General features: G+C 62.8%; 52 protein-coding genes (1 of these 52 only partly in view). 26 read left to right on the top strand and 26 right to left on the bottom strand.

Features of this window, described 5'->3' with window-relative positions:
• On the top strand, positions 1 to 79 hold a 79-nt coding region (locus I8746_RS27620), incomplete at its 5' end, for an IS3 family transposase (protein ID WP_221100889.1).
• Between the two features lie 110 nt (positions 80 to 189).
• Here the strand turns inward: I8746_RS27620 and I8746_RS16865 are convergent.
• The 6 genes from I8746_RS16865 to I8746_RS16890 all read right to left on the bottom strand — a co-directional run bounded on the left by I8746_RS16865 (position 190) and on the right by I8746_RS16890 (position 5,468).
• A complete protein-coding gene (locus tag I8746_RS16865; protein WP_003252546.1) occupies positions 190 to 843 on the bottom strand; it encodes an HAD family phosphatase in 654 nt (217 codons plus the stop codon).
• 14 nt (positions 844 to 857) lie between these two features.
• A complete protein-coding gene (locus tag I8746_RS16870; RefSeq protein ID WP_054888722.1) occupies positions 858 to 1,847 on the bottom strand; it encodes an ABC transporter ATP-binding protein in 990 nt (329 codons plus the stop codon).
• A gap of 1 nt (position 1,848) precedes the next feature.
• A complete protein-coding gene (locus I8746_RS16875; RefSeq protein ID WP_003252553.1) occupies positions 1,849 to 2,643 on the bottom strand; it encodes an ABC transporter permease in 795 nt (264 codons plus the stop codon).
• Positions 2,633 to 3,460 carry an ABC transporter permease subunit gene (locus I8746_RS16880; RefSeq protein ID WP_012053417.1) on the bottom strand — a complete coding sequence of 276 codons (828 nt, stop codon included), beginning with the start codon at positions 3,458 to 3,460 and terminating at the stop codon, positions 2,633 to 2,635. Before I8746_RS16880 ends, I8746_RS16875 begins: the two co-directional genes overlap by 11 nt.
• 8 nt (positions 3,461 to 3,468) lie before the next feature.
• Entirely contained in the window at positions 3,469 to 4,275 is an 807-nt protein-coding gene (locus tag I8746_RS16885; RefSeq protein WP_041167252.1) for an alkaline phosphatase family protein, read from the bottom strand.
• Between the two features lie 128 nt (positions 4,276 to 4,403).
• Positions 4,404 to 5,468, bottom strand: coding sequence for an ABC transporter substrate-binding protein (locus I8746_RS16890; RefSeq protein ID WP_014860248.1), 1,065 nt, complete (start codon positions 5,466 to 5,468; stop codon positions 4,404 to 4,406).
• A gap of 327 nt (positions 5,469 to 5,795) precedes the next feature.
• On the opposite strand from I8746_RS16890, the gene I8746_RS16895 reads away from it, so the two are divergent.
• Positions 5,796 to 6,509 (top strand): UTRA domain-containing protein, encoded by a 714-nt coding sequence (locus tag I8746_RS16895; protein ID WP_003252562.1) that lies wholly within the window; start codon positions 5,796 to 5,798, stop codon positions 6,507 to 6,509.
• 31 nt (positions 6,510 to 6,540) lie between these two features.
• Here I8746_RS16895 and I8746_RS16900 read toward each other — a convergent pair whose 3' ends face one another.
• The 7 genes from I8746_RS16900 to minC form a co-directional block, all read right to left on the bottom strand.
• Positions 6,541 to 8,688 (bottom strand): mechanosensitive ion channel family protein, encoded by a 2,148-nt coding sequence (locus I8746_RS16900; protein WP_014860249.1) that lies wholly within the window; start codon positions 8,686 to 8,688, stop codon positions 6,541 to 6,543.
• Between the two features lie 44 nt (positions 8,689 to 8,732).
• Positions 8,733 to 8,900 (bottom strand): hypothetical protein, encoded by a 168-nt coding sequence (locus tag I8746_RS16905; RefSeq protein WP_003252566.1) that lies wholly within the window; start codon positions 8,898 to 8,900, stop codon positions 8,733 to 8,735.
• A 137-nt stretch (positions 8,901 to 9,037) separates the two neighbouring features.
• Positions 9,038 to 10,327: a M18 family aminopeptidase gene (locus I8746_RS16910; RefSeq protein WP_012053413.1), complete on the bottom strand. Its 1,290-nt coding sequence runs from the start codon at positions 10,325 to 10,327 to the stop codon at positions 9,038 to 9,040.
• A 169-nt stretch (positions 10,328 to 10,496) separates the two neighbouring features.
• Positions 10,497 to 11,132: an RluA family pseudouridine synthase gene (locus I8746_RS16915; RefSeq protein ID WP_003252569.1), complete on the bottom strand. Its 636-nt coding sequence runs from the start codon at positions 11,130 to 11,132 to the stop codon at positions 10,497 to 10,499.
• 151 nt (positions 11,133 to 11,283) lie between these two features.
• Positions 11,284 to 11,538 carry a cell division topological specificity factor MinE gene (minE, locus tag I8746_RS16920; RefSeq protein ID WP_003252572.1) on the bottom strand — a complete coding sequence of 85 codons (255 nt, stop codon included), beginning with the start codon at positions 11,536 to 11,538 and terminating at the stop codon, positions 11,284 to 11,286.
• 3 nt (positions 11,539 to 11,541) lie between these two features.
• Positions 11,542 to 12,354, bottom strand: coding sequence for a septum site-determining protein MinD (gene minD / locus I8746_RS16925; protein ID WP_003252574.1), 813 nt, complete (start codon positions 12,352 to 12,354; stop codon positions 11,542 to 11,544).
• Positions 12,355 to 12,463: 109 nt separating this feature from the next.
• Complete coding sequence (gene minC / locus I8746_RS16930; protein WP_221100853.1) at positions 12,464 to 13,225, bottom strand: septum site-determining protein MinC; 762 nt, start codon at positions 13,223 to 13,225, stop codon at positions 12,464 to 12,466.
• A gap of 111 nt (positions 13,226 to 13,336) precedes the next feature.
• Between minC and I8746_RS16935 the strand changes: the two genes are divergently transcribed.
• Both I8746_RS16935 and I8746_RS16940 read left to right on the top strand, forming a co-directional pair.
• Positions 13,337 to 14,272 (top strand): lipid A biosynthesis lauroyl acyltransferase, encoded by a 936-nt coding sequence (locus tag I8746_RS16935; protein WP_012053411.1) that lies wholly within the window; start codon positions 13,337 to 13,339, stop codon positions 14,270 to 14,272.
• A gap of 145 nt (positions 14,273 to 14,417) precedes the next feature.
• Positions 14,418 to 15,566, top strand: a complete 1,149-nt coding sequence (locus tag I8746_RS16940; protein WP_012053410.1) for a patatin-like phospholipase family protein — start codon at positions 14,418 to 14,420, stop codon at positions 15,564 to 15,566.
• A gap of 87 nt (positions 15,567 to 15,653) precedes the next feature.
• Here I8746_RS16940 and I8746_RS16945 read toward each other — a convergent pair whose 3' ends face one another.
• Entirely contained in the window at positions 15,654 to 16,400 is a 747-nt protein-coding gene (locus I8746_RS16945; protein ID WP_049806385.1) for a VacJ family lipoprotein, read from the bottom strand.
• A 73-nt stretch (positions 16,401 to 16,473) separates the two neighbouring features.
• Positions 16,474 to 17,772 carry a serine protein kinase PrkA gene (locus I8746_RS16950; RefSeq protein ID WP_012053408.1) on the bottom strand — a complete coding sequence of 433 codons (1,299 nt, stop codon included), beginning with the start codon at positions 17,770 to 17,772 and terminating at the stop codon, positions 16,474 to 16,476.
• A 190-nt stretch (positions 17,773 to 17,962) separates the two neighbouring features.
• On the opposite strand from I8746_RS16950, the gene I8746_RS16955 reads away from it, so the two are divergent.
• On the top strand, positions 17,963 to 18,328 hold the full coding sequence (locus tag I8746_RS16955; protein WP_014592050.1) for a hypothetical protein: 366 nt from the start codon (positions 17,963 to 17,965) through the stop codon (positions 18,326 to 18,328).
• Positions 18,329 to 18,403: 75 nt separating this feature from the next.
• On the opposite strand, the gene I8746_RS16960 is transcribed toward I8746_RS16955, so the two are convergent.
• Positions 18,404 to 19,969, bottom strand: coding sequence for a beta (1-6) glucans synthase (locus I8746_RS16960; RefSeq protein ID WP_221100854.1), 1,566 nt, complete (start codon positions 19,967 to 19,969; stop codon positions 18,404 to 18,406).
• A 197-nt stretch (positions 19,970 to 20,166) separates the two neighbouring features.
• On the opposite strand from I8746_RS16960, the gene I8746_RS16965 reads away from it, so the two are divergent.
• From I8746_RS16965 to I8746_RS17000, 8 genes are all read left to right on the top strand, one after another.
• A complete protein-coding gene (locus I8746_RS16965; protein WP_003252589.1) occupies positions 20,167 to 21,027 on the top strand; it encodes a glycine betaine ABC transporter substrate-binding protein in 861 nt (286 codons plus the stop codon).
• A 204-nt stretch (positions 21,028 to 21,231) separates the two neighbouring features.
• Positions 21,232 to 21,543 (top strand): DUF485 domain-containing protein, encoded by a 312-nt coding sequence (locus I8746_RS16970; protein ID WP_003252591.1) that lies wholly within the window; start codon positions 21,232 to 21,234, stop codon positions 21,541 to 21,543.
• Complete coding sequence (locus I8746_RS16975; RefSeq protein WP_012053405.1) at positions 21,540 to 23,204, top strand: cation acetate symporter; 1,665 nt, start codon at positions 21,540 to 21,542, stop codon at positions 23,202 to 23,204. Before I8746_RS16970 ends, I8746_RS16975 begins: the two co-directional genes overlap by 4 nt.
• Before the next feature lie 153 nt (positions 23,205 to 23,357).
• Positions 23,358 to 23,843 carry a hypothetical protein gene (locus tag I8746_RS16980; protein ID WP_004575810.1) on the top strand — a complete coding sequence of 162 codons (486 nt, stop codon included), beginning with the start codon at positions 23,358 to 23,360 and terminating at the stop codon, positions 23,841 to 23,843.
• 68 nt (positions 23,844 to 23,911) lie between these two features.
• Positions 23,912 to 24,403, top strand: coding sequence for a CS1 type fimbrial major subunit (locus I8746_RS16985; RefSeq protein ID WP_004575809.1), 492 nt, complete (start codon positions 23,912 to 23,914; stop codon positions 24,401 to 24,403).
• 74 nt (positions 24,404 to 24,477) lie between these two features.
• Positions 24,478 to 26,946 carry a CS1-pili formation C-terminal domain-containing protein gene (locus I8746_RS16990; protein WP_014754200.1) on the top strand — a complete coding sequence of 823 codons (2,469 nt, stop codon included), beginning with the start codon at positions 24,478 to 24,480 and terminating at the stop codon, positions 26,944 to 26,946.
• 54 nt (positions 26,947 to 27,000) lie between these two features.
• Positions 27,001 to 27,774 carry a molecular chaperone gene (locus I8746_RS16995; RefSeq protein WP_221100855.1) on the top strand — a complete coding sequence of 258 codons (774 nt, stop codon included), beginning with the start codon at positions 27,001 to 27,003 and terminating at the stop codon, positions 27,772 to 27,774.
• An 11-nt stretch (positions 27,775 to 27,785) separates the two neighbouring features.
• Positions 27,786 to 28,949, top strand: a complete 1,164-nt coding sequence (locus I8746_RS17000) for a hypothetical protein (protein WP_012053402.1) — start codon at positions 27,786 to 27,788, stop codon at positions 28,947 to 28,949.
• A 73-nt stretch (positions 28,950 to 29,022) separates the two neighbouring features.
• On the opposite strand, the gene I8746_RS17005 is transcribed toward I8746_RS17000, so the two are convergent.
• Positions 29,023 to 29,175: a DUF3309 family protein gene (locus I8746_RS17005; protein WP_003252624.1), complete on the bottom strand. Its 153-nt coding sequence runs from the start codon at positions 29,173 to 29,175 to the stop codon at positions 29,023 to 29,025.
• A gap of 205 nt (positions 29,176 to 29,380) precedes the next feature.
• On the opposite strand from I8746_RS17005, the gene I8746_RS17010 reads away from it, so the two are divergent.
• Both I8746_RS17010 and csrA read left to right on the top strand, forming a co-directional pair.
• Complete coding sequence (locus I8746_RS17010; RefSeq protein ID WP_004575805.1) at positions 29,381 to 30,190, top strand: SDR family oxidoreductase; 810 nt, start codon at positions 29,381 to 29,383, stop codon at positions 30,188 to 30,190.
• Between the two features lie 120 nt (positions 30,191 to 30,310).
• Positions 30,311 to 30,490 (top strand): carbon storage regulator CsrA, encoded by a 180-nt coding sequence (gene csrA, locus I8746_RS17015; protein ID WP_004575804.1) that lies wholly within the window; start codon positions 30,311 to 30,313, stop codon positions 30,488 to 30,490.
• Between the two features lie 14 nt (positions 30,491 to 30,504).
• Here csrA and I8746_RS17020 read toward each other — a convergent pair whose 3' ends face one another.
• The 5 genes from I8746_RS17020 to mnmC all read right to left on the bottom strand — a co-directional run bounded on the left by I8746_RS17020 (position 30,505) and on the right by mnmC (position 37,803).
• On the bottom strand, positions 30,505 to 30,732 hold the full coding sequence (locus I8746_RS17020; RefSeq protein WP_004575803.1) for a YheU family protein: 228 nt from the start codon (positions 30,730 to 30,732) through the stop codon (positions 30,505 to 30,507).
• An 83-nt stretch (positions 30,733 to 30,815) separates the two neighbouring features.
• Positions 30,816 to 32,000, bottom strand: a complete 1,185-nt coding sequence (locus I8746_RS17025) for an osmoprotectant NAGGN system M42 family peptidase (protein WP_221100856.1) — start codon at positions 31,998 to 32,000, stop codon at positions 30,816 to 30,818.
• A 170-nt stretch (positions 32,001 to 32,170) separates the two neighbouring features.
• Positions 32,171 to 33,916, bottom strand: a complete 1,746-nt coding sequence (gene ngg, locus I8746_RS17030) for an N-acetylglutaminylglutamine synthetase (RefSeq protein ID WP_221100857.1) — start codon at positions 33,914 to 33,916, stop codon at positions 32,171 to 32,173.
• Between the two features lie 3 nt (positions 33,917 to 33,919).
• Positions 33,920 to 35,707 (bottom strand): N-acetylglutaminylglutamine amidotransferase, encoded by a 1,788-nt coding sequence (locus I8746_RS17035; protein WP_221100858.1) that lies wholly within the window; start codon positions 35,705 to 35,707, stop codon positions 33,920 to 33,922.
• Between the two features lie 131 nt (positions 35,708 to 35,838).
• Positions 35,839 to 37,803 carry a bifunctional tRNA (5-methylaminomethyl-2-thiouridine)(34)-methyltransferase MnmD/FAD-dependent 5-carboxymethylaminomethyl-2-thiouridine(34) oxidoreductase MnmC gene (mnmC, locus tag I8746_RS17040; RefSeq protein ID WP_088513601.1) on the bottom strand — a complete coding sequence of 655 codons (1,965 nt, stop codon included), beginning with the start codon at positions 37,801 to 37,803 and terminating at the stop codon, positions 35,839 to 35,841.
• Positions 37,804 to 37,939: 136 nt separating this feature from the next.
• On the opposite strand from mnmC, the gene pap reads away from it, so the two are divergent.
• Together pap and I8746_RS17050 are read left to right on the top strand one after the other, a co-directional pair.
• Positions 37,940 to 39,433 (top strand): polyphosphate:AMP phosphotransferase, encoded by a 1,494-nt coding sequence (gene pap, locus I8746_RS17045; RefSeq protein WP_014754195.1) that lies wholly within the window; start codon positions 37,940 to 37,942, stop codon positions 39,431 to 39,433.
• A gap of 236 nt (positions 39,434 to 39,669) precedes the next feature.
• A complete protein-coding gene (locus I8746_RS17050) occupies positions 39,670 to 40,623 on the top strand; it encodes a DMT family transporter (protein ID WP_221100859.1) in 954 nt (317 codons plus the stop codon).
• Between the two features lie 276 nt (positions 40,624 to 40,899).
• On the opposite strand, the gene I8746_RS17055 is transcribed toward I8746_RS17050, so the two are convergent.
• A complete protein-coding gene (locus I8746_RS17055; protein WP_012053394.1) occupies positions 40,900 to 42,294 on the bottom strand; it encodes a class II fumarate hydratase in 1,395 nt (464 codons plus the stop codon).
• 154 nt (positions 42,295 to 42,448) lie between these two features.
• On the opposite strand from I8746_RS17055, the gene I8746_RS17060 reads away from it, so the two are divergent.
• The 7 genes from I8746_RS17060 (at position 42,449) to I8746_RS17090 (ending at position 50,462) form a co-directional block, all read left to right on the top strand.
• The gene (locus I8746_RS17060) at positions 42,449 to 42,973 is read left to right on the top strand and encodes a DUF2059 domain-containing protein (RefSeq protein ID WP_010952796.1); all 525 of its coding nucleotides are present in this window, start codon (positions 42,449 to 42,451) and stop codon (positions 42,971 to 42,973) included.
• Between the two features lie 10 nt (positions 42,974 to 42,983).
• Positions 42,984 to 43,280 carry a BolA family transcriptional regulator gene (locus I8746_RS17065; protein ID WP_010952797.1) on the top strand — a complete coding sequence of 99 codons (297 nt, stop codon included), beginning with the start codon at positions 42,984 to 42,986 and terminating at the stop codon, positions 43,278 to 43,280.
• Between the two features lie 227 nt (positions 43,281 to 43,507).
• Positions 43,508 to 44,440: a rhodanese-related sulfurtransferase gene (locus I8746_RS17070; protein WP_012053393.1), complete on the top strand. Its 933-nt coding sequence runs from the start codon at positions 43,508 to 43,510 to the stop codon at positions 44,438 to 44,440.
• 3 nt (positions 44,441 to 44,443) lie between these two features.
• Positions 44,444 to 45,076: a DsbA family protein gene (locus I8746_RS17075; protein ID WP_012053392.1), complete on the top strand. Its 633-nt coding sequence runs from the start codon at positions 44,444 to 44,446 to the stop codon at positions 45,074 to 45,076.
• Positions 45,069 to 46,901, top strand: coding sequence for an ABC transporter ATP-binding protein (locus tag I8746_RS17080; RefSeq protein WP_064614010.1), 1,833 nt, complete (start codon positions 45,069 to 45,071; stop codon positions 46,899 to 46,901). Before I8746_RS17075 ends, I8746_RS17080 begins: the two co-directional genes overlap by 8 nt.
• Positions 46,902 to 47,189: 288 nt before the next feature.
• Complete coding sequence (locus tag I8746_RS17085; protein ID WP_012053390.1) at positions 47,190 to 49,646, top strand: EAL domain-containing protein; 2,457 nt, start codon at positions 47,190 to 47,192, stop codon at positions 49,644 to 49,646.
• A 30-nt stretch (positions 49,647 to 49,676) separates the two neighbouring features.
• Positions 49,677 to 50,462 carry a TenA family transcriptional regulator gene (locus I8746_RS17090; protein WP_010952802.1) on the top strand — a complete coding sequence of 262 codons (786 nt, stop codon included), beginning with the start codon at positions 49,677 to 49,679 and terminating at the stop codon, positions 50,460 to 50,462.
• Between the two features lie 118 nt (positions 50,463 to 50,580).
• Here the strand turns inward: I8746_RS17090 and I8746_RS17095 are convergent, their stop codons facing one another.
• The 3 genes from I8746_RS17095 to ubiG all read right to left on the bottom strand — a co-directional run bounded on the left by I8746_RS17095 (position 50,581) and on the right by ubiG (position 52,850).
• Positions 50,581 to 51,321 carry a YciK family oxidoreductase gene (locus I8746_RS17095; RefSeq protein WP_012053388.1) on the bottom strand — a complete coding sequence of 247 codons (741 nt, stop codon included), beginning with the start codon at positions 51,319 to 51,321 and terminating at the stop codon, positions 50,581 to 50,583.
• A 156-nt stretch (positions 51,322 to 51,477) separates the two neighbouring features.
• Positions 51,478 to 52,149 (bottom strand): N-acetylmuramic acid 6-phosphate phosphatase MupP, encoded by a 672-nt coding sequence (mupP, locus tag I8746_RS17100; protein WP_003252659.1) that lies wholly within the window; start codon positions 52,147 to 52,149, stop codon positions 51,478 to 51,480.
• A 2-nt stretch (positions 52,150 to 52,151) separates the two neighbouring features.
• On the bottom strand, positions 52,152 to 52,850 hold the full coding sequence (gene ubiG, locus I8746_RS17105) for a bifunctional 2-polyprenyl-6-hydroxyphenol methylase/3-demethylubiquinol 3-O-methyltransferase UbiG (RefSeq protein ID WP_003252662.1): 699 nt from the start codon (positions 52,848 to 52,850) through the stop codon (positions 52,152 to 52,154).
• A 110-nt stretch (positions 52,851 to 52,960) separates the two neighbouring features.
• Here ubiG and mtnA point away from each other — a divergent pair, with 110 nt between their 5' ends.
• Positions 52,961 to 54,037, top strand: coding sequence for an S-methyl-5-thioribose-1-phosphate isomerase (mtnA, locus tag I8746_RS17110; RefSeq protein WP_012053387.1), 1,077 nt, complete (start codon positions 52,961 to 52,963; stop codon positions 54,035 to 54,037).
• Between the two features lie 357 nt (positions 54,038 to 54,394).
• Positions 54,395 to 56,592 carry the 5' portion of a DNA gyrase subunit A gene (gyrA, locus tag I8746_RS17115; RefSeq protein WP_221100860.1) on the top strand. The gene runs 562 nt beyond the window's last position, so only the first 2,198 of its 2,760 coding nucleotides appear in the window; it begins with the start codon at positions 54,395 to 54,397; its stop codon lies off the right edge, out of view.

The following is a 56,592-nucleotide window of genomic DNA, read 5'->3' on the forward strand; positions in this document are numbered from 1 at the left end:
TTACAACCATGACCGCATTAAAATGAAACTCAACGGCCTGAGTCCTGTGGCTTACAGAACTCAAGCTGAGGTAGCCTAGCACCGACCGTCCAACATCTGGGGCGCAGCTCAGGATCGCCATAATTTGAACACTGTGCGATGTAGGAGCGGGTTTACCCGCGAAGGGGCCGGCACAGCCCATAAAAACCTTCAGCTCCAGCTCAGAATCGGCCACCCATTGATCTCGGCATGCTCGCGCAACACCGCATCCGGGTTCACCACATGCGGGTGATCCACTCTCAACAACAACGGCAAGTCATTCCTCGAATCGGAATAGAAACTCGCGCCCTCCAGGTTCTCCTGCTCCTGATCCAGCCATTCCAGTAACCGCGTGATCTTGCCCTCACGATAGGTCAGCACCCCGTGGGTCTTGCCGGTGTACACCCCGTTCACAGCCTCAAGCTCGATGGCCAGGTATTCATCCACGCCCAGTCTCGCGGCAATCGGCCCGACCAGGTGCGTTCCCGAAGCGGAAATGATCAGGATGCGATCCCCACGCTTGCGGTGCTCGGCAATGCAGCGGCAGGCGTCACCGTAGATGATCGGCTCGATCACTTCTTCGACCCACGGTGCCACCAGGTGCTCGACTTCTTCCAGGGTACGCCCGGCAATCGGCTCCAGGCTGAAGGCCATGTAGTCCTCCATCTGCAGGTGGCCCCTGCCATAGGCTTCCATCAGTTCATGGTCGCGGCGCAGGAAATCCTTGCCGTCGACCCAGCCCAGCCGGGCCATCTGCTCGCTCCACAGTGATGCGCAGTCGCCGTGGATCAGGGTTTCATCCAGATCGAAAATTGCCAGTGCCATTGTGTTGAGTCTCCTTAAGCCACTTCCCGCAGCGCAGTGGGGTCGATCGACACGCTTACCCGTTTTCCGTCCGCATGCAAGTCGGCCGGCGAGCGGTTGAGCACATCGACCACCAGCTCCACGTCGCGCACCCGCACCCGGTAGCGGATTACGTTGCCCAGCAGGCTGTGGCTGCGCACCTCGGCGTCCAGCTCGCCGTGCTCGCCAAGGGTGATCGACTCTGGGCGGATCGCCAGGCGGCTGGCCACCGGGCGCTGCAGCAGGCGGCTGGCGCTGTCGGCGTCGAGCAGGTTGTAGTTGCCGATGAAGCCGGCGGCAAACAGGTCCACGGGGGCGGTGTAGAGGGTTTCGGCATCGCCGCTCTGGACGATGCGCCCCTGGTTCATCAGGAAGATGCGGTCGGACATGGTCAGCGCTTCCTCCTGATCGTGAGTGACGAATATGGTGGTCAGCCCCAGTTCGCGCTGGATGGCGCGAATCTGCTCGCGCAGGTGCTTGCGGATACGTGCATCCAGCGCCGACAACGGTTCGTCGAGCAGCAGCAGGCGCGGGCGGGTGACCAGTGAGCGTGCCAGGGCCACGCGCTGGCACTGGCCACCGGAAAGCTGGTGCGGGTAGCGCCCGGCGAACTTGCCCAGCTCCACCAGCTCCAGCACCTCGCGTACCCGCAGCTGGCTTTCATCGGCCTTGACCTTCTGCATGCGCAGGCCGAAGGCGACATTCTGCTCCACGGTCATGTTAGGGAACAGCGCGTAGCTCTGGAACACCATGCCGATGCCACGCTTTTGCGGGCTTAGCGGCACGATGTCGTGGCCGTCGAGCAGTATCTGCCCGCTGTCCACCGAGGTCAGACCGGCAATGCAGCGCAGCAGGGTGGACTTGCCGCAGCCGGACGGGCCGAGCAGGGTGACGAATTCGCCGCGTTCGATGTGGCAGTCGATGCGCTCGAACACCGGGCTGCCGGCGTAGCTTTTCTGCAGTTTCTGTACACTGACGAAGCTCATGTCAGGTCTTGTCCTTGTTCAGGCGGTTGGCGACCCAGGTCAGTACCAGCACGAAGGCGAAGTAGGAGATGACCAGCGCGCTGTTGAAGTGGCCGCTGCTGTTGCGCATGTTGTTCAGGTACACCTGCAGGGTCTCGTAGCGGGTACCGACCAGCAGGTTGGCAAACACGAATTCGCCGAACAGGAACGAGAACGACAGCAGCACTGCCACCATCAGGCCCTGGCGCAGGTTCGGCAGCACCACCAGCAATGCGGCCTGCCAGGTGCTGGCGCCGAGCAGTTGCGCGGCGTCCATCAGGTCGCGCAGGTTGATGGCCTGCAGGTTGTTGGTGATGGCCCGGTACATGAACGGCAGGGCGATGGTGAAGTAGCAGCCGATCAGGATCCACGGTGTGCCGACCATGGCCATCGGCCCGCTGCCATACAGCTGCAGCAGCCCCACCGACGACACCACCGGCGGGACCGCGAATGGCAGCAGGATGAGGATGTTCATCAGCGCGTCGAGCCGCGGGAAGTGGTAATGCACCACGAACAGCAGTGGCAAGATCAGCACCACCGACAGCAGCAGTGCGCCTACGCACACCAGCAGCGACTGGCCGAAGGCCGCGAGGAAGCGCGGCTCGCTCCACAGCGCCGCATACCACTTCAGGGTCAGGCCACTGGGCAGCAGGCTCGCCGACCAGCTGGTGGCCAGCGAGTAGAGCAGGGTGCCGGCCAGGGGCAGCAGCAGGATCAGGAACAGCAGGTAGACCACGAGGCGGTGGTACCAGCCGCCGGAACGAATGTCAGCGCGCATGGTAGCTCCTTTTCAGCAGCCATTGATGCACCACCGTGACCAGCGTCATCAGCCCCACCAGCACCATCGCCAGGGCGCTGGCCAGGTTCGGATCGAGGCTGATGTCGCCCGCCACCAGGCCGGCGATGCGGATCGGCAGTACGTTGAAGTTGCCGGTGGTCAGTGCGTACACGGTGGCGTAGGCGCCGAGGGCGTTGGCCAGCAGGATGACGAAGGTGCCCAGCAGTGCCGGGGCCAGCACCGGCAGGCCGATGTGTCGCCAGTACTGCCAGTGGTTGGCGCCCAGCAGCGCGGCTGACTCGCGCCAGTCTTCGCGCAGGGCGTCGAAGGCGGGGTACAGCAGCAATACGCCCAGCGGGATCTGGAAGTAGGTGTACACCAGGATCAACCCGCTTTTGGAATAGATACTGAAGTCTTCCAGCAGGCCGACCTGCTTCAGCAGCAGCGTCAGTGCGCCGTTGAAGCCAAGCAGGATGATGAAGGCAAAGGCCAGCGGTACGCCGGCAAAGTTGCTGGTCATGTTGGCGAAGGCGCTGACGAAGTCGCGCAGCTTCGAGTCCACCTGGCGCAGCGAGTAGGCGCCGAGGGTAGCGATGACGATGCCGAACACGCTCGACCAGAAGCTGATTTCCAGGCTGCGTTGCAACGCCTGCAGGTAGAACTTGGAGGCGAACACCTTGCTGAAGTTGTCGATGCCCCAGCCGGCCTCCGATTGCAGGCTGTTGATCGCCACCCAGGCCAGCGGGGCGACCTGGAAAATGACGAAAAACACGGCGAACGGCAACAGGCAGAGCAGGGCCAGGTAGCGGCCACGCATGCCGCCATTCACTTCAGCAACTCCCGGCAAACCGTCTTGTCGTGCGCGGCGCCCAGCAGCTCGCAGATGGTGCCGCACAGTTCGGTTTGCAGCGGCTTGGCGGCCGGGTCCAGGCTGAAGGCGTCGCCGAAGACGAACAGCGGCACTTCACGTTCTTCAGCCAGCAGGCCGTTGTGCGAGCGGTCGTTGTTCATGCCGTGGTCGGCGGTGACCAATACCTGATAGCCCTCTTCGAGCCAGCCAGGCAGGTAGTCGGCCAGCAGAATGTCAACGCTGCGCGCAGCGTTGCGATACTGGCTGCTGTCAAGGCCGTGGCGGTGACCCACGTCGTCAACGCTCATCGGGTGCACCAGCAGGAAGTTGGGGGCGTGACGGCGGCGCAGGTACTCGCCATCGGCCAGAAGGTGCGAATCAGGGTAGCGGTCGTCCCAGTAGAACAGCCCGTGCTGGATCGGCAGCTTCGGCGCGTGGGTATGGCGGTCGCGCTGCGGATCGAAGGGCGAGCGGTTGTACAGCTCGCTCATCCAGTGGTAGGCGGCCGCTGCGGTGCCCAGGTTGGCCTCGCGGGCGTAGTGAAACACGCTGCGTTGGTTGGACAGGCGGTTGATGTTGTTGTGCACGATGCCGCTGTCGATCGGCGGCACGCCGGTGAGGATGCATTCGTACAGCGGCCGCGACAGCGAGGGCAGCTCGCATTCCATGCGGTACAGCGCGGCGCGATCTGCTTCGACGTAGGCGTGCAGGTGGCCCATCGCATGGTGGGCGACCTGGTAGTTGAGGCCGTCGAGCAGGACCAGGATGACGTTGTGTTGCATGTTTTCTCCAGTCATGAACCGCGTTGGCACCTTCGCGGGTAAACCCGCTCCTACAGGTATCGCGTATCCCTGTGTAGGAGCGGGTTTACCCGCGAAAGGCCGGATCAGGCGCTACAAAGCCCAGCCCCTTACTCCATCTCGATGATCACCTGCTCCTGCCACATCTGCGGCAGTTTCTTCGAGGTGGCTTCCCAGGCTTCAGCATTCTTGATCGGCTGGGCGGCACCGTACTGCTCGTTAGGCAGCAGCTTGGCCTGCACATCCGCCGGCAGCTTCAGGTGCTCGGCCCGGATCGGCCGTGCATGGCCCTTGGCCAGGTTGATCTGCCCGGCGTCGCTGAAGATGTATTCACGGGTCAGCTTGGCCGCGTTGGGATGCTTGGCGTACTTGTTGATGACCGTGGTATAGCCGGAAATCACCGAGCCGTCCGAGGGGATCAGCACTTCAAAACGTTTTGGGTCGATCTGTTCACGGTAGCTCAGGCCGTTGAAGTCCCACACCACGCCAACTTCCACCTCGCCCTTCTCCAGTGTCTGGATGGTCGGGTTGGCCAGCGACAGGCGCTTCTGCTGCGCCAGCTTGGTAAACAGTTGCAGGCCTGGCGCCACGTTGGTCTCGTCACCTTTGTAGGCGATGGCCGCAGCCAGCACACCGTTGGCGGCCTGGGCTGCTGTGCCGACGTCGCCAATAGCGACCTTGTACTTGCCTTTTTCCAGGTCATGCCAGGTTTTCGGCCGTTCCTCTTCCTTGACCAGGTCCTTGTTGATGATGAAAGCGATGGTGCCGGTATAGGCCAGCGCCCAGTGGCCGTCCTTGTCCTTGGCCCATTCCGGCACCTGGTCCCAGGTGCTTGGCTTGTAAGGCTGGCTGACGCCCTTGGTCACCGCGATCGGGCCGAAGGCCGCCCCCACGTCACCGATGTCGGCACTGGCGTTGTCCTTCTCGGCCTCGAACTTGGCCAGTTCCTGGGCCGAGCTCATGTCGGTGTCGCTGTGTTTGAGGCCGTACTTGCTGGCCAGGTCTTCCCAGGTGCCTTTCCAGTTGGCCCAGGCGTCGGGCATGCCCACGCTGTTGACAGTGCCTTCCTTGCGGGCGGCGTCTTCCAGGGCCTTGAGGTCAGTGCCGGCGGCCATGGCCGTGGTGCACAACGCGATGGCCGAACCAAGCAGTGACGCCATGAAGAACTTTTTCATCCGAAGCTCCTTTGGGTGGGTGCCTTTGCGATCGTTGTTCTGGGTAAAGCCGTTGCAAGCCTTTGACTGGCACCTTTGGTCTAGGTCAGCAAACCTTGAGCCAAGGTAGGCCGCTTGCGTGACAGTTTGATGTAGGGAGGGGGCCGGCAAGGGCCCTGAAGCTACAGCGTAGACCAGGTAATCGCCCCGGTTCTGCTGGCTTGGCGCGTTTCTGGCAGTGCCTGGCCCAAGCTTTGTCACAGGATGTTCATCAGCCCTGCATAGGCTTGCACTATTCTCAACCTGCCCTGTGATGGGGCTGGACTAGTCCAGATAGGTAACCTTTCGATGCAGTCGACGCCCCCGCGTGCGGTAACAGCCATCTGCCATGCCCTGCAGGAGCAGATCGAGCATGGCCTGCTGGCGCCGGGCGGCAAGCTGCCGGCCGAGCGGCGGCTCAGCGAGGTGTTCGACACCACGCGCATTACCCTGCGTGAGGCGTTGGTGCAGCTGGAGGCCCAAGGCTTGATTTACCGCGAAGAGCGCCGAGGCTGGTTCGTTGCGCCGCAGCGCTTGACCTACGACCTCATCGAGCGCAGCCATTTCCATGCCATGGTGCGCGATCAGGGGCGGGTGGCCAGTACCGAACTGCTGTCGGCGAGGCTGCAGCCGGCTTCGGCGGCCATCTGTGCACGCTTGCAGCTGCCGGCGTTGTCCAGCGTGGTGCGCGTCTGCCGGTTACGGCGGATTGACGGGCGGGCGGTGCTGTATGCCGAGCATTACCTCAACCCCCGGTACTTTCCAGGCATTCTCGAACACGACCTGGCGCAGTCACTGACCGAGATTTATGGGCGGGTGTATGGCATCGAGTACGGGCAGGTGTGCTTCGAGATCCTGCCGACAGCGTTGCCGGTGGAGGCGGCAAGCGCTTTGAAAGTGTCGGCGGGCAGCCCGGGGTTGCACATTACCCGGGTCAACAGCGACCAGCATGGGCACTTGATCGACTGTGACCTCGAGTATTGGCGGCATGATGCGATCCGCATTCGGGCCCAGGCTGGATGAGGTGTTGCCTTCTTCGCGGGTAAACCCGCTCCTACGAGCGGGCCTCTGTCATCCCACCCCCACCGGCTGTCACCACCTGCACCGACAACCGCGGCGTCGCCAGGTCCAGCCCGGCTTCATCCAGCTGCCGCTTCAAGGCCAGGTTGAACGCCCGCGACACCTCCCACTGCTTGATCGGCGCGGTCTTGAACCGCGCCCGCAAGATCGCCGACCCTGACTCGAAGCTCTCCACCCCCTGTAGCTCCAGCGGCGACCAGATATTGCGGCGCATCAGTGGGTCATTGCGCAGCTTCTGCCCCACTTCGCGAACCAGCGTGATCGCCTGGTCGATGTTCATGCTGTGCGGGATTGCCACGCGGAAGATCGCGTAGCCGAACTCCCGCGAGTAGTTCTTGATGCTCTTGATTTCGCTGAACGGGATGGTATGCACAATGCCGTCGATGTCGCGCAGGCGCACGGTACGAATGGTCAACCCTTCCACCGTGCCCAGGTGGCCGCCGACATCCACGTAGTCGTCGATGGCCAGCGAATCTTCGATGATGATGAACAGGCCGGTGATCAGGTCGGCCACCAGCGACTGGGCGCCAAAACCGATGGCCAGGCCGATCACACCGGCACCGGCCAGCAGCGGGGTGACGTTCATGCCCATGTTGGCCAGGGCGACGATGACCGCGATGATGAAGATGACCACGAACATCACGTTGCGGATCAACGGCATCATGGTTTGCGCACGGGCGTTGGCCAGCCCCCGGCGCGAGCGCACCAGGGCATGGTGTACGGCGGTGTCGGCAAGGATCCACACCAGCCAGGCCACGATCAGTGTGCCGGCCAGGCCCAGCAGGCGCAGGCTGATGTCATGGCCGTCGCCCTCGGCGAAGCTGATCATCGACACGCCCCACACGCGCAGGCCCAACTCGATGAACACCAGCCAGATGAACAGGTGCACCAGCAGGTAGCCGAAGTTGCGCAGGCGTTCGGTGTACACCGCCTGGCGCTTGCCGGCCCGCTTGGGGTTGGCGGCATGGCGGCGCACCAGGCCGTTGAGTACCATGCACACCACCACCAGCACCGTGCACATCAGCGACTGACGCAGTGCGGTGCTGGTGTCGCCGGCGGAGACGAAGGTGGCGAACAGCGAAATGGCCACCAGGATCAGCGCCGGAATGAACCAGAAGCTGCCGAGGATCTCGATGGTATCGCTGAGGGTGCGTCGGGTCAGGCGCCGCGACAGTGGCTGGTTGCGGATCAGGTGGGCGATCGGCCGGCGGAAGCGCAGGATGAACAGCCCGGTGCACAGTGCCGCAATCACATTGGCCAGGGTAGCCAGGGCGTGGGCCAGGTGGGTACCGAGGGCAACCAGCATGCGTGGATCGCTCATCGCCTCGCCAAACGCGGCGAAGCTGCCGATCAGCCACAACGGGCGAAACGCCTGGCGCCGCAGGATGTGCAGGGCGCGGTGGCGGTGTGGGCCGTCCAGCAAGGAAAAGGCGATGACGCAAATGGCCGAAAAGCAGGTACCGACCACCAGTGCGTAGGCCAGCACCATGGCCAGGGATTTGCCCAGCGATGGCGGCAGCACGAAACTCAGGTACACCGTGAACACCAGCGCTACCAGCCAGGGGCCGAGCTTGCGCAAGGCAAAGCGCACCAGGTCCCAGGTACGCGGGTGCTGTGGCAGTTCTTCGCTCAGGCCAAAGCGCAGGCGTACCCGATGGCCGACCCAGTTGAAGGCGTAGGCCAGCACACTCCACACGACAATCACTGCAGCAAAACCGAACAGGATTGGCGGCCACTGGTGCACGGGCACCACCAGTTCGGTCAGTTCGGCCTGGGCTTGTTCGATTTCTGCGGCCCAGCGGTGGAATGGACTGGCATCGCCGCTGAACTGTTTTTCAAAGTCATGCAGGGCACCGCCGATCAGGCCGAGCACGCCCTGTTCAACGCTGGGTTGCGATTGCCGGGTGGCGTCGCGCAGTTTTTTCAGGTCGGCCAGCAGCTTGGCCCGTTGCTGGTCGTTTTCGAGGTTCTTGATCACCTCGTCCAGCGACTTGCCCAGCGGCTCGGTGGCTTCAGGCTGCGCGGGCGCACTGCCGCCCAGCAGGCCAGGCAAGCCCGCCGCTTGTACCGGGGCGATGAACAGCAAGAGCAACAGGAACAGGTAACGCAGGAGGGCAGGCACTGGCAAATCTACCTCAGGTCAAACGATTGACCGAGTGTAGAGGTTTATGTCGGCAGTTTCTCGAGGATCTTCCAGCAGGTGAGGCCGAAAATACCCAAGGTGCCGACCCACATCATCAGTACACCGATGTTGCGTTCGCGCATGCTGAAGCCGATGGTCAGCAGCATCAGGAACAGGAACACCGGGACGAACAGTGACAGGAACGGGGACATGGACAGCAATCCTTTTGCAGTGGGGCCATGTAACAAGCATAGCGCTTGGCAAACGAGGCGTGATTGACCTTGAGCATGTGTAAGCAGGCTCGGCCTGTTCGCGTCGAACCGCCGCGAATAGGCCGGGCCTGCTTACATCAGGGCAGTTCGCGGCTACGGTAGAACGCGGTCAGTACCTTCACCAGGTGCGCCAGGTCATGGCTGCCGCACAGCTCGCGAATGGAGTGCATGGCAAATGTCGGCAAACCGATATCTACCGTGCGCACACCCAGGTGGCTGGCGGTGATCGGCCCGATGGTCGAGCCACAGCCCATGTCGCTGCGCACCACAAAGCTCTGCACCGGTACTTCCTCGGCCATGCACAAGTGGCGGAAGAACCCGGCAGTCTCGCTGTTGGTGGCGTAACGCTGGTTGTTGTTCACTTTGATCACGGGCCCGGCGTTGAGCTTCGGCCCGTGGTTGCCGTCATGCTTGTCGGCGTAGTTGGGGTGCACGCCGTGGGCGTTGTCGGCCGATACCATCAGCGAGCGCTGGAGGGTGCGCACATAGGTGTCGCCATCGGGTAGCAGGCGCTGCAGGGTCTGCTCCAGCATCGGGCCATCGGCACCACAGGCCGAGCAACTGCCGACTTCTTCGTGGTCGTTGCACACCAGCACACAGGTCTCGTCGCTGTCGGCGGCCAGCAGGGCCTGCAAACCGGCGTAGCACGACAGCAGATTGTCCAGGCGGGCGCCGGCGATGAAGTCGCCATTCAGACCGATCAGCGCGGCGTCCTGCGTGTCATAGAAGCTCAGCTCGTAGTCCAGCACCACGTCGGCGATCAGCTCGTGCTCGCGGGCCAGTTGCTCGGTGAGCAGGGCGCGGAAGTCGATGCGTTCGTCACCGGCCACTTGGGCGAGGATAGGGGGCAGTTCGTTCTGCGGGTTGATCGCCCAGCCTTCGTTGGCGGTACGGTTCAGGTGGATCGCCAGGTTGGGGATGATCGCGATTGGCAGCTTGAAGTCGATCAGCTGGCTTTCGACCTTGCCGTCACGGCGGTAGGTGACGCGGCCGGCCAGCGACAGGTCGCGGTCGAACCAGGGTGCCAGCAACGCGCCGCCATACACTTCCACGCCCAGTTGCAGGAAACCCTGGCGCTGCAGCTCGGGCTGAGGCTTGACCCGCAAGCACGGGCTGTCAGTGTGGGCGCCGACCATACGGATGCCATTGAGCAGCGGCGACTGCTTGCCCAGTTTGATGGCGATGATTGAAGAATCGTTGCGGGTGACGTAGTAGCGGCCGCCAGTCTCGGGGTCCCAACTGTCGCGCTCGTCCAGGCGCTTGTAGCCGGCCGCCTCAAGGCGCTGGACCAGGCTGGCGGTGGCATGGAAGGGCGTGGGGGAGGCCTTGAGAAATTCGATGAGGCCGGTATTCAGTGCGTCGCGCATAGCTCACTCCAGACAGCAGTGGCGCGAGTTTAACGCAGAATGTCGACAATTTGTGTCTGCATCTTCGCGGCTAACGCCGCTCCCACAAGTATTACACAGCCCCTGAGCGCAGCGCGGTCCCTGTGGGGGCGGCTTCAGCCGCGAAGAGGCCGGTACAGGCCCTGCGAAATCAGAACGGTGCCGGGCACTCGAACTTCAACCGCTGCCCGGACACCGGGTGGGTAAAGCTCAGCATCGAGGCATGCAGGCACAGCCGCTCATGGGCCGCCAGGGCTTGCGGGTTGGCGTACAGCCGATCACCCAGCAGCGGGTGCCCGATCGACAGCATGTGCACGCGCAGCTGGTGCGAACGCCCGGTAATCGGCGTCAGCTCCACCCGACAGTAATCGCCGCAGCGTTCGACGATACGCCAGAAGGTCAGGGCGTGTTTGCCCTGCTCGTGGTCCACCACATGCCGTGGTTTGGTCGGTGGGTCGTAGCGCAGTGGCAGGTCGATGCTGCCGCTGTCCAGCGCCGGCTGGCCCCAGCACAGTGCGGTGTAGGCTTTTTCGGTTTCACGGTCGTGAAACTGGCGCGACAGCTCGCGGTGGCTATCGGCATCGCGGGCCAGCAGGATGATGCCGGAGGTTTCCCAGTCCAGACGGTGCACGATCAGCGCATCGGGGTAGCCGTTTTCCTGCAGCCGGGTGATCAGGCAGTCCTTGTTGTCCTCGGCACGGCCAGGTACCGACAGCAGCAGGGTCGGTTTGTTGATCACCAGGATGGCGGCGTCTTCGAAGAGGATCTGGACATTCGACAGCGGCATTACAGGTCTCACGAAAATAGCAGTAAACGCTGGGGCCGCTTTGCGGCCCTTCGCGGGCAAGCCCGCTCCTACAAAGGCTATGCATTTCCCTGTAGGAGCGGGCTTGCCCGCGAAGGGCTGCAAGGCAGCCCCAAAGTGTCGACTACGCGGATCAGCGATCCGGCAGGGTGATGTTCAGCTCCAGAATCGAGCAACTGCCCTGGTTTTCCAGCTCGATATGCACATCATCGTTGCCGATGTTCACATATTTGCGGATCACTTCCAGCAGTTCTTTCTGCAGCGCGGGCAGGTAGTCCGGTTCGCTGCGTTGGCCGCGCTCGTGCGCCACGATGATCTGTAGACGCTCTTTCGCTACCGACGCGCTGGTCTGTTTCTGTCTGCCACGAAAGAAGTCAAAAAGGTTCATGGTTTATTTGCTCCCGAAAATGCGCTCGAAGAATCCCTTCTTCTGTACATCGATGAAGCGCATCGGCTTCTCTTTGCCCAGCAGGCGGTCGACCGCATCACTGTAGGCCTGGCCGGCATCGCTCTGGTCATCGAGAATGACCGGGATACCTTGGTTGGACGCCTTGAGGACGGCCTGCGATTCCGGGATCACACCCTTGAGTTTGATCGACAGGATTTCTTCCACGTCGGCCACGCTCAGCATTTCGCCTTTGACGACGCGCTCCGGGTGGTAGCGGGTGATCAGCAAATGCTCCTTGATCGGCTCTTCACCGTTTTCGGAGCGGCGCGACTTGCTCGACAGAATACCCAGCATGCGGTCGGAGTCACGTACCGACGAAACTTCCGGGTTGGTCACCACGATGGCTTCGTCAGCGAAGTACATGGCCAGGTGAGCACCTTTTTCGATACCGGCCGGCGAGTCGCAGATGACGTACTCGAAGTCCTTCTTCAGGTCCATCAGTACCTTTTCCACGCCTTCCTGGGTCAGCGCGTCCTTGTCACGGGTCTGGCTGGCGGCCAGCACGTACAGGTTCTCGAGGCGCTTGTCCTTGATCAGGGCCTGTTGCAGGTTGGCTTCGCCGTTGACCACGTTGACGAAGTCGTACACCACGCGGCGTTCGCAGCCCATGATCAGGTCGAGGTTACGCAGGCCCACGTCGAAGTCGACAATGACGGTCTTGTGGCCGCGCAGTGCGAGGCCGGTACCAATGGCGGCGCTGGTAGTGGTCTTGCCCACACCCCCCTTGCCGGAAGTAACCACGAGAATCTTGGCCAAGGTGTTTCACCCCTAAAAATAGTCGGGACACTTGTCCCTGCAAAAAACTGAAATAGCTAAATAAAGGCAACGGTAAAAAAGTTGCTCTAAAAATGCTGGCAAGTATCCGTTAAAGACGGGTGATGTTCAACACGTCACCAGACAGGCTGACTTGCACGCTGGTCCCCCACAGCGGATCCCGGCGCAGGTCTTCGCAGACTTTGTACTGGCCGGCGATCGAGACCATTTCGGCGGTCATCTGCTGGCAGAAGATACGCGCCTTGGTGTTGCCTTTGATGCCGGCCAGGGCGCGGCCGCGCATGGCGCCGTACACATGGATGTTGCCATCGGCCAGAAGTTCCGCACCTGGGCTGACCGAACCCGTCACAACCAGATCACCGCCCTGAGCATAGATCTGTTGGCCGCCGCGTACTGGCGAAGTAATGATGCGGGTCGGGCGCACCTCGGGTTCGGGGGGCGGTGGTGGCGCCGGGGCCGGCTCGGGCTTTTTGACCACCTCGGGCTCGGGATCCAACGGCCGTTCGCGGGCCCCCGAGGGCGGCAGCACCGGCAGGTCGATGGCGATGGCGGCGGCGATGTCCTCGATGCGGTTGGCGCGGATGGCCAGGGTACGCAGGCCGTGGTGTCGGCAGATCCGCATCAAGCCGGGCAGGTCGATTGCCCCTTCGTCGGCCGGCAGCTTGTCCAGCGCCAGCACCAGCGGTGTATTGCTGAAGAAGTTCGGGGCCTGGGCGACTTTGGCCGCCAATTGGCGGTCGAGGGCTTCAAGGTCATTGCGCGCCAGTTCCAGTACCGTAATGGCGAGCATGCTGCCCTTGAGCTGGAACACGGAGGCGGTGTCGGGTGTGTGGTTTGGGCTCATGGTCTGCATAGACGGCTTGTTGCGAAAAAAGTGCCCTGACTTATAACGAGAACACCGGTTGCCCGCAACATGCGCTGATCCGTTGTAGAATGCGCGGCCTTTGTCTTTCCGGATGCTTCAATGGAACGCCCGCGTTTTCGTCCCTATTACCTTCACCCCAAGTTCTGGGGCCTGTGGCTGGGCCTGGGCCTGCTGTGGCTGGTGGTTCAGTTGCCGTACCGGGTGCTGCTGAGAATCGGTGCCGCGCTGGGCGCCGTCATGTATTGCTTTGCCGGTGAACGTCGGCGCATCGCCGCGCGCAACCTGGAGCTGTGCTTCCCGGAGCTGTCGGTCGACGAACGGCAGCGTTTGCTCAAGGCCAACTTCGCCTCTACCGGCATCGCCTTCTTCGAAATGGCCATGAGCTGGTGGTGGCCCAAGGCCAGGCTGGCGCGCCTGGCCCATATCGAGGGCCTTGAGCACCTGCAGGCCGCCCAGCAGGCGGGGCAGGGCGCGATCCTCATGGCGGTGCACTTCACTACCCTGGAAATCGGTGCCGCACTGCTCGGCCAGCAGCACACGATCGACGGCATGTACCGCGAACACGGCAATGCACTGTTCGACTTCATCCAGCGCAGCGGCCGCGAGCGTCACAACCTTGATTCGCTGGCGGTGGAGCGCGAGGACGTGCGTGGCATGCTCAAACTGCTGCGTTCGGGCCGGGCGATCTGGTACGCACCGGACCAGGACTACGGCGCCAAACAGAGCCTCTTCGTACCGTTGTTTGGCATCCCCGCAGCGACGGTCACCGCTACCACCAAGTTTGCCCGGCTGGGCAAGGCGCAGGTGATTCCGTTCACCCAGAAGCGCCTGGAGGATGGCAGCGGCTATCGTCTGGTCATCCACCCGCCGCTGGCGGACTTCCCCGGCGAGAGCGAGGAAGCCGACTGCCTGCGCATCAACCAGTGGGTTGAACGTGTGTTGCGCGAGTGCCCCGAGCAATACCTGTGGGCGCACCGGCGGTTCAAGTCGCGGCCCGAAGGGGCGCCGCGGCTGTATGACAAGAAAAAGCGCTGAACCTTGTAAGCAGGCCTGGCCTCTTCGCGGGTAAACCCGCTCCTGCAGGATTACCACAGGTTCTGCATATTGCGGGGCCCTGTGGGAGCGGGGCCACCCGCGAAGAGGCCGGGCATGAAAGCACCTTGACCCCAGGAAGGACTCCATGGCTCCACCCCCGGTAACCGGTCTCATCCTTTCTGGCGGCGGCGCCCGCGCTGCCTACCAGGTCGGCGTGCTGGCGGGCATCGCCGAGTTGCTGCCCGCCGGCGCGCACAACCCGTTCCCGGTCATTGTCGGCACCTCCGCCGGGGCCATCAACGCCGTCACCCTGGCCAGTGGTGCCGTGCACTTCAATGAGGCCGTGCAACGGCTCACTGCCTTCTGGCAGAACTTCCGCAGCCATCTGGTCATCCGCAGCGACTGGCCCGGGGTCGTGCGCCAGGCTAGCCGCTTCGTCGGCCACAGCCTGCTGGGGCTGGGCGGCCAGGCCCCCGTGGCGTTGCTCGACAGCAGCCCTTTGCGCAGCCTGCTGCAAACGCACCTGAACCTGGATGGCATTGGCCATGCCTTGGCCGCCGAGCAATTGCGCGCCGTGGCAGTAACCGCCTTTGGCTACGAGTCTGGCCAGGCGGTGACCTTCTACCAGGGCCGTGGCACCATCGAGGCCTGGCTGCGCCACCGGCGTATCGGCGTACCCGCACCGTTGACCATCGACCACCTGCTGGCCAGTGCGGCGATCCCGCTGTTGTTCGCCCCGGTGCAACTGGGCGGCGAGTATTACGGCGACGGTGCAGTGCGCCAGTCGGCGCCGATCAGCCCGGCCTTGCACCTGGGCGCCAGCCGGGTGCTGGTGGTCGGGGTCAGCGGAAACCCGCAGCGGCCAGCGCCACCGGTGCCGCCCCAGCGCGTGTTCAGCGGACAGCAGCCGAGCCTGGCGCAGATCGGCGGGCACCTGCTCAACAGTACGTTCATTGACAGCCTGGAAGGCGATATCGAACTGCTGCAGCGCCTCAACCACTTGAGCGGGCTGTTGCCGGCGCACCTGGATGCCCGGCGCCTGGGGCTGGCACCGATCGACGTGCTGGTGGTGGCGCCCAGCCAGCCGCTGGATGAGATTGCCGCTCGGCACCGCCGCGAGTTGCCGGCGGCGTTACGCCTGTTTTTGCGGGGGCCGGGGGCGACGCGCACCAGCGGGGCGGGGGTGTTGAGCTATTTGCTGTTCGAGGCCAGCTATTGCAGTGAACTGATCGAGCTGGGGCGGCGCGATGCCCTTGCCAAGAAGCGCGAGCTTTGCGAATTCCTGGGGATTTGATGGTGCCTGTGCGGGCCCTTTCGCGACAAGGGGTTGCGCCAATACCTGTGTAGGCGCGGGTTCACCCGCGAAAGGGCCGCAGCAGGCTTACTCGGCTATCTGCAACTTGCGCGCCTGGGTATACACATACCGCACCTTTTCATACTCGAACGGCGAATTCAGCTGGCCGTAACGGAAGTTGGTGGTGTAGCGCTTGTCCACCACACGCAGGGCGAAGATTTCCGGGTGATCGGTGCTGGCTTCGGCCACGTTCAGGTAGTTGACCGCCTGCTCTCCCGCATAGTCCACCACCAGCCCGGTGGTATCGCGCAGGTTCGATGGGCCTAGCACCGGCAGCATCAGGTACGGCCCATCCGGCACGCCATAGAAGCCCAGGGTCTGACCAAAGTCCTCGCTCTGGCGCGGCAGGCCCATGCTGGTCGCCGGGTCCCACAGCCCACCCACGCCGATAATCGTGTTGAACATCAGTCGCGCAGTGATTTCTGCCGAGCGCTTGGCTTTGAGCTGCAACACGCTGTTGAACAGGTTCGGCACATCGCCAAGGTTGTTGAAGAAGTTGCTCACCCCCGTGCGCACGAACTTTGGGGTTACATACTGATAGCCATTCACCAGCGGCAGCAGCACCCATTGGTCCAATCGGTAGTTGAAGTGGTAGATGCGCCGGTTGATCGACTCCAGCGGGTCGTACACGTTCAGCGCCTGCAGGGTTGAGCGCTCGAACTCGCGCTGGTCCAGCCCCGGGTTGAATTTCAGCTCACGCAGCGGGTCGAGGAAACCATCGGCTTCGGGCACCAGTGGCGCGGTACCGATCACCTGCGGGTCGGCCTCGACCACGCTGGCTCTGGGTGCGGTTTCGGCGGCCAGGGTGTGGCCAGCGGCAAGCAGGGCAGTGGCGAAGAGGAGTTTGTTAACCACGGAAGAACTCCAGCATGGCGTCACTGTTGACGCGGTAGTTGAGGTTGCCGCAATGGCCGCCATGGGGGTAGAGGGTCAGCCGTTCGCCGAACACCTTGCGCAGGAAGCCAATGTCGCCCGGGCCGAGAATGACGTCGTCGGCGTTGTGCATCACAGCGATCTTGTCACTGCTGCGCAGGTAGTCTTCCAGGGCATACAGGCTGACCTGGTTGACCAACTGCAGGATGCTGTTGCCGTCGGTGCGGGCGCGCCACATCGGAATCACCTGTTCGGTCATGTAGCAGTCGAAGTCGCACTGCAGGGCGCGCTTGAAGAACGGCGTGAGGCTACTGCCTTCGGTGATCGGGAACTTCGGCGGAATGATCAGGCCACGGCGGTTGATCAGGTCGGACGTGAAGGCGATGTCGGCTGCCGAGAAGCGGAACGAAGTGCCGATCAGCATGGCCATCTGCTCGTTGGACAGGTGCTGGCGCGACTGCTGGAAGTCGTACAGCAGGGCGTCGTTCAGGTCGATGTAGCCCTTGTCCTGGAAGTAGCGGGTGAGTTTTTCCAGCATCAGCTCGTAGAACGTGGTGCTGCGGTCGATGCCCTTGACCTGGGTTTGCACCAGCTTGTCGAGGTTGTTGATCGAGGTGTAGAGGTTGACCGGTGGGTTGAGCAGCAGCACACGCTTGAAGTTGAAGCTGCGGCGGGTTTCGTCCAGGTGGCTGACGAAGGCGGCGTCGAGCGCACCCAGGCTGTAACCGGTGAGGTAGAAATCACTGATCGGCAGGCGAGGATGCTGGGCGCGCACGGCCTGCATGACCCGGTACATGTCTTCGGCGTCTTCCTGGCTGATGCCGGGGGTAGCAAAGCGCGAGGCTGCACTCATGAAATCATAGCTGGTGGGCGATGACAGTTGCACCACGTGGAAGCCGGCCTGGTAGAACAGCTTTTTCAGGTATTCATTGATGCTGCTGCTGTAGGGCGCACCGGTGCCGGCGATGATGAAGATCAGCGGCGCTTCGCGATCCTGGCGGGCCAGGCGGTACTTGAGCTTCTTCACTGCCCAGAAGTTGTCGGGCAACGTGAACTCACGTTCCGGGCGCAAGTTCAGGCTGTAGTCGGACTGATTGATGTCATCGTCGCTGGGCAGCTCAGGGCGCTTGTCCGGCGGCGTGGTGGCGATGGTGGCCTCGAACGGGTTGGTAAGAGGGTAGCCATAGCTGGCAGCGTCGATATCCCGCGCTGAAGCGGCCACAGCCATGAGCAAGCTGCCGAGCAGGGCAGCGAGGCGCAAAGATCGAAGCATGTAATCCCCCAAAAGAACGCAAGGTCGAGCAGTGTGCAGGCTAGGACCACAGCCAGGCGGGCAAAGTTGCCCGCTGCGGTGGCATTTGGCGTACTTGCTATCTGCAACATAGCTGCCGGGGTGTGATTTTGCCTTAGAAACGGGCATAAGCGATCATGGATGCTTTCGATTACCGCTATTGGAGAACAGGATGTCTCGTTCGCTGCCGACGGCGCTGTTGCTGTTGTTCCTGGGGGGGTGGCTCGCGGCCAGTTATGGCGTGCGTTACGGTCTGATGGAGGATGGCCAGTGGGTAGGGTTGTGCGCAGTGCCGACCGCCTATTGGCAGTGTGAGGTGCGTTCGCTGCTGGGGTTGGGCATTCACCATCAAGTCATGGCCTGGGGCGGATTGGGCCTGGCGCTACTGGCCCAGTTCGTTTCCGCGCGTGCCGGCTGGTGGCTGGCAGTGTTGGCACTGGTGTTCGCGGTGCCAGCGCTGGTGCTGTACACCGCCAGCATTGCGGTGTTTGCGCTGGTACTGGCGGGGTTGCGCCTGGTCAGGCAACCCCCATTGTAAGCAGCTGCGCGTACCTTGTAGGAGCAACTGTCTTGCTCACACAAGGTACGCGCCGGGCTCGAGGGATATGCAGTATCAAGCCTGTCGCATCCGCAAGCTTCGCCACAACGCCGCCGTCATCAGCACACTCACCACCGCCCAGCCCCAGGCTTGCTGGTTCTCCAGACCTTCCACGAACAACTGCGGCGCCACCCCGGCGCCGACGATGAACGCCAGCAACGCTACCTCCGCCCGCCGCGCCCGCACCGGCCACAGCGCATACACCAGCGCCGGCAACGCCAGCGCCGCGCTGGGGAAGCTGCGGTATCGCGGGTCGAACACCATTGCCAGCATGCTTACCGCCGCAGCAAAGCCCGCCGCCAGCAACAGCCAGCCGGCTCGCACCTGCAGCCAGGCGAACAAGCGCTCACGCCAGCCGGCCCGCCGCGCCAGCGCCAACAGCGCGTGGGCCAGTACCAGCAGGTTCAGCCCGGCCAGCATCAGTGCCCACAACCATTCCCCGGCAAAGCGCGCATGGGTACGCATCAACTCGCCCCACAGGCCCAGGCAAGCGGCGCCAAACGCTGCCAGCAGTGGCAGCAGCAAGGCGGCCATCGGGGTAGCGGGGCGCCCGGCCAGCACCAGCATGATCACCATCAGCACGGTGCTGGCCAGCAACCACTGCGGCCAGTCATGCAGGTTGCTCACGGGCCCTTCGAGCACGCCCTTGTCCTGCCGGTCCGCGTCGTATAGCCCCCAGTAACCACCCACTGCGCCCTCATTGGCGCGTTTCCAGGGCTGATCGAAGGCTTCGATCAGGTTGTAGTGCCAGCCATTGCGCTCGGCCATGGCCACGAAGCCACGGATGAAGCGCGCCTCATTGACCCGGCTGGGCACCGCCGTTTCGCGTTGGCGGCCTTCGCTGGGCCAGCCGGTTTCGCCAATCAGTATGTCCTTGGGCGCGAAGCGTGTGCCGAACACCCGGCGCACATCGGCAACGTGGGCCAAGGCATCGTCGATGCCACGCGGGTCGTCCTCCCAGTAGGGCAGCAGATGGATGGTCAGGAAATCCACGGCCGGGGCCACCTGCGGGTGCTGCAGCCAGAACTCCCAGACATCGGCGTAGGTTACGGGCACCTTGACCTGGCGCTTCACCCGCGCGATCAATTTGGCCAGGTGGGCACCGGTCACCTCCTTGCGCAACAGTGTCTCATTGCCGACGATCACCGCGCTGACCACGTCCGGGTTGGCGTTGGCAGCAGCGATCAGCAGGTTGATTTCCTTCTCGGTGTCGGCCGGGTGGGCGTTCACCCAGGCGCCCAGCATCACCTTCAGCCCATGCTTGCGTGCCAGCGCCGGGATTGCCTCAAGACCGCTCATGGAATAGGTGCGGATGCACTGGAATCGCTCGGCCAGTAACGCCAGGTCGGCGTCCATCCGCGCTGGGCGCAGGCGAAACGGCTGGTCGTAAGGCGACTGGTCTTTGTCAAACGGCGTGTATGAAGCGCATTGCAGCTTGTGCGCAGGGCTGGCCGCATCGGGCAGGTGCACAGGCTTGCCCAGCCCGTACCAGAGCCCCCCCAGCCCGAGCAGGGCCAGCAGGCAGGCAAGCAGGTACAACGGCAATGACAAGCGGCTACAACTGGGCATGTGGCGGTCCATCGTCTGGCACAAAAGGTTAGATAGTAGCCCGGCGCCAAACCTTTGGCATGCAAGGATCGCGCAGGCCGAGGTAGGCCGATGGCGCTAATGGCATAGTGCTGTCGCATATGGGGCGGGTGCAGGTCGCAGCTGGATCAGGTCGACTTGTGTTGCAGGAAGATGATGCAATCTCCAAGACCTGACGAGGGGATGCTTTGATGGCAACTTTGAAGAAAATGCGACGTTTCCTGGGTGTGGGCACCGCCCTGGTAATGGCCATGAGCGCTGCACAGGCTATGGCCAAAGAAGTAAGCATTGGTTACGTGGATGGTTGGGCCGACAGCGTGGCGACCACCAACGTGGCCGCCGAAGTAATCAAGCAAAAACTCGGCTATGACGTGAAGTTGCAGGCCGTGGCCACGGGGATCATGTGGCAGGGTGTGGCAACTGGCAAGCTCGATGCCATGTTGTCGGCCTGGTTGCCGGTGACCCATGGTGAGTACTGGGCCAAGAACAAGGACAACGTGGTCGACTACGGCCCGAACTTCAAGGATGCCAAGATCGGCCTGATCGTCCCCGAGTACGTCAAGGCAGTGAGCATTGCCGACCTCAAGACCGATAACAGCTTCAAGGACAGGATTGTCGGCATCGACGCAGGCTCCGGTGTGATGCTCAAGACCGACCAGGCGATCAAGGACTATGGCCTGACCAGTTACAAGTTGCAGGCCAGCTCGGGTGCGGCGATGACTGCGGAACTGGGCCGTGCCTATGCCAAGCAGCAGTCGATTGCGGTGACCGGTTGGGTTCCGCACTGGATGTTCGCCAAGTGGAAGCTGAAGTTCCTCGAAGACCCGAAAGGCGTATATGGCGCGGCAGAAACCGTGAACAGCATCGGCAGCAAGGAACTGGCCACCAAGGCACCGGAAGTGGCGGAGTTCCTGAAGAAGTTCAACTGGCAGTCCAAGGACGAGATTGGCGAGGTGATGCTGGCGATTCAGGAAGGGGCCAAGCCTGAAGCGGCCGCCAAGGACTGGGTCGCCAAGCACCCTGATCGTGTGAAGGAGTGGACTGGCAAGTAATCACTTTGCAGGGCCAATGTGGTTTCTTCGCGGGTAAACCCGCTCCTACAGGAGCGGGTTTACCCGCGAACGGCTCATCACTTTGTTACGCAATCGGTAAAACACCGTTGCATCTAAGACTAAGGTCGTCTGGTTGGCGTCCATCGGCAGCATAAAGTAAGGGTGTGGGTTCCATCCCGTATCTGTGCTGCTAGGACAAAAACAATGAACGACAGCATTTACCTCTCGATACAAAACAGCCCCCGTTTCAAGGAGCTGGTCACCAAACGCGAACGGTTCGCCTGGATTCTCTCGGCGATCATGCTCGGCCTGTACTGCGCCTTCATCCTCCTGATCGCCTACGGTCCTCATTTGCTGGGCGCCAAGCTCAGCCCTGAGTCATCGATTACCTGGGGCATTCCCCTGGGCGTCGGCCTGATCGTTTCGGCATTCGTCCTGACCGCCATCTACGTGCGCCGCGCCAACGGCGAATTCGATGAGCTGAACAAGGAAATCCTGAAGGAGGCGCAACAATGATTCGCCAAACCAAAGCCCTGGCCGTATTGGCCTGCGGAGCCTTCGCACCCGCCGTGTGGGCCGCCGATGCCCTGACCGGCGAGGTGCAGAAACAACCGCTGAACGTTTCCGCCATCGCCATGTTCGTGGCCTTCGTCGCCTTCACCCTCGGCATCACCTACTGGGCCTCCAAACGCAACAAGTCGGCATCGGACTACTACGCTGCCGGCGGCAAGATCACCGGCTTCCAGAACGGCCTGGCGATTGCTGGCGACTACATGTCGGCCGCCTCGTTCCTGGGTATTTCCGCGCTGGTGTTCACCTCGGGTTATGACGGCCTGATCTACTCGATCGGCTTCCTGGTTGGCTGGCCGATCATTCTTTTCCTGATCGCCGAACGCCTGCGCAACCTGGGCAAGTACACTTTTGCCGACGTGGCCTCGTACCGCCTCGGGCAAAAGGAAATTCGCACCCTGTCGGCCTCCGGTTCGCTGGTGGTGGTGGCGTTCTACCTGATCGCGCAGATGGTCGGCGCCGGCAAGCTGATCGAGCTGCTGTTCGGTCTGGACTACCATGTGGCGGTGATCCTGGTGGGTATCCTGATGTGCCTGTACGTGCTGTTCGGCGGCATGCTGGCCACCACCTGGGTACAGATCATCAAGGCTGTACTGCTGCTGTCCGGTGCCAGTTTCATGGCGCTGATGGTCATGAAGCACGTGGGCTTTGACTTCAACACGCTGTTCTCCGAAGCCATCAAGGTACACGCCAAGGGCGAGGCGATCATGAGCCCTGGCGGCCTGGTCAAGGACCCGATCTCGGCATTCTCCCTGGGCCTGGCACTGATGTTCGGTACTGCCGGCCTGCCGCACATCCTGATGCGCTTCTTCACCGTCAGTGACGCCAAGGAAGCGCGCAAGAGCGTGCTGTATGCCACCGGCTTCATCGGCTACTTCTACATCCTCACCTTCATCATTGGCTTTGGCGCAATCCTGCTGGTTAGCACCAACCCGGAATTCAAGGACGCCGCAGGCGCTCTGCTGGGTGGCAACAACATGGCTGCGGTGCACCTGGCCAATGCGGTGGGTGGCAGTGTGTTCCTCGGCTTCATCTCGGCGGTGGCCTTTGCCACCATCCTGGCGGTGGTGGCTGGCCTGACCCTGGCCGGTGCCTCGGCGGTGTCCCACGACCTGTACGCCAGCGTCTGGCGCAAGGGCAAAGCCAACGACAAGGACGAGATCCGCGTATCGAAGATCACCACTGTTGCCCTGGGTGTGCTGGCGATCGGCCTGGGGATTCTGTTCGAGAAGCAGAACATCGCCTTCATGGTCGGCCTGGCGTTCTCCATTGCGGCCAGCTGCAACTTCCCGGTACTGCTGCTTTCGATGTACTGGAAGAAGCTGACCACCCGCGGCGCCATGATCGGCGGCTGGCTGGGCCTGGTGAGTGCGGTGACGCTGATGATCCTTGGCCCGACCATCTGGGTACAGATTCTCGGCCACGAGAAGGCCATCTACCCGTACGAGTACCCGGCGCTGTTCTCGATGGCCATTGCCTTCGTCAGCATCTGGTTCTTCTCGGTCACCGACAAGTCCAAGGCGGCTGAGGATGAGCGCGCGCTGTTCTTCCCGCAGTTCGTGCGTTCGCAGACTGGCCTGGGTGCCAGCGGGGCGGTCTCGCACTAACGTCAATCCCCTGCACTGAAAAACGCCCCGCCTGTCGGGGCGTTTTTATTTTATGCCGTCAGAAACAACCTACATACAGAGTGAGGCTCTGCCCATAAAGTTTCCTCATGTCGTAAGGGCTCTATAGATGCCGGCACATTTGGGGAATGTTCAATGAAGTTACGCTGTTTGATCACCTTCGCTCTCCTTGGCGTGGCGGGCGCTGCCGGGGCGAAGGAAATACCGCAGGATATCAGTGTCCAGGCTGTCGTGTCGGTACCAGAGTTTCAGGTGAGCTCGGTTGACAGTTGGTGGGAGGGCGTACTTCAGGCTGAATATGACCCGGACCGGGGCGTCTTCAAGCAAATTGAAAAAGAGGTGTTTGTAAAAAGTACCTACGGCCCAATTTACGCGAAAACAGACCGTTCGGATTATCGGTTCACCCGGGTAGGCGGTGCAGAAGCGCCCCGTCGATACCACATCATGTTGAATCGCAAAAAAATGGGCACAGCACCGGTTGAAATCGTCAGTGCTGCTGAAGCCGCTCAGGGAAAAAACATTCAATTCAGGTTCTATCCGATGGCGGAAGCGTCGTCGACTCGCATGCCCGGCACCTACGTCACGCAAGCCACCTTGATGTTTGAAACAGGGGCGCCCTGAACCGCAATTTCATTCGGGTGCCCCCGGGTGCCCGCTATTTTATGTGCAACCGTTAAAGGAAGTTTGATGTGAAACCCTATGTATTGGCTGTCCCGTTCCTTGCATTGTTTGCCGGTGCCGCTGTCGCGTCCGCCCCTGAGCCGATCAGCCAGAATATTTCAGTGACGGCGATCATTCCCGGGAATGATTTTTCAGTGGCCCCCGTAGGGGACTGGCTGGAGAAAGGCGTGACCCTTGAATATGAACCGGAGCGCGAAGACTTCAAGGCGGTCAATGAAAAGTTCACGGCACAGAGTGATGTCGGCGCTATTCAGGCCCACCTGCTGAACACAGCGGCGCTGCAAGACCCACAAACCGACCAGAGGATTGATCTTGTCATCTCTGTTGGGGGTAAAAAGTTGGCGTTGACGCCCACGGAGGTCATGAGCGCGGAAGATGCTAAAGTCGGCAACGATCTTCCCATTACGTTTAACGCCATAAAGCCTGAGAAAGGTTATGTAAAGGGTGAGTATGCCGGGACAGTGAGCGTGTTGTTTGAGACTTCCTCCACCAGCCTTTGATTGAAGCAGTGCCGCCTGCCTCAGCTTACTGGATATTTACCAGTGTAGGGGCAGGTGTTGAAGTGGATTGAATCATGTTCCAGTTTGCTGCACCCGGCCGTGCACTCGCTGTCTGGCTGCTGGGTGCTGCCTGCCTTTTGCCCCTCGAAGTGTTGGCCGAGCGCGCGTCCAGTGCCATTGACCTGAATACATTCGGGCGTTTGCCTGAAGACTTCGAGGCGCACTTTTTCGATGTGCCACTTGCCGTGCGAGTGGAACTGGATCAGCGCTACCTCGGCGATGCCATGGTGGTGCTGAGCCGTGATAACCGTGTGCAGTTGCTGGCGTTTACCGACACTGAGCAGAGCGCAGAGCCGGCCACACTCAGGCAGTTATGGCAACAGCGCCTGGAGGGCGGGCGCATGCTGGGCGACTGCCTGCAAAACTGCCCGGACGGGTTGCAGGCTATCCATTACAGCCTGGCCAATTCCCAGTTGTCACTGCTTACATCCAATGCCGAGAAGCGGGAGCAGGACGCGCTCTTCCACCACCTTCCGGAGCAGAGCGACGCGGGGTTGCTGCTGCGTAACCAGCTCAACCTGGTCAATGATGGCAATCAGACCACGGGCAGAATCGGCCTGCTCGGTCAGGGCAACCTGCATAACTGGACGACGCTTGCCGATGCACGCGTGGAACGCACCCCAGCTGAGCAAGGCGATATGCGTTACCGCATGAACCAGCTTTACGCGCAGAGCCTGCATGAAGCGCATTTCTTTCGGCTGGGTTACTTCTCCACTGACTCACAAGGCCTGGTGCGCCAGCCTGCGCTACTCGGGCGCCGCCCTGATAGCACGCTTGGCTTGATGCTGGGCAGCAGTGACAGCCTGCTGGTCGACAATGGCCAGGCCAGCGCTGTCCCCGTCTATGTCACGCCGAACCGCCCCGGTATCGTGGAGATCTACCGCAATGGCTCGCTGATCAACAGTCAGCCGGTACAGCCGGGTTTGCAGGCGATCGACACGCGGGTATTGCCCGGCGGCATCTACGATGTGGAACTGCGTTTGCTCGAAGACGGCCTGGAGACCTCGCGCAGCGAAGTGTCCATCTACAAGCCCAGCCGGTGGCAGAACATGGATAACCGCTGGCGCTACAACCTGTACCTGGGCCAGCAGGTCGAGCTGCTGAGCAACTCGGATGGCAATCGTGAACAGAGCCCGGTGTTCGGTGCCCTTTCCAACTACCTGGTGCATCCTTCTGCGGTGCTGGGGTTGTCAGTGCAACAGGTCGATGCTGACCTGCAGTTGGGTACCTCGCTGGACTGGGACGTGCATGAACGGTTCAAGCTTTACGCCAGCCTCAATCAGACCCAGGGCCTGGGCAACGGCGGCGATCTGCAGTTGACCTATACCCACCCTTGGGGCTCGTTGTTGCTGAGCCACAACCAGACCTGGCTGGAGCCTGGCAGTAACGGTCGTGACGATACGTCACAGCGTCAAGTGCGCAGCCGCACCGCCTTTTCGATCAACCAGCGGGTAACCTCGCGCAGTTCAGCGACGCTGCGCCTGGAACACAGTGCGGGCTCGGCAAGCGGCCTGGGTGCCGACCTGAGCTGGGCGTTCTACGGGAAACTGCGGGGGCATCAGAGCAGTGTTCGCCTGTCACTTTTCGACAGGCCTGGAACGCGCAGCAGCGCCGGTGTCCGCAGCCGCGGCGTCAACGTTGCTGTCAGCATGAAGCTTGAGCGCGATGGCAGGCAGCTTGGCGTCGATGTGGGTAGCCGCGCCTCGCGTGAGGGGGGTAATGACCCCTACGCTTCGCTGTGGTATCGGCAGAACGTCGACCTGGGCCCCGTGCACAGCCTGGGGGGCAGCGCGACGCTCGACGGCTATGGCACCAGCCTGGCGGCCAATGGGCGGTTCCATAGCCAGGCGCTGCAGGGCGATGCCTATGCCCAGAGTTCCTCTTTCAACAATAACCTCAGCGGTGGCCTCAACCTGGAAAGCACCCTGGCGCTGGGCGCCGGGAAGCTGGCCATGGGGGGCAGCAACCTGCCGCTCGAAGCCGGCTTGATCATCGATGTCGAAAGCGATCTGCACGGTGTGAAGCTGCGCGCCAACGATGGCCAGGGCATGAGTGCAGTGCTGCACCCCGGGCGCAATATCGTGCCGGTGACGGCGTTCAAATCTGGCCATGTGCGTTTCGACTTCGACACGAAGGACGTGCCGCCAGCACAGATCCAACCCCTCGCTGTGGACTATCACCTCAACCGCGGTGGGGTGGGGTACCACGCAGTGAAAGTCATGCGAACGGTGACTGTGTTTGGCCGGCTGCTCGACGGGCAAGGCCAGCCACTGCACGGCGCGCATGTGGTCAATGACGCCGGGCGCACGGTTGTCGAGGCGGATGGCTATTTCAACGTGGAAATGAGTGAGTCACGGCCCACCCTGGAAATTCGCCATGGCACGGCAGGCAACTGCCTTCTGACATTAACGCCGGACAACTTTGATCGCGAGGATGACCTGCTGATCGTGGGTGATCAGCGGTGTGTGCCCAGTGTGGGCTGAGCCGGCTTTCGGCATGACGCTGTAGAGGGCCCGATTCCCGGGTCGATGGATTGGATGTTGAGTAAACAGAGGTTGAAGATGCACAGGTTCACATTTCACTTGTCACCCTTGTTGTTCGTTGCGCTGATGTTGCCGTGGTTTGCCCAGGCCGGGCCACAGTTGGATGTTGGCACGCTCTACGACTACCTCGAGCCTGGCAAGGGCACCTATGCCAAACGCGTCTACAACCGGGGGGACAGTACCGCCTTCGTCAAAGTCAGCGTGGTGGAGTTGGTCTACGACGGCCAGGCAGAACCCCGTGAGGTGGACATCGATGAGCTGCCCTTCGACCAGCGCAGCGTTGTTGCCAGCCCGGCGCGGATGATCATCCCGGCACGCGGCATGCAGGCCGTGCGGTTGCTGTATCGCGGTGAACGGAACCAGGAGCGTTACTACCGGCTGCGCTTCGTCCCGGTGGTGCCGGAACAGGATGACAGCTTCGCACTGGATAAAACGGAGCTTGACGCTTACCGCAAAGAACTCAGTGCCGGTGTGCAGTTTCTGGCCGGCTACGGCACCATTTTGATTACCAAGCCTGCTGCCACGCGGTACCAGACCTCGATCGAGCGCGTCGGTGGGAAATGGACCGTGCGCAACGAGGGCAATGCAACGGTGCTGCTCGACAACGTCGAGGCCTGTGTGTTGGTCCAGGACGAGTGTGATCCTCCGGCCAAGTACCATCTTCGCCCCGGGCGTACGCGCGAATTCGTCGAGAAGCCCGGGCTTGAATATCGCTTCGAACTGGTGGAAGGCGATGCGCGCAAAGCCATGAACTTCAAGGCAGAGTGAGAGGTAGAGGCATGTTTCGCAAGTGTGCAATGCTGGTACTGCTGTCGGGCGTGTTGGGTTCGTCGTGGGCGCAAGCGGCCGACATTACGCTCAAGCTGCGTTACCGCGGCGAGACCCGGCAATTTGAAAACCTGACACCCCGGTCGTCACCTGTCTGTACTCAGTTGCCGCAGCTTTGTGGCGATCCGTTGCAGGATCTGCTGGATGTGGGGGTCGAATACTCGAAAACAGTCGATGGCGAAGGCACCGATGGCTTCTACCTCTCGGCCCCTGTCCAGCCAACTGCGCTACTGATGGTCCGTGACAAGACCGGCGAGCAAGTCAGCATGGACTTTGCCATTACCCACCTGGGCGGCGCGGTAGCTTCGGACGATGGGGCACCGACGCTTGCGGCGCGCACGGGCCTGGACTCGAGTGGTTGCCAGGTTGCGTTGGCGAGCGCGGCCCATCGCCTGTTTCTGTGGTCGCCAGCCAGCAACGGGTGCTGGGCCAACCTCAACGCGGCGAATGCGAGCACTTACCATGTGAGTCACCTTACGCTGGGCTACAAGCTGAAGACGCCTTTGCCAGCGAGCTTGAAGTCGGGCGTGTACCGAGGGCGCGTGGTCTATTCGATAGGCCCCGACAGGGATATAGGCCTGGGCTCGAGCCGAACAGTCGCTGGGCTCACGGCCGATTCAGTGGCGATCAACGTCGAACTGGAGGTGGTGCATGACCTTGAGGTGCGTTTTGAGCCGGGTTCCGAGCAGGTGGTCCTGGTGCCGCAGCAGGCGCACGGGCATGGGAGCCGAGGGCGGGGTGTGGCAGAGAAACTGGAAAAAGACGTGGGCTTCAGCCTGACTGCCAGTGGGCCATTCAACGTCTGGGCGCTGTGCAGCACCGGGCTGGATAGCACGTGCAATCTACGGTCGGCCAAGGGCCATGGCATACCGCTGTACCTGGCCATGACCTTGCCAGGGGTTTCCTACAATGGCCGTTCGCTCTATCGGCAGGCCATGTCCTTTGGCGGAGCTGAGAACGCCATGAGCCTGGAAGTCCCGCCAGAGGGTGTGACCGGCAGCGAAGGGCAGTTGCATTTCCATGTATACCCTCGCGGCCACACCCAGAAACAGGACATGTTGCCTGGTATCGAGTATCAGGCCGTCGTGACAATGGTGTTTGATGCGAACCTGTAGAATGGCAACCGGGTGGTGTGACCCGCTTGCCATTCACCTCACGTGACTGTTTGAAGTGGCTATCCGCAGCGCGTCATATCATCCCAAGCAACAGTAATACCAACAGAATCACCAACACCACGCCGATTATGCCGGAAGGGCCATAGCCCCAGCTGCGCGAGTGGGGGAAGACCGGTAAGCCACCGATCAGCAGCAGAATCAGGATGATGATAAGGATCGTGGTCATGTCAAAGTCCTTGCGTGATTAGGGGGCAAGAGCCTGAGATTGCTGGCCTCTCGATAATTCGGACCGGTGCGGGTTGGTAAAGATTCCATCCCCGTGCAGCCGTCTACCAATCATGCCCGCCCATTCACTGCCCTGATGAATCCTCCCGGATGGCGACGCCTTGATTAGACTCACCGGACTCCCTGTCAAAACAAGGCCTGCGACCATGCAAAAACGCATCATGATCACCGGCGCCGGGTCCGGCCTCGGTCGCGAGATCGCCCTGCGCTGGGCGCGTGAGGGCTGGCGCCTGGCATTGGCCGATGTCAACGAAACCGGCCTGCGCGAAACGCTGGAGCAGGCTCGCCAGGCCGGTGGCGACGGCTTCGTCCAGCGCTGCGACGTGCGCGACTACAGCCAGCTGACGGCCCTTGCCCAGGCCTGCGAAGAGAAGTTCGGTGGCGTCGATGTGATCGTCAACAACGCAGGCGTCGCTTCGGGCGGCTTCTTTGCCGAACTGTCACTGGAAGACTGGGACTGGCAGATCGCGGTCAACCTGATGGGCGTGGTCAAGGGCTGCAAGGCCTTCCTGCCGCTGCTGGAGCGCAGCAAGGGGCGCATTATCAACGTCGCCTCGATGGCCGCACTGATGCAGGGCCCGGGCATGAGCAACTACAACGTGGCCAAGGCCGGTGTGCTGGCCTTGTCTGAAAGCCTGCTGGTGGAGTTGCGTCAGGTAGAGGTGGCAGTGCACGTGGTGTGCCCGTCGTTCTTCCAGACCAACCTGCTGGACTCGTTCCGCGGCCCGAACCCGGCGATGAAGGCGCAGGTGGGCAAGCTGCTCGAAGGTTCGCCGATCAGTGCGGCAGACATTGCCGACTATATCCATCAGCAGGTCGCTGCAGGCGAGTTTCTCATCCTGCCGCATGAAGCAGGGCGCCAGGCCTGGCAACTGAAACGCCAGGCCCCTGAGCGGCTGTATGACGAGATGGCCGAAATGGCGGTGAAAATGCGGGCAAAAGCCCCGTCGCGATGATTGGTCTGTAGGAGAAGTTACTCAAAAGTGTAAGAAGCTTCTGAATTGTAGTGGCGCTATTGAGTAGCTGAATACCTACGAGGCAGGCTCCGGTTTTCCCTTTCGCAGGAGGATCGGAACATGCTGGTAATAGGGCGCGAAGTAGGGGAGGTCATCGTGATTGGCGATGACATCCGGATCATGGTGGTAGAGACCCGGGACGGCGTGGTGCGCTTTGGTGTGGCTGCTCCGCGTGAGGTGCCGGTGCATCGAGCCGAAGTTTACAAGCGCATCAAGGCGTCCAAGCAGAGCAAGGCCTGAAGAGGCCTGACCTGCTATTCGAGCAGCTCGCGGGGCACATCATGCTTGGCCAGCAACTGGCATTGCTGGCTTTCCAGGTCGAACAGGATGAAAGCCTGGCCTTTGGCCAATGCCTGGCGTACCCGCAGCACGCGGGTTTCCAGCGGGGTGTCGTCGCCGTTGTCAGTGCCGTCGCGGGTGACGAAGTCCTCGATCAGGCGGGTCAGGGTTTCGGCTTGCAATTGGTCGTAGGGGATCAGCATGGTCGGGCGGTGTCTGAAATAGGTATGGGCATGCTACGCGAAACATTCGAGGTGTTGGGGCCGCTTTGCAGCCCCAAGGGCGTTTAGCCTTTGTTTCCGACCAGGCTGTCCACGGCCGGTACCCGCGTGTCGCTCTCCATCTGCGCATCATGCTCCAGCTGGTGGCTGAAGCGCTCGAGTGACGTATTGGCCGGCTGCGAGTCGCTGGCAAACACGGGCGGGCTCAGCAGGTAGGCTGACAACAACCGGCTCAGCGCTGCCAGGCTGTCGATATGGGTGCGCTCGTAACCATGGGTGGCATCGCAACCGAACGCCACCAGCGCGGTACGAATATCGTGCCCGGCAGTCACCGCCGAATGGGCATCGCTGAAGTAGTAGCGGAACAGGTCGCGCCGCACCGGCAAGTCATGGTCGCCGGCCAGTTTTAGCAGGTGTCGGGACAGGTGGTAGTCGTAAGGCCCCGACGAGTCCTGCATGGCCACACTCACCGCATGCTCGCTTGACGCCTGGCCGGGTGCCACCGGGGCAATGTCGATGCCGACGAACTCGCTGACATCCCAAGGCAGGGCGCCGGCTGCGCCCGAGCCGGTTTCCTCGGTGATGGTGAACAGCGGGTGGCAGTCGATCAGCGGCTGGAGACCGCTTTCCACCACAGCCTTCAGTGCCGCCAGCAATGCCGCTACACCGGCCTTGTCGTCCAGGTGGCGGGCGCTGATGTGGCCGCTTTCGGTGAACTCGGGCAATGGGTCGAAGGCCACGAAATCACCAATGCTCACGCCCAGTGCCTCACAGTCGGCGCGCGTGGCGCAGTAGGCATCCAGGCGCACTTCCACGTGGTCCCAGCTGATCGGCATTTGGTCGATGGCCGTGTTGAAGGCATGCCCGCTGGCCATCAGCGGCAGCACGCTGCCACGGAATACCCCGGTATCGGTGAACACGCTAACCCGGCTGCCTTCGGCAAAACGGCTGGACCAGCAGCCGACGGGCGCCAAGGCCAGGCGGCCATTGTCCTGCAATTGGCGCACGCTGGCGCCGATGGTATCCAGGTGGGCAGAGACGGCGCGGTCGGGCGAGGTCTGCCGGCCCTTCAGCGTGGCGCGGATGGTGCCGCGGCGGGTCAGCTCGAAGGGGATGCCCAGTTCGTCAAGGCGCTCGGCCACGTAGCGCACGATGGTGTCGGTGAAGCCGGTGGGGCTGGGGATGGCGAGCATTTCCAGCAGCACGCGTTTGAGGTAGTCGAGATCGGGTTCGGGGAGTCGTTCGGACATGTCCAGGCCTCCGGTCGGGGTAAAATTTCGCAGTCCTTGTGGGAGCGGCCTTGTGTCGCGAAAGGGCCGCAAAGCGGCCCCGGCAATATCGGCAGCGAAGCTGAGATCCTAGGGGCGCTTCGCACCCCATTCGCGACACAAGGCCGCTCCCACAAAAAGCCGAGCAGTTGTCAGGCCAACGGCCGGCTATGGGGAAACAGCAGGTCGATAAAGCGCTCGGCCGTGGGCTGCGGTTCATGGTTGGCCAGGCCAGCACGTTCGTTGGCCTCGATGATCACGTACTCCGGCTGCCCGGCATCGCGCACCATGAAGTCCAGCCCAACCACCGGAATTTCCAGTGCCCGTGCCGCCCGCACGGCAGCATCGGCCAGCACCGGGTGCAGGCGTTCGGTGACATCTTCCAGGGTGCCGCCGGTGTGCAGGTTGGCCGTGCGCCGCACGGCCAGGCGCTGGCCGGTCGGCAACACGTCGTCATAGCCAACGCCCGCTGCGCGCAAGGTGCGCTCGGTTTCGTCGTCCAGCGGAATGCGGCTTTCGCCACCGGTGGCGGCCTGGCGGCGACGGCTCTGGGCTTCGATCAACTGGCGCACACTGTGCTTACCGTCGCCCAGCACCTGCGCTGGGTGGCGGATGGCCGCGGCCACCACCTCGTAACCGATCACCACGATGCGCAGGTCGAACCCGGCATGGAAGCTTTCCAGCAGCACGCGGCTGTCGAACTGGCGGGCATGCGCCACGGCACGGGTGATGTCGTCGATGCAGGTCAGGTTCACCGCCACGCCCTGGCCTTGCTCGCCATCGACCGGCTTGACCACCACCGCGCCATGCTCTTCCAGAAACGCCAGGTTGTCATCGGCATTGCCCGCCAGCTGTTGTGCGGGCACCTGCAGCCCAGCGTTGTGCAGGGCGTGCTGGGTCAGGCGTTTGTCCTGGCACAGGGTCATGGTCACGGCACTGGTCAGGTCGCTGAGCGATTCCCGGCAGCGAATGCGCCGCCCGCCCAGGCTCAGGGTGAACAGGCCGCCAGCGGCGTCATCGACCTGTACTTCGATGCCCCGGCGTAGCGCCTCGTCGACGATGATGCGAGCGTAGGGGTTGAGGTCGGCTTGCGGGCCAGGCCCGAGGAACAGTTGCTCGTTGATACCGTTCTTGCGCTTGACTGCGAAGGTGGGCAGGTTGCGAAAACCCAGTTTCTGGTACAGGCGCTTGGCCTGGCGGTTGTCGTGCAGCACCGACAGGTCCAGGTAGGCCAGGCCACGGCTCATGAAGTGTTCGATCAGGTGGCGCACCAGCACTTCACCCACGCCGGGGCGGGTGCAGTGTGGGTCCACCGCCAGGCACCACAGGCTGCTGCCATGCTCGGGGTCATCGAACGCCTTGGTGTGGTTCAGGCCCATGACGCTGCCGATAACCGCGCCGCTGTCTTCGTCCTCTGCCAGCCAGTACACCGGGCCACCCAAGTGCCGGGGGGTAAGCAGCGCGGCGTCGACGGGGAGCATCCCGCGCGCCTGGTACAGCGTGTTGATCGCCTGCCAGTCGGCGGGGTTCTGTGCCCGGCGCACGCGGAAGCCGCGAAATACCCGCTGCGCCGGGCGGTAGTCGGTGAACCACAGGCGCAGGGTGTCGGACGGGTCGAGGAACAGCTGCTGGGGGGCCTGGGCCAGCACCTGCTGCGGTGCGGCCACGTACAGGGCGATGTCGCGTTCGCCCGGGTGCTCGTCGAGCAGATCCTCGGCCAGGGAAGCCGGGTCGGGGTAGGTGTGGCCTATCAACAGCCGGCCCCAGCCGCAGTGCACGGCACGCGGCTGGTCGTGGGGCTGGCTGCCGTCGCCGGCCAGGCGCGCTTGCAGGCGCTCGTAGGACGGCGCTTGGCCGCGCAGCAGGCGCTGACCATAAGCGATTTCATGGGCTTTCATCGGTCAGATTCCTTGTTCGCTCAGCCACAGGTTCAGCGCCGCCAGTTGCCACAGCTTGGAACCGCGCAATGGCGTCAGCTGGCCGTGTGGGTTGCTCAGCAGGCGGTCGAGCATGGCCGGGTTGAACAACCCTCGGTCCTGGCTGGGGTCGGTCAACAGTTCGCGTACCCAGCCCAAGGTGGCACCTTCCAGATGCTTCAGGCCCGGTACCGGGAAGTAACCCTTCTTGCGGTCAATCACCTCATGCGGGATCACCCGTCGCGCTGCCTGCTTTAGCACCTGCTTGCCGCCGTCGGGCAGCTTGAAGCGTGCGGGAATGCGTGCCGACAGTTCCACCAGGCGGTAATCAAGGAACGGCGTACGCGCCTCCAGGCCCCAGGCCATGGTCATGTTGTCCACCCGCTTGACCGGGTCGTCGACCAGCATCACGGTACTGTCCAGGCGCAGGGCCTTGTCCACGGCAGCCGGTGCGCCGGGGCGCGCGAAGTGTTCGCGCACGAAGTCGCCGGCAGCGTCGGTTTCCAGCAGCCAGGGGGCCTGCACGGTGTCGCGGTATTCGGCGTGGCTGCGGTCGAAGAACGCCTCACGGTAGGCCGCATAGGCATCGTCGGCGCCGTCCACCTGCGGGTACCAGTGGTAACCGGCGAACAGCTCATCGGCACCCTGGCCGCTCTGTACGCCTTTGCAGTGTTTGGCCACTTCCCGCGACAGCAGGTAGAAGGCGATGCAGTCGTGGCTGACCATCGGCTCGCTCATGGCGCGGAAGGCGGCCGGCAGTTGGTCGATGATTTCGTGTTCGGCAATGCGCAACTGGTGGTGACGGGTGCCGTAGTGTTTGGCGATCAGGTCCGAATACTGGAACTCGTCGCCACGCTCGCCGCCGGCATCTTCAAAGCCGATGGAGAAGGTCGACAGGTCGTCAACGCCCACTTCGCGCAGCAAGCCGACCAGCAGGCTGGAATCGACACCGCCGGACAGCAACACACCCACATCGACGGCTGCCCGCTGGCGGATGGCTACGGCGTCGCGGGTGGCGTCGAGTACGCGGGTGGTCCAGCCTTCCAGATCAAGTTCACGCTCGTCGGGGTGGGGGCCGTACTTCAGCTGCCACCAGGTCTGGCGTTCCACTTCGCCATGGCGGTCGATGCGCATCCAGGTGCCGGGCTCCAGCTTCTGCACGTTGGCCAGCAGGGTGCGCGGTGCCGGTACCACGGCGTGGAAGTTCAGGTAGTGGTTGAGGGCCACGGGGTCGAGCATCGGGTCGATGTCGCCGCCCTTGAGCAGTGCCGGCAGGGTCGAGGCAAAGCACAGGCGCTCGCCGTTGCGCGACAGGTACAGGGGTTTGACGCCCAGGCGGTCGCGGGCCAGGAACAGGCGCTGGTTGTCGCGCTCCCAGATGGCCAGGGCAAACATGCCGTTGAGCTTGGGCAGCAGCGCCGCGCCCCAGGCGTGGTAGCCCTTGAGCAGCACCTCAGTGTCGCCGTCGGACCAGAAGCTGTAGCCCAGCGCCTGCAATTCCTCGCGCAGTTCGGGGAAGTTGTAGATGGCACCGTTGAAGGCCAGCGACAGGCCCAGCGTATTGTCGACCATCGGCTGCGCCGAGCCGTCGGACAGGTCCATGATCTTCAACCGCCGGTGGCCAAGGGCAATCGGCCCCTGGCTATGGAAGCCCCAGGCATCCGGGCCACGCGGGGCCAGGTGATGGGTAATGCGCTCTACCGCAGCCAGGTCGGCTGGGCGAGGGGCTTGGTCGATGGGGGTGAAACGTAACTCTCCTGCTAATCCGCACATAAAGTCCTTACCGGTTTTTCCGTTGGGGAGGTGATGCCCCGGATTAGGGCACCTTAAGGAACTGACCTATGTGCTTTTCGAGAGTTTTAGAATGTTTGGTTATATGTGGACGGGCAGGCAACCCGATGCAATCATTTCCCCCGGATCAACCGGCGCAATCCAAACCGGTTCGGATGACACGCCTGCGCCACTGCCCGCGGCAATGGCAGCGGTTCGCCACATACCCAGGCCGCCACCAGCTCGCCGCTCAAGGGCGCTGTTATCAACCCGCGTGAGCCATGCCCGCTGTTCACATACAACCCGCCCAGCCAAGGGCAGGGCACATCCGGTACTTGCCGCGCATCCCGGCCCAGTACTGCATAGGCTTCGGCAAACGCCTGCGCGTCGGCGATGGGCCCGACGATCGGCAGGTAATCCGGGCTGGTGCAACGGAACGCAGCACGTCCCTGCAATTGCTCGGGGTCCAGTTCAGCCACAGCCAGCCGTTGCGCCAGATCGACGGAAATTTCGTCCAGCAGCGCCAGGTTGCCCTGGTGCTCGGCCACCGTCGGTGCAAGGTCTTCGCTATGGAAGTCAAAACTGGCGCCCAGTGTATGTTCACCCTCGCGTGGCGGTGCCACATAGCCTTCCGCGCACACCACGGTGCGCAGTGCCTGGCTGCTGGCGGTGGCCGGCAAGCGGGTGATCTGCCCACGGATGCGCTTGAGTGGTAACTGCGCGCAAGGTTCGAAGCGCAGCACATCCGCCGCACCGGCCAGGACCACCACTGGAGCGCGGGCTAACAGCTGGTCGCCAGCCCAGGCTTGCCAATGCTCATCCACTTTGCGCAGTTCGAGCACGTCCTGGTGGGTCACCACGCGAATACCAGGGTGCTGCAACTGCTGTTGGCACAGCGCTGGCGGGTGCACCCAGCCACCTTCGGGGTAGAACAACCCGCCGCCAGGCAACGCCACGCCGGCGATGGCTTCGGCCTCGGCGCGCGCCAGGCAGTGCAGCAAGCCGGGGTCGAAGGCGGCAGCCAGCTTGCCCTGGCGTTCGGCCTCCTTGCTGTCGAAGGCCAGTTGCAGCACCCCGCAGGCATCCCAGTCACGGCCACGCTGCAAGCGCTGCAGCTGACGCCGGGTGTAGCCGAACCCGGACAGGATCATCTGCGAGAGCGCGGTGCCATGGGCAGACAGCTTGAGGTACAGCACCCCTTGCGGGTTGCCCGAAGCCTCCTGGGCGGGGGCTTCGTGGCGCTCCAGCACGGTAACCTGCCAGCCGCGCCGGGCCAGGCTGGCGGCGCTGCTGCTGCCGGCAAGTCCGGCACCGATCACCAGCGCCTCGCGCGGCCCCTGTGTCACCGCGGGGCGCGCGTACCAAGGCGCGCATGGGCCGGACAGGGGGCCGACGTAGGCGCCGCTCATCACCTCCCACTTCTTGCCGATGCCTGGCACCTTCTTCATGGCGAAGCCGGCTTCCACCAGGCTGCGGCGTACCCAGCCGGTGGTGGTGAAGGTGCCCAGCACCGTGCCCGGATGCGATAGCCGCGCCAGTTGCGCAAACAGCTCCGGGGTCCACATGTCGGGGTTCTTGGCGGGGGCGAAGCCGTCGAGGAACCACACATCGATCTGCGCATCGAGTTGCGGCAGCTGTTCCAGCACATCGCCTATCAACAGGGTCAGGGTGACCCTGCCACCGGCGAAGGTGAACTGCTGAAAACCCGGGTGCACCGCCACGTATTGCTCCAGCAGTGGCTCGGTATAGGCGGCCAGTTCAGGCCACAGGCGCACTGCGCGGGCCATGTCGGCCTGGTCGAGGGGGTACTTCTCGACGCTGACGAAGTGCAGGCGCGCGTCGCTGTGTGCGTGCTGGTCGAACAGCTGCCAGGCGCAGAAAAAATTCATGCCGGTGCCAAAACCGGTTTCGCCGATCACCGTGCAGGCATGCGGCGCCAGGTGGGCAAAACGTTCGGCCAGGCGGGTCTGGCCGAGGAACACGTGCTTGGTTTCTTCGATGCCTTCGTTGACTGCGAAATAGACGTCGTCATAGTGCCGCGAATGGGGGCGGCCCTGGTCGTCCCAGTCGATCTGGGCGTGCTGGAGGAGGGTGGGCATGGTGGGCTCGGTTGCAGCGGATGGCGGGATTTTATGCCATCCGGCTGAGCTGTGGGAGCGCGTTCATTGGTGAAGAGGCCCGCACAGGCCGAAATGAAATCCGCTAGTCTTGTTTATCCATTGAAGGAGCCAGTGCATGTTCGAATCTGCCGAAATCGGCCACAGCATCGACAAGGAGGCTTACGACGCCGAGGTACCCGCTTTACGCGAGGCCCTGCTCGAAGCCCAGTACGAACTCAAGCAGCAGGCGCGGTTTCCGGTGATCGTGCTGATCAACGGCATTGAAGGCGCCGGCAAGGGTGAGACGGTAAAACTGCTCAACGAGTGGATGGACCCGCGCATGATCGATGTGCTCACCTTCGACCAGCAGACCGACGAAGAGCTGGCCCGCCCACCCGCCTGGCGCTATTGGCGGGCCTTGCCACCCAAGGGGCGGATGGGTGTGTTCTTTGGCAACTGGTACAGCCAGATGCTGCAGGGACGGGTGCACGGGGTGTTCAAGGATGCCGTGCTCGATCAGGCCATTACCGGTGCCGAGCGCCTGGAGGAGATGCTGTGCGATGAAGGTGCGCTGATCATCAAGTTCTGGTTCCACCTGTCCAAGAAGCAGATGAAGGCACGGCTGAAATCGCTCAAGGACGACCCGCTGCACAGCTGGAAGATCAGCCCGCTGGATTGGCAGCAGTCGCAAACCTACGACCGCTTCGTGCGCTTTGGTGAGCGCGTGCTGCGCCGCACCAGCCGCGACTATGCGCCATGGCACATCATCGAAGGGGTAGACCCGAATTACCGCAGCCTGGCGGTGGGGCGCATTCTGCTGGAAAGCCTGCAAGCCGCGCTGGCCAATAATCCCAAGGGCAAGCACCAGGGCAACGTGGCCCCGCTGGGCCACAGCATCGACGACCGCAGCCTGCTTGGCGCCCTGGACATGACCTTGCGCCTGGACAAGGCCGACTATCAGGAACAGTTGATCACCGAACAGGCCCGTCTGGCCGGCCTGCTGCGTGACAAGCGCATGCGCCGGCACGCCCTGGTGGCGGTGTTCGAAGGTAATGACGCCGCCGGCAAGGGGGGCGCCATCCGCCGCGTGGCGGCAGCGCTGGACCCGCGGCAGTACCGTATAGTGCCGATTGCCGCGCCGACCGAAGAAGAGCGCGCCCAGCCGTACCTGTGGCGGTTCTGGCGGCACATCCCGGCACGGGGCAAGTTCACCATCTTCGACCGTTCCTGGTATGGCCGGGTGCTGGTGGAGCGGGTGGAAGGCTTCTGCAGCCCCGCTGACTGGATGCGTGCCTACAGCGAGATCAACGACTTTGAAGAGCAGTTGGTGGATGCCGGCGTGGTGGTGGTCAAGTTCTGGCTGGCGATCGACCAGCAGACCCAACTGGAGCGCTTCGAAGAGCGTGAGCAAATTCCGTTCAAACGCTACAAGATCACCGAGGATGACTGGCGCAACCGCGACAAGTGGGACGAATACTCCCAGGCGGTGGGCGACATGGTCGACCGCACCAGCAGCGAGATTGCCCCTTGGACGCTGGTAGAGGCCAATGACAAGCGCTGGGCGCGGGTGAAGGTGGTGCGCACCATCAACCAGGCGCTGGAAGCGGCGTTTGCCAAGCACAAAAAATAGCCGACGGTGATGTTGCCTGTTCTGGCCCTTTCGCGGGTAAACCCGCTCCTACAGGGGGACGCGATCCCTTGTAGGAGCGGGTTTACCCGCGAAAGGGCCAGAACAGGCAACACCTCCCCCCAGCCATGCCCCAAAAGAATGACCTGATGAATTCTTTTCTCGGCACTCTCCACCGTCCCCGTCCTCCAACCCCGTAGAATTCAACAACCCCCACCACGGGCTTGATCGAGGATTTTATGCACACCACTTCTGGCCGCTGGGGCTATGGGCTGTTCCTGGCACTTCTGACGGCGCTGCTCTGGGGCATCTTGCCGATCAAGCTCAAGCAGGTATTGCAAGTGGTCGACCCGATCACTGTCACCTGGTACCGCCTGCTGGTCTCCGGCAGCCTGCTGTTCGCCTGGCTGGCGGCTCAGGGGCGTTTGCCGTCCATGCGTAAACTGGCGCCCAAGGGCAAGGGCCTGGTGCTGGTGGCCGTGCTCGGCCTGATGGGCAACTACGTGCTCTACCTGATCGGTCTCAAACTGCTTAGCCCAGGCACCGCACAACTGGTGGTACAGATCGGCCCGGTGCTGTTGCTGGTGGCCAGCGTGTTCGTGTTCCGCGAGCGCTTCAGTGTGGGGCAGGGCGTGGGCCTGTTGGTGCTGCTGGCAGGGTTTGGCCTGTTCTTCAACCAGCGCCTGGAAGAGCTGCTGACTTCGCTGGGTACCTACACCACCGGCGTGTTGACCATTTTGCTGGCGACCAGCATCTGGGTGTTCTACGCCCTGAGCCAGAAGCAATTGCTGACCGTGTGGCACTCGCAGCAGGTGATGATGGTGATCTACCTCAGCTGCGCTGCGTTGCTGACACCTTGGGTGCACCCGCTGGAGGCCTTGCAACTGACCCCGGTGCAAGGCTGGCTGCTGCTGGCCTGTTGCCTGAATACCCTGGTGGCATACGGCGCGTTTGCCGAAGCACTGGCGCACTGGGAGGCCTCACGTGTAAGTGCCACGCTGGCGCTGACCCCGCTGGTGACCTTCGTTGCGGTGGCGCTGGCGGCGTTGGTTTGGCCTGAGTATGTGCATGCCGAGGACATCAATGCCCTGGGCTATGTGGGGGCGGTCACGGTGGTGTTCGGTTCGGCGCTGGTGGCGCTTGGGCCGTCGCTGGTGGCGGGTTGGCGGGCCCGCCGGGCGCGGTTGGCCTAGTGTGGTGTTTCACAAATAACGACCATAACGCGCGGCGCTTTTTGCGCTCATGCGGCGTTGTCGCTCCTCGCCGTAGCTGGGCTACGACTCGTCGCGACGCCTTGCTTGAGCGCAAAAATCGCTCGCGAGTTATTGGCCGTATTTGCAAAACACCACACTAGGTCTGTCGATTGCCTGTACCGGCCCTTTCGCGGGTGAACCCGCTCCTACCATGGATCGCCGCTCGTCGTAGGCGCGGGTTCACCCGCGAAAGGGCCGGTACAGGCTACAGAGCAGTCAGCCCTTGCCGCCTGGCGCCAGCATGTTCTCCGGCCGCACCCACTGGTCGAACTGCTCATTGGTCAGGTACTTCAACGCCAAGGCCGCCTCGCGCAAGGTCGTGCCCTCGCTGTAAGCCTTCTTGGCAATTTCCGCCGCCTTGTCATAGCCAATATGCGGGTTCAGCGCCGTCACCAGCATCAACCCGCGCTCCAGGTGCGCGGCCATCTGCTCGGCATCCGGCTCGATACCCGCCACGCAATGCTGCTGGAAGTTGCGGCAACCATCGGCCAGCAACTCGATGGATTGCAGCAGGTTATGGATGATCACCGGCTTGAACACATTCAGCTGCAAATGCCCCTGGCTGGCGGCAAAGCCGATGGCCGCGTCGTTGCCCAGCACCTGGCAGGCCAGCATCGACAGCGCCTCGCACTGGGTGGGGTTGACCTTGCCCGGCATGATCGAGCTGCCGGGCTCGTTGGCCGGCAGGCGCACCTCGGCCAGGCCGGCGCGCGGGCCGGAACCCAGCAGGCGCAGGTCGTTGGCAATTTTCATCAAGGCCACGGCCAGGGTTTTCAGGGCGCCCGCCAGGCTGGTCAGCGGTTCGTGGCCGGCGAGGGCGGCGAACTTGTTCGGCGCGGTGATGAACGGCAGGCCGGACAGCGCCGCCAGCTCGGCAGCGATGGCCTCGGCAAACCCCTGCGGGGCGTTCAGCCCGGTACCCACGGCAGTGCCGCCTTGGGCCAGTTCGCACACCGCCGGCAGGGTAGCGCGGATGGCGCGCTGGGCGTAATCGAGCTGGGCGACGAAGGCCGACACTTCCTGGCCGAAGGTAATCGGCGTGGCGTCCATCATGTGTGTGCGACCGGTTTTCACCAGCTGGTGGTGACGCATCGACAGCTCGGCCAGCCCTGAAGACAGTTCGGTGACGGCCGGCAGCAGCTTTTCCTGCACCGCCTGGGCTGCCGCAATGTGCATGGCGGTGGGGAAGCAGTCGTTGGAGCTCTGCGAGCGGTTGACGTGGTCATTGGGGTGCACCGGCGCCTTGCCGCCACGGCCTTTGCCGGCCAGTTCGTTGGCGCGTCCGGCAATCACCTCGTTGACGTTCATGTTGCTCTGGGTGCCACTGCCCGTCTGCCAGACGACGAGCGGGAACTGATCGTCGTGCTGGCCAGCCAGCACTTCATCGGCGGCCTGTTCGATCAGCCGAGCGATATCGGCCGGCAGGTCGCCATTGCGGTCGTTGACGCGCGCCGCGGCCTTCTTGATCAGTGCCAGGGCGTGCAACACCGCGAGGGGCATGCGTTCCTTGCCAATGGCGAAGTTGATCAGCGAACGCTGGGTCTGCGCACCCCAGTAGGCGTTCTCCGGAACTTCGACCGGGCCCAGGCTGTCTGTCTCGATACGGCTCATTCTGTACTCACTCCTGTGTAGTTCGAAATCGCAGTTTAGGCCCTGATTCGACCGAGCGGTTCCGTCGCTCGTCGTGCCACTTGAGCACATCGCCACCACGGCGCAGAATGCTCTACTCTGAGGTGCCCGCCTCCCTCTCTTTGAAGGAAATGCAATGACCCGTCTCCGTGTCCTTTGTGCCGCCGTTGCCCTGGTTTGCGCCAGCGGCCAGGTACTCGCTGCCACCGCCAGCCACAACGCTGCTGCCGAGAAATTCCTGACCCTGGCCAACGCCGACAAGCTGGGCACCCCGGTGTACATGCAAGTGCAGCAGATGTTCGCCCAGCGTTTCGCCCAGACCAAGGCCCCGGCCGCCAAGCAGCCGGTGCTGGAAAGCTACCAGGCCAAGGCCAATGCCGCGCTGGACAACGCCATCGGCTGGAACAAGCTGAAGCCGAAGATGGTCGACCTGTACACCCGGACCTTTACCGAGCAGGAGCTGAAGGACCTGGTCAAGTTCTACGAATCGCCGCTGGGCAAGAAAGTGCTACGTGAAATGCCCAAGGTCACCCAGCAGTCGGCACAGCTGACCCAGCAGAGCCTGGAGCCCGCAGTACCGGTGGTGAACAAGCTGCTGGAAGACATGACCAAAGAGCTGGACCCGAACGCAGGCAAGGCCGCCGCCCCAGCGAAGAAGTGAGTACGCAGCAATGACCATGCAACAACGTATCGAACAGCAACTGGCCGCGCTGGCGCCGCAACACCTGGAAGTGCTCAACGAAAGTCACATGCACAGTCGTGGTCAGGAGACCCACTACAAGGCCGTGATCGTCAGCGAGCAGTTCGCCGGGTTGAACAGCGTCAAGCGCCACCAGAAGGTGTACGCCACCATGGGTGAGCTGATGGGCGAGATCCACGCCCTGGCCATCCACACCTACACCGCCGAAGAGTGGGCCAAGGTCGGCGTTGCACCGGCCTCGCCCGTGTGTGCGGGCGGCGGGCACTGAAACCTTTCTGTTGTTCTGGTAGAATCCTGCAAAATCCGGGGGCCGCTTTGCGGCCCTTTCGCGACACAAGGCCGCTCCCACAGGAACCGCACTAGCCATCGGGTTACGCGGTCTCTGTGGAAGCGGCCTTGTGTCGCGAAAGGGGCGCAAAGCGCCCCCATGCTTTTTCTATACCTGTCAAACCCGGTCCGCCCCTTACGAGGGCAACCACCTGGAGATTCCGTTACATGTCTCAAGCCATCGTCGTCGCGGCGCTGTACAAGTTCGTCACCCTGGAAGACTACGTCGAGCTGCGCGAGCCGCTGCTCAAGACCATGCTCGACAACAATGTCAAAGGCACCCTGCTGCTGGCCCACGAGGGCATCAACGGCACCGTATCGGGCACCCGCGAAGGCATCGATGGCCTGCTGGCCTGGCTGCGCAACGACCCGCGCCTGGTCGATGTCGACCATAAAGAGTCGTATTGCGACGAGCAGCCGTTCTACCGCACCAAGGTCAAGCTCAAGAAAGAGATCGTCACCCTCGGCGTGCCGGGCGTAGACCCCAACCAGGCCGTTGGCACCTATGTCGAGCCCAAGGACTGGAACGCCCTGATCAGCGACCCGGAAGTGCTGCTGATCGACACCCGCAACGACTACGAAGTGGCCATCGGTACGTTCAAGGGCGCCATCGACCCGAAGACCGAAACGTTCCGTGAGTTCCCGGAGTACATCAAGGCCAATTTCGACCCGAGCAAGCACAAGAAGGTCGCCATGTTCTGCACCGGCGGCATCCGTTGCGAAAAGGCCTCCAGCTACATGCTCGGTGAAGGCTTCGAGTCGGTCTATCATCTTAAGGGCGGCATCCTGAAATACTTCGAGGAAGTGCCTCAGGAAGAAAGCCTGTGGGACGGCGACTGCTTCGTCTTCGACAACCGGGTTACGGTGCGCCATGACCTGAGCGAAGGCGAGTACGACCAGTGCCACGCCTGCCGCCATCCGATCAATGCAGAGGAGCGCGCGTCCGAGCACTATTCGCCAGGTGTCAGCTGCCCGCATTGCTGGGACAGCCTGAGCGAGAAGACCCGGCGCAGTGCCATCGACCGGCAGAAGCAGATCGAGCTGGCCAAGGCCCGCAACCTGCCGCACCCGATCGGTTACAACTACAAAGCCGAGGCTTGAAGCATGTCTGCACGCCTGATCTATGTGATGGACCCGATGTGCTCCTGGTGCTGGGGTTTTGCGCCAGTGGCCGCGGCCCTGATCGCCCAGGCGCGTGAGGCAGGCGTGCCTGCCCGCTTGGTAACGGGCGGGCTGCGTACGGGCGGCAGCGCCCTGGACAGCTCCACTCGCAAGTACATCCTGGAACACTGGCAGGCGGTGGCTGATGCTACCGGCCAGCCGTTCCGCTTCGAGGGGGCCATGCCTGACGGCTTCGTCTACGACACCGAGCCGGCCTGTCGCGCCCTGGTCGCGGCACGCGAGCTGGATGCCGAGCGCGTCTGGCCGCTGCTGGCGTTGATCCAGCGTTCGTTCTACGAGCAGGGTACCGATGTGACCACCGCGCCGCAGCTGGTCGAGCTGGCCTCCCAGAGTGGCTTCGACCGTGCCGCGTTCGCCGAAACCTTCGCCCGTGCCGATACCCGCGCCGCCACCGCGGCCGACTTCGGCTGGGCCCAGGATCTGGGTATTGCCGGTTTCCCGACCTTGCTGGCCGAGCGCAATGGCCAACTGGCTTTGCTGACCAACGGCTACCAGCCGCTGGAGCGCCTGCAACCCTTGCTCGGCCGCTGGCTGCAGCAGGCCGCCTGTGCTTGATGTACCAGGGTCACCCGACCCGGTACCGGGCAAGCCATACACTGCGGGCGATCGACTGAGCTGGGCGGAAATCCGCCGCCTGGCCCTGCATCACAAGAAGAACCTCTGGTCCGCCAACCTCATTGCGTTACTGGCGGCGTGTTGCAGTGTGCCCATTCCGCTGCTGCTGCCGCTGTTGGTGGACGAAGTACTGCTCGGCCATGGCGATGCCGCGCTGAAGTGGATGAACCACCTGCTGCCGTCCAACTGGCAGGTAGCAGCCGGCTACATCGGCCTGATGCTGGCGCTCACCCTGTGCCTGCGCCTGGCTGCGCTGGCCTTCAACGTGATCCAGTCCAAGCTGTTCGCCGGGCTGGCCAAGGACATCGTCTACCGCCTGCGCATCCGCCTGATCGAGCGCCTCAAACGTATTTCGCTGAAAGAATACGAAAGTTTGGGCAGCGGTACGGTGACCACCCACCTGGTCACCGACCTGGACACCCTCGACAAGTTCGTTGGCGAAACCCTCAGCCGCTTCCTGGTGGCCATGCTGACACTGACCGGCACGGCGGCCATCCTGATCTGGATGCACTGGCAGCTGGCCTTGCTGATCTTGCTGTTCAACCCGCTGGTGATCTACTTCACCGTGCAGTTGGGCAAGCGGGTCAAACACCTGAAAAAGCTCGAAAACGACAGCACCGCGCGCTTTACCCAGGCGCTGGCGGAAACCCTCGATGCCATCCAGGAAATCCGCGCTGGCAACCGCCAGGGCTACTTCCTTGGCCGCCTTGGCCTGCGTGCCCGCGAGGTGCGCGATTACGCCGTGGACTCGCAATGGAAAAGCGATGCCAGTGGCCGTGCCAGCGGCTTGCTGTTCCAGTTCGGCATCGACATCTTCCGCGCGGCGGCCATGCTGACCGTGCTGTTTTCTGACCTGTCGATCGGCCAGATGCTGGCGGTGTTCAGCTACCTGTGGTTCATGATCGGTCCGGTGGAGCAACTGCTTAATCTGCAATATGCCTACTACGCCGCCGGCGGTGCGCTGAGCCGCCTCAACGAGCTGCTGGCGCGTGCCGACGAGCCGCAATACCCGGCCGCCAGCGACCCGTTCGCCGGGCGCGAAACGGTGGGCATTGACGTGCGCGACCTGCGCTTTGCCTATGCCGACGAGCCGGTGCTCGAGCACCTCGACCTGTCCATCGCTGCGGGTGAGAAGGTGGCGATTGTCGGTGCCAGCGGCGGCGGCAAGAGCACGCTGGTGCAGCTACTGCTGGGCCTTTACAGCGCCCAGGCCGGGACCATCCGCTTTGGCGGGGCCAGCCTGCAGGAAATCGGCCTGGAAACCCTGCGCGAGAACGTCGCGGTGGTGTTGCAGCACCCGTCGCTGTTCAACGACAGCGTGCGTGCCAACCTGACCATGGGCCGTGACTGCAGCGATGATGCGTGCTGGCAGGCGCTGCGCATCGCCCAACTGGATGCCACCATCGCCGCCTTGCCGCAAGGCCTGGACAGTGTGGTGGGGCGTTCAGGCGTGCGCTTGTCCGGTGGCCAGCGCCAGCGCCTGGCCATTGCCCGCATGGTACTGGCTGAGCCCAAGGTGGTAATCCTCGACGAGGCCACCTCAGCCCTGGATGCCGCCACCGAGTACAACCTGCATCAGGCCTTGGCGTGCTTCCTCAGCGGCCGCACCACGCTGATCATCGCCCATCGGTTGTCGGCGGTGAAACAGGCCGACCGGGTGTTGGTGTTCGATGGCGGGCACGTGGCCGAAGACGGCGACCATCAGCAGCTGATTGCCGAGGGTGGGTTATACGCCAAGCTTTACGGGCATCTGCAGCAGAGCTGATTATCTGGCTGCCTTCACCGGGCTTGTGGGAGCAACTGTCTTGCTCAATTTCTAAAAGCTGGTGCGATCCCTGTGGGAGCGGGCTTGCCCGCGAACACGGGCGAAGCCCGTGCCATCCACCGCGGTGTCTTCTTCGCGGGTAAACCCGCTCCTACAATGGCCAGCGCATACGCTGTACAAATTCCCCGATTCCTTGTCATAAAAATCCCCTCCACAGCGATGGCAAATGGCCTACGCTGTGCTTGTCTGGGTCGATTTACGCCTTATCTGCTCTGTGACAGGGACTCCATGAAGGGAAATCGCACACTCGAAGCGCCAAAGTTGCTCGGCATCACATGGCCTTTCATCGCCGTCGTGGTCCTTCAGGTGGCGTTGGGCAGCCTCAGCCTTTATACGCTCTCGGCCGTGCGCGCCTATGTCGCGGGCGAAAGCCTGTGGTCCAAGGCGCAGAAAGATGCCATCTACTACCTCAGTCTGTACGGCGAGACGCGCGACGACAGCACCTACCAACGCTATCGCCAGGCCATTACCGTACCGCAGGGTGACTATCGTCTGCGCGAAGTGCTCGACCACCCCAGCCCTGATCTGGACGCCGCACGACAGGCGGTTCTGCAAGGTGGCAACCACCCTGACGATGTCGAGCGGATCATCTGGTTCTACCGCAACTTTCGCCATGTCAGCTATATGCAGACAGCCATCGATTACTGGGACATCGGTGACGACTATCTGGCCAAGCTGGATGTACTGGCCGGTGAAATGCGTCAGCGTTTTGCCGATGGCCCGGTGGATGCCGACACCGTCAGCGACTGGAAGGCCCGCATTGTCGCCATCAACGAAGGCGTGACCCCGGCCGCCAAGGCGTTCAGTGATGCCTTGGGCGAAGGCTCGCGCATGTTGCTACGGGTGCTGCTGATCACCAACCTGCTGACCGCGATGTTCCTGATCGCCATTGCCTGGCGCCGCTCCAGCAAGCTGTTGGCCCAGCGCCAAGCCTTTGCCAGCGCCCTGCAGGAAGAAAAAGAGCGTGCGCAGATTACCCTGCAGGCCATCGGTGATGCGGTGATCACCACCGATGTCGAAGGCAGTATCGGCTACATGAACCCGGCCGCCGAGCAATTGACCCACTGGCAATCCGGGCAGGCCCAGGGCCTGCCGCTGTCGGCGCTGTTCAGCCTGGTGGACGAACACGCCGAGGAGGACGGGCGCAGCTTGGTCGAACAGGTGCTCAGCGGCAGCCTCAAGGGCGGCTCCGAGCATGCCCGGCTGATCCAGCGCCTGGACGGCAGTACCGTGTCGATCAACCTGGTCGGCTCGCCAATCGTCAATGATGGCCAGGTCAGTGGCATCGTGCTGGTGCTGCACGATATGACCCAGGAACGCCAGTACATTGCCAATCTGTCCTGGCAGGCAACCCACGACGCCCTGACCGGGCTGGCCAACCGCCGCGAGTTCGAATACCGCCTGGAGCAGGCGCTCAACGACCTGGCGCGCCAGGCTGGGCGGCATTCGCTGATGTTCCTTGACCTCGACCAGTTCAAGCTGGTCAACGACACCTGTGGCCACGCTGCCGGCGATGAGTTGCTGCGGCACATCTGCGCGGTGCTGCAATCTGGTCTGCGTGAGGGCGATACGCTGGCGCGGCTGGGCGGCGATGAATTTGGCGTGCTGCTGGAAAACTGCCCGCCCGACCAGGCCGAGCGCATTGGCGAACAACTGCGCCAGATGGTGCAGAGCCTGCACTTTGTATGGAAAGGGCGGCCGTTCGTGACCACGGTCAGCATTGGCCTGGTGCATATGGCCCAGGCCCCCGGTACCCTGGAGGCCTCGCTGCGCGCCGCCGACATGGCCTGCTACATGGCCAAGGAAAAGGGCCGAAACCGTGTGCAGGTGTACCACGCCGACGACAGCGAACTGTCCATGCGTTTTGGCGAAATGGCCTGGATCCAGCGCCTGCATGTGGCCCTGGAAGAAAACCGCTTTTGCCTCTACGCCCAGGAAATCGCCCCGCTCAAAACCTTCGAGGGCCCGGGCCATATCGAAATTCTGTTGCGCCTGCACGACGAAAGCGGCCGCACCATCCTGCCCAGCAGCTTCATCCCGGCGGCCGAGCGCTACGGCCTGATGACCGCGCTTGACCGCTGGGTGGTGCGCAATGTGTTCATGGTCATACGCCAGTGCCTGGAAGAAGGGCGTGAAGGGCCGTTGTCGACCTGTGCCATCAACCTGTCGGGGTCCAGCATTGGCGACGACAAGTTCCTTGAATACCTCCAGCGGTTGTTCGTCGAATACGCCATTCCGCCGCGAATGATCTGTTTCGAAATTACCGAAACCAGCGCCATTGCCAACCTGGGCAGCGCCATTCGCTTCATCAACGAGCTGAAAGGGCTGGGTTGCCGTTTCTCGTTGGATGATTTTTGCGCTGGCATGTCCTCGTTCGCCTATCTCAAGCATTTGCCCGTGGACTACCTGAAGATTGACGGGAGTTTCGTCAAGGATATGCTCGACGACCCGGTCAACCGGGCCATGGTCGAGGTCATCAACCATATCGGCCATGTGATGGGTAAGCGCACGATTGCCGAGTTTGTCGAAACACCCTTGATCGAGCAGGCCTTGCAGGAAATAGGCGTGGATTACGCCCAGGGCTACCTGATCGAACGCCCCCAGGTGTTCACCTGTGACAGTCTGCAGCGCCAACGGATCGCCGCCCGGCCTCTGTTGCAGCGAGCACCTGGCACGTTTCGCTAGTTGGAAATCACAAGGATCAAGGAGCTGAAAGTGATTGACGCATTCGTTCGTATCGGGCCTTTGATGGACCCCGCCAGTTACCCCCAATGGGCCCAGCAACTGATTGAAGACTGCCGCGAGAGCAAGCGCCGGGTGGTTGAGCATGAGTTTTATGCACGTCTACGCGATGGCCAGCTGAAGCAATCGACCATCCGTCAGTACCTGATCGGTGGCTGGCCGGTGGTGGAGCAGTTTTCGTTGTACATGGCGCATAACCTGACCAAGACCCGCTATGGCCGGCATCAGGGCGAGGACATGGCGCGGCGCTGGCTGATGCGCAACATCCGCGTCGAGCTCAACCATGCCGATTACTGGGTGAACTGGTGCCAGGCGCACGGTGTGCACCTGCACGAGTTGCAGGCGCAAGAAGTGCCGCCCGAGCTGAACGGCCTGAACGACTGGTGCTGGCGGGTGTGCGCCACCGAAAACCTGGCCATTTCCATGGCGGCGACCAACTACGCCATCGAAGGCGCGACCGGTGAATGGTCGGCGGTGGTGTGCTCGACCGACACCTATGCGCAGGGGTTCCCTGAAGAAGGGCGCAAGCGGGCGATGAAGTGGCTGAAGATGCATGCCCAGTATGACGATGCGCACCCGTGGGAGGCGCTGGAAATCATCTGTACCCTGGCCGGTGAGAACCCCACCCTGGGGTTGCGGACCGAGCTGCGCAGGGCGATCTGCAAGAGTTACGACTGCATGTTCCTGTTCCTGGAACGCTGCATGCAGCTGGAAGGGCGCCAGCAAGGCCGTATGCGGCCGGCGTTGGCTGCGGGCTGATCGCTTTCCTGTATCGGCCTCTTCGCGGGCTTGCCCGCTCCCACAGGTATGGCGCAGTCCTTGAGGGTTGCGGTGATTCTGTGGGAGCGGGCAAGCCCGCGAAGAGGCCGATGCAGGTTTATTGGGCGTTGAACGCCTGCCCGTTCACCCCTGTGCTGTCCGGCCCCATCAGGTACAGGTACACCGGCATGATCTCTTCGGGCAGCGGGTTGTTCTGCGGGTTCTCGCCAGGGTAGGCCTGGGCCCGCATCGCCGTGCGCGTGGCGCCTGGGTTGATGCTGTTGGCGCGCACCGGCGCCACGCCTTCCAGTTCATCGGCCAGGGTCTGCATCAGGCCTTCGGTGGCGAACTTCGACACGCCATAGGCGCCCCAGTAAGCCCGGCCCTTGCGCCCGACGCTGCTGCTGGTGAACACCACCGAAGCGTCTTCCGACAGCTTCAGCAGCGGCAGCAGGGTGCTGGTGAGCATGAAGGTGGCATTGACGTTGATGTGCATCACGCGCATGAAGTTGTCGCCCGACAGCTGTTCCAGCGGCGTACGCGGGCCGATGATCGACGCATTGTTGAGCAGGCCATCGAGGCGGCCGAACTGGCCTTCGATCATGGCCGCCAGCTCGTCGTACTGGTGTGGCAGGGCGGTTTCCAGGTTGAACGGGATGACTACCGGCTGTGGGTGGCCGGCGGCTTCGATCTGGTCGTAGACCTCGTTCAGGTTGGCCTCGGTCTTGCCCAGCAGCAGCACGGTGGCACCCAGTGCGGCATAGGCCCTGGCAGCCGCGGCACCAATGCCACGGCCGGCACCGGTAACCAGGATGACCCGGCCTTGCAGCAGGTCGGGGCGGGCGGTGTAGTCGAACATGGTTCTGTCCTTCGAGTTCGTGTGGGCGGCCGGGCCTATTGTAGGAGCGGGTTCACCCGCGAATGCGTCCGATCAGGCGCCAGTGTTGTCTGGGCTGGCGCATTCGCGGGTGAACCCGCTCCTACAAAGAGGCGGTGCCCGGTCATCGGTCTGGGTTCAGCAGCCGCACAGCGCGCTGTCGATCACTTTGCGCAGTTCCAGTGGGTGGTCCACCACCACGTCGGCACCCCAGTTGTTGGGGTTGTCCTCTGGATGAATATAGCCGTAGCGCACCGCCGCCGTGCGGGTACCTGCGTCGCGGCCGGACTCGATGTCGCGCAGGTCGTCGCCGACGAACAGCACACTGGCCGGGTCCAGGTTCAGCGTCTTGCAGGCCAGGATCAGCGGCTCGGGGTCGGGTTTGCTGTTTTTCACGTGGTCCGGGCAGATCAGCAACGCCGAACGCTCGGCCAGGCCCAACTGCTGCATGATCGGCTCGGCGAAGCGCACCGGCTTGTTGGTGACGACGCCCCACAGCAGGTTGCCTTTCTCGATGTCGGCCAGCAGCTCGGCCATGCCCTCGAACAGCTTGCTGTGCACCGCGCAGTCGCGCTGGTAACGCTCGAGGAATTCCAGGCGCAGGGCCTCGAAGCCGTCAGCCTCCGGGTCCATGGCGAACGCAGTGGCGACCATGGCGCGGGCGCCACCCGAGATCACGCCACGGATCAGGTTGTCGTCAACGGCCGGCAGCCCGCGGTCGGCGAGCATGGCCTGGCAAATGGCGATGAAGTCCGGCGCCGTGTCCAGCAAGGTGCCGTCCATGTCGAAGAGTACTGCTCGCAAACGCATGCTTATTCCTCGCGCAGGGTCTGGATCATGTAGTTGACGTCGACGTCGCTGTTGAGCTTGTAGTGCTTGGTCAGCGGGTTGTAGGTGAGGCCGATGATGTCCTTCACCTGCAGGCCTGCATCGCGGCTCCAGGCGCCCAGCTCGGACGGGCGGATGAATTTCTTGAAGTCATGGGTGCCGCGCGGCAGCATCTTCAGGATGTACTCGGCGCCGACGATGGCCAGCAGGTAGGCCTTGGGGTTGCGGTTGATGGTGGAGAAGAACACCTGGCCGCCCGGCTTGACCATGCGGTAGCAGGCGCGGATCACCGAAGACGGGTCGGGCACGTGCTCGAGCATTTCCAGGCAGGTGACCACGTCGAACTGTTCGGGCATTTCCTCGGCCAGGGCTTCGGCGGTGATCTGCCGGTATTCCACCTGCACGCCGGACTCCAGCTGGTGCAACTGAGCCACCGCCAGTGGCGCCTCGCCCATGTCGATACCGGTGACCGTGGCGCCGCGCAGGGCCATGGCTTCGCTGAGGATGCCGCCACCGCAACCCACGTCCAGCACTTTCTTGCCGGCCAGGCTGACGCGCTCGTCGATCCAGTTGACGCGCAGCGGGTTGATTTCGTGCAGCGGCTTGAACTCGCTTTCGCGGTCCCACCAGCGGTGGGCCAGCGCTTCGAACTTGGCGATTTCGGCGCGGTCGACGTTGCTCATTGAACAGTCCTCTGAAACTTCGCAAAATTGCGCCGGAGTATACCCGAGCGCTTGGCCGCGAGGGTCGCTATAATCGCCGGTTTTTGATATCCGAATGACGGGGAGAGGCGATGCGCGAGCGACTTTTGGCGGCGGAGAAGGTGACCGCGATCCGCTGGCAGGGCGGCGCCTTGCACCTGCTCGACCAGCGCCTGCTGCCGTCGGAGGAGCGTTGGCTGGCCTGCGACAATGTTGCGCAGGTGGCCGCAGCCATCCGTGACATGGCCGTGCGCGGCGCCTCGGCGATCGGTATTGCCGCAGCTTACGGCCTGGTACTGGCCCTTGAAGAGCGGCTGGCCGAAGGCGGCGATTGGGAAATGGACCTGGAAGACGACTTTCTCACCCTCGCCGAAGCGCGTCCTACCGCCGCCAACTTGTTCTGGGCGCTGAACCGCATGCGCGAGCGTCTGCTGCGCCTGCGTCCGGAAGAAGACGTGCTGGCGGCGCTGGAGGCCGAAGCGGTGGCCATTCACGAAAGCGACCGTGAGGCCAACCTGACCATGGCCCAGCAGGGTATCGAACTGATCCGTCGTCATCAGGGCAATGCCCAGGCCCTGCTCACCTTCGGCAACGCCGGCGCCCTTGCCAGTGGCGGCTTCGGCACCGCACTGGGGGTGATCCGTGCCGGCTACCTGGAAGGCATGGTCGAACGGGTGTATGCCGGTGAGACTCGCCCTTGGCTGCAGGGGTCGCGCCTGACGGCCTGGGAGCTGGCCAACGAGGGAATTCCGGTGACCCTGTGCGCCGACTCGGCGCTGGCGCATCTGATGAAGACCAAGGGCATCACCTGGGTGGTGGTGGGCGCGGACTGCATCGCTGCCAATGGCGACGTGGCCAGCAAGATCGGCACCTACCAGTTGGCGGTCAGCGCCATGCACCATGGTGTGCGCTTCATGGTGGTGGCGCCGAGCACCAGCATCGACCTGAACCTGGCAACCGGCGAGGATATTCCCCTGGAAGAGCGTGACGCCGACGAGTGGCTGGACTTTGGCGGTGCCCCGGCGGTACGGGATGTGCAGGTATTCAACCCGGTGTTCGACGTGACCCCGGCCGACCTGATTGACGTTATCGTGACCGAACGGGGTGTTGTCGAGCGCCCGGATACCGCCAAACTGGCCCAGTTGATTTGCCGCAAGCGCCTGCACTGATACCCCGGTAGAACGCGTACTTTGTGGGCCTTGTGTCGCGATAGGGCCGCAAAGCGGCCCCGGGATGTCGGCGAAGAAGCAAAAATTGCCGGGGCTGCTGTGCAGCCCTATCGCGACACAAGGCCGCTCCCACAATGACCGTGCACTGCCGTACAGATCTCCCCACCGCCCCCGCCTTTGTGATAATATCCGGCAGTTTCCAAGACCGCCCAAAGTGGCGGCCTTCATTGCGCAGATCCATGGCACAACTCATTGATTTGTCGTAAGTCGTCGCACCCTTATGCGCTGCGGCGGCGAGCTTCGTTCGGCCCTTGATGGAGCTGCGAAGTTTCACCAGAAAAAGGAATCAGGCTTCTCATGGGCGAACTGGCCAAAGAAATCCTCCCGGTCAATATCGAAGACGAACTGAGACAGTCTTACCTCGACTACGCGATGAGCGTGATTGTCGGGCGAGCGCTGCCCGATGCGCGTGACGGCTTGAAGCCCGTGCATCGCCGCGTTCTCTATGCGATGAGCGAACTGGGCAACGACTGGAACAAGCCGTACAAGAAATCCGCCCGTGTGGTCGGTGACGTGATCGGTAAGTACCACCCGCACGGCGACACTGCGGTCTACGACACCATCGTGCGTATGGCCCAGCCGTTCTCGTTGCGCTACCTGCTGGTCGACGGCCAGGGCAACTTCGGTTCGGTGGACGGCGACAACGCTGCCGCCATGCGATACACCGAAGTGCGCATGACCAAGCTGGCCCACGAGCTGCTGGCCGACCTGCACAAGGAAACCGTCGACTGGGTGCCCAACTACGACGGCACCGAGCAGATCCCGGCGGTCATGCCGACGCGTATTCCCAACCTGCTGGTCAACGGCTCCAGCGGTATTGCCGTGGGCATGGCGACCAATATTCCGCCGCACAACCTCGGTGAGGTCATCGATGGCTGCCTGGCGCTCATCGACAACCCGGAAGTCACCATCGATGAACTGATGCAGTTCATCCCTGGCCCGGACTTCCCGACTGCCGGCATCATCAACGGTCGCCAGGGCATCATCGAGGCCTATCGCACCGGCCGTGGCCGCATCTACATGCGCGCCCGCTCCGAGATCGAAGACATCGACAAGGTTGGCGGCCGCCAGCAGATCGTGATCACCGAGCTGCCGTACCAGCTGAACAAGGCGCGCCTGATCGAGAAGATCGCCGAGCTGGTCAAAGAGAAGAAGATCGAAGGCATCACCGAGCTGCGCGACGAGTCCGACAAGGACGGCATGCGCATCGTCATCGAGCTGCGTCGCGGCGAGGTGCCGGAGGTGGTGCTCAACAACCTCTACCAGCAAACCCAGCTGCAGAGCGTATTCGGCATCAACGTGGTGGCCCTGGTCGACGGCCGTCCGCGGCTGCTCAACCTCAAGGACCTGCTCGAAGCGTTCGTCCGCCACCGCCGTGAAGTGGTGACCCGCCGTACCGTATTTGAGCTGCGCAAGGCCCGTGAACGCGGTCATATCCTTGAAGGCCAGGCGGTCGCGCTGTCCAACATCGACCCGGTCATTGCCCTGATCAAGGCCTCGCCGACGCCGTCCGAAGCCAAGGAAGCCCTGGTTTCCACGCCGTGGGAATCCAGTGCCGTGCAGGTCATGGTCGAGCGCGCCGGCGCCGACGCCTGCCGCCCTGAGGACCTGCCGGAGCAGTACGGCCTGCATGACGGCAAGTACTTCCTGTCGCCGGAACAGGCTCAGGCCATTCTCGACCTGCGCCTGCACCGCCTGACCGGCCTGGAGCACGAGAAGCTGCTGGCCGAGTACCAGGAAATCCTCGAGCAGATCGGCGAGTTGATCCGCATCCTCAGCAGCGCCGAGCGCCTGATGGAAGTGATTCGCGAGGAGCTGGAGGCCATCCGTGCCGAGTACGGCGATGTGCGCCGCACCGAAATCCTCAATGCCAGCCACGACCTCAACTACGGCGACATGATCCCGGAAGAAGAGCGCGTGGTCACCATCTCCCATGGTGGTTATGCCAAGACCCAGCCATTGTCCGCCTACCAGGCCCAGCGCCGCGGCGGCAAAGGCAAGTCGGCGACCGGCGTGAAGGACGAGGACTACATCGAGCACCTGCTGGTCGCCAACAGCCATGCCACCCTGTTGCTGTTCTCCAGCAAGGGCAAGGTGTACTGGAAGAAGACCTACGAAATCCCCGAAGCGTCCCGCGCTGCCCGCGGTCGTCCGCTGGTCAACCTGCTGCCGCTGGAGGAGGGTGAGCGCATCACCGCCATGCTGCAGATCGACCTCGAAGCGCTGCAGCAGAACGCCGACCTCGACGAAGAGCTGGACGAGGCTGATGACACCGTGCTCGAGGGTGAGCTGGTGGAGGCCGAGGAAGTCGACGAAGAAGACGGCGACACCCCGGAGTGGGTTGCAGAGCCGACCGGCGCGTACATCTTCATGGCGACCGCTTCCGGTACCGTCAAGAAGACCCCGCTGGTGCAGTTCGCCCGTCCGCGCTCCAACGGCCTGATCGCCCTGAAGCTGAAGGAAGGCGACACTCTGATTGCCGCGGCCATCACCGA

It is taken from the genome of Pseudomonas sp. USTB-Z, from assembly GCF_019691255.1.
Taxonomy (GTDB): Bacteria; Pseudomonadota; Gammaproteobacteria; order Pseudomonadales; family Pseudomonadaceae; genus Aquipseudomonas; species Aquipseudomonas alloputida.

Excerpts from the sequence above, each read along its gene's own strand:
- I8746_RS16865 (WP_003252546.1), bottom strand. The coding sequence starts at position 843 with ATGGCACTGGCAATTTTCGATCTGGATGAAACCCTGATCCACGGCGAC.
- I8746_RS16870 (WP_054888722.1), bottom strand. The coding sequence starts at position 1,847 with ATGAGCTTCGTCAGTGTACAGAAACTGCAGAAAAGCTACGCCGGCAGC.
- I8746_RS16875 (WP_003252553.1), bottom strand. The coding sequence starts at position 2,643 with ATGCGCGCTGACATTCGTTCCGGCGGCTGGTACCACCGCCTCGTGGTC.
- I8746_RS16880 (WP_012053417.1), bottom strand. The coding sequence starts at position 3,460 with ATGCGTGGCCGCTACCTGGCCCTGCTCTGCCTGTTGCCGTTCGCCGTG.
- I8746_RS16885 (WP_041167252.1), bottom strand. The coding sequence starts at position 4,275 with ATGCAACACAACGTCATCCTGGTCCTGCTCGACGGCCTCAACTACCAG.
- I8746_RS16890 (WP_014860248.1), bottom strand. The coding sequence starts at position 5,468 with ATGAAAAAGTTCTTCATGGCGTCACTGCTTGGTTCGGCCATCGCGTTG.
- I8746_RS16895 (WP_003252562.1), top strand. The coding sequence starts at position 5,796 with ATGCAGTCGACGCCCCCGCGTGCGGTAACAGCCATCTGCCATGCCCTG.
- I8746_RS16905 (WP_003252566.1), bottom strand. The coding sequence starts at position 8,900 with ATGTCCCCGTTCCTGTCACTGTTCGTCCCGGTGTTCCTGTTCCTGATG.
- I8746_RS16910 (WP_012053413.1), bottom strand. The coding sequence starts at position 10,327 with ATGCGCGACGCACTGAATACCGGCCTCATCGAATTTCTCAAGGCCTCC.
- I8746_RS16915 (WP_003252569.1), bottom strand. The coding sequence starts at position 11,132 with ATGCCGCTGTCGAATGTCCAGATCCTCTTCGAAGACGCCGCCATCCTG.
- minE (WP_003252572.1), bottom strand. The coding sequence starts at position 11,538 with ATGAACCTTTTTGACTTCTTTCGTGGCAGACAGAAACAGACCAGCGCG.
- minC (WP_221100853.1), bottom strand. The coding sequence starts at position 13,225 with ATGCAGACCATGAGCCCAAACCACACACCCGACACCGCCTCCGTGTTC.
- I8746_RS16935 (WP_012053411.1), top strand. The coding sequence starts at position 13,337 with ATGGAACGCCCGCGTTTTCGTCCCTATTACCTTCACCCCAAGTTCTGG.
- I8746_RS16940 (WP_012053410.1), top strand. The coding sequence starts at position 14,418 with ATGGCTCCACCCCCGGTAACCGGTCTCATCCTTTCTGGCGGCGGCGCC.
- I8746_RS16950 (WP_012053408.1), bottom strand. The coding sequence starts at position 17,772 with ATGCTTCGATCTTTGCGCCTCGCTGCCCTGCTCGGCAGCTTGCTCATG.
- I8746_RS16955 (WP_014592050.1), top strand. The coding sequence starts at position 17,963 with ATGTCTCGTTCGCTGCCGACGGCGCTGTTGCTGTTGTTCCTGGGGGGG.
- I8746_RS16960 (WP_221100854.1), bottom strand. The coding sequence starts at position 19,969 with ATGGACCGCCACATGCCCAGTTGTAGCCGCTTGTCATTGCCGTTGTAC.
- I8746_RS16965 (WP_003252589.1), top strand. The coding sequence starts at position 20,167 with ATGGCAACTTTGAAGAAAATGCGACGTTTCCTGGGTGTGGGCACCGCC.
- I8746_RS16970 (WP_003252591.1), top strand. The coding sequence starts at position 21,232 with ATGAACGACAGCATTTACCTCTCGATACAAAACAGCCCCCGTTTCAAG.
- I8746_RS16975 (WP_012053405.1), top strand. The coding sequence starts at position 21,540 with ATGATTCGCCAAACCAAAGCCCTGGCCGTATTGGCCTGCGGAGCCTTC.
- I8746_RS16980 (WP_004575810.1), top strand. The coding sequence starts at position 23,358 with ATGAAGTTACGCTGTTTGATCACCTTCGCTCTCCTTGGCGTGGCGGGC.
- I8746_RS16990 (WP_014754200.1), top strand. The coding sequence starts at position 24,478 with ATGTTCCAGTTTGCTGCACCCGGCCGTGCACTCGCTGTCTGGCTGCTG.
- I8746_RS16995 (WP_221100855.1), top strand. The coding sequence starts at position 27,001 with ATGTTGAGTAAACAGAGGTTGAAGATGCACAGGTTCACATTTCACTTG.
- I8746_RS17000 (WP_012053402.1), top strand. The coding sequence starts at position 27,786 with ATGTTTCGCAAGTGTGCAATGCTGGTACTGCTGTCGGGCGTGTTGGGT.
- I8746_RS17005 (WP_003252624.1), bottom strand. The coding sequence starts at position 29,175 with ATGACCACGATCCTTATCATCATCCTGATTCTGCTGCTGATCGGTGGC.
- I8746_RS17010 (WP_004575805.1), top strand. The coding sequence starts at position 29,381 with ATGCAAAAACGCATCATGATCACCGGCGCCGGGTCCGGCCTCGGTCGC.
- csrA (WP_004575804.1), top strand. The coding sequence starts at position 30,311 with ATGCTGGTAATAGGGCGCGAAGTAGGGGAGGTCATCGTGATTGGCGAT.
- I8746_RS17020 (WP_004575803.1), bottom strand. The coding sequence starts at position 30,732 with ATGCTGATCCCCTACGACCAATTGCAAGCCGAAACCCTGACCCGCCTG.
- I8746_RS17025 (WP_221100856.1), bottom strand. The coding sequence starts at position 32,000 with ATGTCCGAACGACTCCCCGAACCCGATCTCGACTACCTCAAACGCGTG.
- ngg (WP_221100857.1), bottom strand. The coding sequence starts at position 33,916 with ATGAAAGCCCATGAAATCGCTTATGGTCAGCGCCTGCTGCGCGGCCAA.
- I8746_RS17035 (WP_221100858.1), bottom strand. The coding sequence starts at position 35,707 with ATGTGCGGATTAGCAGGAGAGTTACGTTTCACCCCCATCGACCAAGCC.
- mnmC (WP_088513601.1), bottom strand. The coding sequence starts at position 37,803 with ATGCCCACCCTCCTCCAGCACGCCCAGATCGACTGGGACGACCAGGGC.
- pap (WP_014754195.1), top strand. The coding sequence starts at position 37,940 with ATGTTCGAATCTGCCGAAATCGGCCACAGCATCGACAAGGAGGCTTAC.
- I8746_RS17050 (WP_221100859.1), top strand. The coding sequence starts at position 39,670 with ATGCACACCACTTCTGGCCGCTGGGGCTATGGGCTGTTCCTGGCACTT.
- I8746_RS17055 (WP_012053394.1), bottom strand. The coding sequence starts at position 42,294 with ATGAGCCGTATCGAGACAGACAGCCTGGGCCCGGTCGAAGTTCCGGAG.
- I8746_RS17060 (WP_010952796.1), top strand. The coding sequence starts at position 42,449 with ATGACCCGTCTCCGTGTCCTTTGTGCCGCCGTTGCCCTGGTTTGCGCC.
- I8746_RS17065 (WP_010952797.1), top strand. The coding sequence starts at position 42,984 with ATGACCATGCAACAACGTATCGAACAGCAACTGGCCGCGCTGGCGCCG.
- I8746_RS17070 (WP_012053393.1), top strand. The coding sequence starts at position 43,508 with ATGTCTCAAGCCATCGTCGTCGCGGCGCTGTACAAGTTCGTCACCCTG.
- I8746_RS17075 (WP_012053392.1), top strand. The coding sequence starts at position 44,444 with ATGTCTGCACGCCTGATCTATGTGATGGACCCGATGTGCTCCTGGTGC.
- I8746_RS17085 (WP_012053390.1), top strand. The coding sequence starts at position 47,190 with ATGAAGGGAAATCGCACACTCGAAGCGCCAAAGTTGCTCGGCATCACA.
- I8746_RS17095 (WP_012053388.1), bottom strand. The coding sequence starts at position 51,321 with ATGTTCGACTACACCGCCCGCCCCGACCTGCTGCAAGGCCGGGTCATC.
- mupP (WP_003252659.1), bottom strand. The coding sequence starts at position 52,149 with ATGCGTTTGCGAGCAGTACTCTTCGACATGGACGGCACCTTGCTGGAC.
- ubiG (WP_003252662.1), bottom strand. The coding sequence starts at position 52,850 with ATGAGCAACGTCGACCGCGCCGAAATCGCCAAGTTCGAAGCGCTGGCC.
- mtnA (WP_012053387.1), top strand. The coding sequence starts at position 52,961 with ATGCGCGAGCGACTTTTGGCGGCGGAGAAGGTGACCGCGATCCGCTGG.